This window comes from Pseudovibrio sp. Alg231-02, assembly GCF_900143565.1.
Lineage (GTDB): Bacteria > Pseudomonadota > Alphaproteobacteria > Rhizobiales > Stappiaceae > Pseudovibrio.
In genome coordinates this window covers 1-57,294 of the sequence record NZ_FREX01000013.1, presented here as the reverse complement: position 1 = coordinate 57,294, position 57,294 = coordinate 1, and the positions used below count along the sequence as shown (strand labels likewise).

Annotated in this window: 57 protein-coding genes and 1 tRNA gene (1 of these 58 only partly in view); 39 read left to right on the top strand and 19 right to left on the bottom strand. The window is 49.6% G+C overall.

The features are described from left to right. The 3 genes in view from DHN43_RS24550 to DHN43_RS24540 are tightly spaced (at most 12 nt apart) and all read right to left on the bottom strand, a layout consistent with a single transcriptional unit that may run on beyond the window. Positions 1–2,362, bottom strand: partial view of a sarcosine oxidase subunit alpha gene (locus DHN43_RS24550; RefSeq protein WP_108820404.1) — the 5' portion only. The gene continues 641 nt to the left of window position 1, outside the view; 2,362 of the gene's 3,003 nt are visible here — the first part of the coding sequence; the start codon lies at positions 2,360–2,362; its stop codon lies beyond the left edge, outside the window. Then, positions 2,343–2,660 (bottom strand): sarcosine oxidase subunit delta, encoded by a 318-nt coding sequence (locus DHN43_RS24545; protein ID WP_093523009.1) that lies wholly within the window; start codon positions 2,658–2,660, stop codon positions 2,343–2,345. The genes DHN43_RS24550 and DHN43_RS24545 overlap by 20 nt, the downstream gene beginning before the upstream one ends. A 12-nt stretch (positions 2,661–2,672) precedes the next feature. Beyond that, positions 2,673–3,926 carry a sarcosine oxidase subunit beta family protein gene (locus DHN43_RS24540; protein WP_108820403.1) on the bottom strand — a complete coding sequence of 418 codons (1,254 nt, stop codon included), beginning with the start codon at positions 3,924–3,926 and terminating at the stop codon, positions 2,673–2,675. 98 nt (positions 3,927–4,024) lie between these two features. Between DHN43_RS24540 and DHN43_RS24535 the strand changes: the two genes are divergently transcribed. Beyond that, positions 4,025–5,020 carry a GlxA family transcriptional regulator gene (locus DHN43_RS24535; RefSeq protein WP_108820402.1) on the top strand — a complete coding sequence of 332 codons (996 nt, stop codon included), beginning with the start codon at positions 4,025–4,027 and terminating at the stop codon, positions 5,018–5,020. Here the strand turns inward: DHN43_RS24535 and DHN43_RS24530 are convergent. The 6 genes from DHN43_RS24530 to DHN43_RS24505 all read right to left on the bottom strand — a co-directional run bounded on the left by DHN43_RS24530 (position 5,017) and on the right by DHN43_RS24505 (position 12,817). Next, positions 5,017–5,274: a hypothetical protein gene (locus tag DHN43_RS24530; protein WP_108820401.1), complete on the bottom strand. Its 258-nt coding sequence runs from the start codon at positions 5,272–5,274 to the stop codon at positions 5,017–5,019. The genes DHN43_RS24535 and DHN43_RS24530 overlap by 4 nt on opposite strands. 126 nt (positions 5,275–5,400) lie before the next feature. Then, complete coding sequence (locus DHN43_RS24525; RefSeq protein WP_108820400.1) at positions 5,401–7,845, bottom strand: GcvT family protein; 2,445 nt, start codon at positions 7,843–7,845, stop codon at positions 5,401–5,403. Between the two features lie 7 nt (positions 7,846–7,852). Continuing rightward, the gene (locus DHN43_RS24520) at positions 7,853–8,746 is read right to left on the bottom strand and encodes a phosphotransferase (RefSeq protein ID WP_108820399.1); all 894 of its coding nucleotides are present in this window, start codon (positions 8,744–8,746) and stop codon (positions 7,853–7,855) included. Continuing rightward, positions 8,743–10,749 carry an ABC transporter permease gene (locus DHN43_RS24515; protein ID WP_108820398.1) on the bottom strand — a complete coding sequence of 669 codons (2,007 nt, stop codon included), beginning with the start codon at positions 10,747–10,749 and terminating at the stop codon, positions 8,743–8,745. Before DHN43_RS24515 ends, DHN43_RS24520 begins: the two co-directional genes overlap by 4 nt. Then, positions 10,746–11,777: a quaternary amine ABC transporter ATP-binding protein gene (locus DHN43_RS24510; protein WP_108820397.1), complete on the bottom strand. Its 1,032-nt coding sequence runs from the start codon at positions 11,775–11,777 to the stop codon at positions 10,746–10,748. The genes DHN43_RS24515 and DHN43_RS24510 overlap by 4 nt, the downstream gene beginning before the upstream one ends. 98 nt (positions 11,778–11,875) lie before the next feature. Next, positions 11,876–12,817 (bottom strand): ABC transporter substrate-binding protein, encoded by a 942-nt coding sequence (locus tag DHN43_RS24505; protein ID WP_108820396.1) that lies wholly within the window; start codon positions 12,815–12,817, stop codon positions 11,876–11,878. Positions 12,818–13,062: 245 nt separating this feature from the next. On the opposite strand from DHN43_RS24505, the gene DHN43_RS24500 reads away from it, so the two are divergent. Together DHN43_RS24500 and DHN43_RS24495 are read left to right on the top strand one after the other, a co-directional pair. Then, the gene (locus DHN43_RS24500; protein WP_108820395.1) at positions 13,063–13,836 is read left to right on the top strand and encodes a DeoR/GlpR family DNA-binding transcription regulator; all 774 of its coding nucleotides are present in this window, start codon (positions 13,063–13,065) and stop codon (positions 13,834–13,836) included. Positions 13,837–14,641: 805 nt separating this feature from the next. Next, positions 14,642–15,460 (top strand): IS5 family transposase, encoded by an 819-nt coding sequence (locus tag DHN43_RS24495; protein WP_108820394.1) that lies wholly within the window; start codon positions 14,642–14,644, stop codon positions 15,458–15,460. 134 nt (positions 15,461–15,594) lie between these two features. On the opposite strand, the gene DHN43_RS24490 is transcribed toward DHN43_RS24495, so the two are convergent. Beyond that, a tRNA-Lys gene (locus DHN43_RS24490) sits at positions 15,595–15,670 on the bottom strand. A gap of 575 nt (positions 15,671–16,245) precedes the next feature. On the opposite strand from DHN43_RS24490, the gene DHN43_RS24485 reads away from it, so the two are divergent. The 6 genes from DHN43_RS24485 to DHN43_RS24460 are packed head-to-tail and all read left to right on the top strand — an operon-like array spanning position 16,246 to position 23,960. Then, complete coding sequence (locus DHN43_RS24485; protein WP_108820393.1) at positions 16,246–18,453, top strand: NosR/NirI family protein; 2,208 nt, start codon at positions 16,246–16,248, stop codon at positions 18,451–18,453. Positions 18,454–18,488: 35 nt separating this feature from the next. Then, positions 18,489–20,396: a TAT-dependent nitrous-oxide reductase gene (gene nosZ, locus DHN43_RS24480; protein WP_108820392.1), complete on the top strand. Its 1,908-nt coding sequence runs from the start codon at positions 18,489–18,491 to the stop codon at positions 20,394–20,396. A gap of 13 nt (positions 20,397–20,409) precedes the next feature. After that, complete coding sequence (locus tag DHN43_RS24475) at positions 20,410–21,684, top strand: nitrous oxide reductase family maturation protein NosD (protein ID WP_108820391.1); 1,275 nt, start codon at positions 20,410–20,412, stop codon at positions 21,682–21,684. Then, positions 21,681–22,601 (top strand): ABC transporter ATP-binding protein, encoded by a 921-nt coding sequence (locus DHN43_RS24470; protein ID WP_063288739.1) that lies wholly within the window; start codon positions 21,681–21,683, stop codon positions 22,599–22,601. Before DHN43_RS24475 ends, DHN43_RS24470 begins: the two co-directional genes overlap by 4 nt. 4 nt (positions 22,602–22,605) lie before the next feature. After that, a complete protein-coding gene (locus DHN43_RS24465) occupies positions 22,606–23,436 on the top strand; it encodes an ABC transporter permease (protein ID WP_108820390.1) in 831 nt (276 codons plus the stop codon). Further along, the gene (locus DHN43_RS24460; protein ID WP_108820389.1) at positions 23,433–23,960 is read left to right on the top strand and encodes a nitrous oxide reductase accessory protein NosL; all 528 of its coding nucleotides are present in this window, start codon (positions 23,433–23,435) and stop codon (positions 23,958–23,960) included. The genes DHN43_RS24465 and DHN43_RS24460 overlap by 4 nt, the downstream gene beginning before the upstream one ends. An 89-nt stretch (positions 23,961–24,049) precedes the next feature. Here DHN43_RS24460 and DHN43_RS24455 read toward each other — a convergent pair whose 3' ends face one another. Next, positions 24,050–24,346, bottom strand: a complete 297-nt coding sequence (locus DHN43_RS24455; RefSeq protein ID WP_159096977.1) for a hypothetical protein — start codon at positions 24,344–24,346, stop codon at positions 24,050–24,052. A 675-nt stretch (positions 24,347–25,021) separates the two neighbouring features. Further along, entirely contained in the window at positions 25,022–25,441 is a 420-nt protein-coding gene (locus DHN43_RS24450) for a helix-turn-helix domain-containing protein (RefSeq protein ID WP_063288743.1), read from the bottom strand. Between the two features lie 339 nt (positions 25,442–25,780). Between DHN43_RS24450 and speA the strand changes: the two genes are divergently transcribed. The 7 genes from speA (at position 25,781) to DHN43_RS24420 (ending at position 33,182) form a co-directional block, all read left to right on the top strand. Continuing rightward, positions 25,781–27,670, top strand: coding sequence for a biosynthetic arginine decarboxylase (gene speA / locus DHN43_RS24445; protein WP_108820387.1), 1,890 nt, complete (start codon positions 25,781–25,783; stop codon positions 27,668–27,670). Between the two features lie 21 nt (positions 27,671–27,691). Further along, a complete protein-coding gene (locus tag DHN43_RS24440; protein WP_108820386.1) occupies positions 27,692–28,903 on the top strand; it encodes a saccharopine dehydrogenase family protein in 1,212 nt (403 codons plus the stop codon). After that, positions 28,875–30,083: a carboxynorspermidine decarboxylase gene (nspC, locus tag DHN43_RS24435; RefSeq protein WP_208995615.1), complete on the top strand. Its 1,209-nt coding sequence runs from the start codon at positions 28,875–28,877 to the stop codon at positions 30,081–30,083. The genes DHN43_RS24440 and nspC overlap by 29 nt, the downstream gene beginning before the upstream one ends. A 9-nt stretch (positions 30,084–30,092) precedes the next feature. Next, positions 30,093–30,953, top strand: a complete 861-nt coding sequence (gene speB, locus DHN43_RS24430) for an agmatinase (RefSeq protein WP_108820384.1) — start codon at positions 30,093–30,095, stop codon at positions 30,951–30,953. Further along, positions 30,887–31,168 carry a hypothetical protein gene (locus DHN43_RS27235; protein ID WP_199914858.1) on the top strand — a complete coding sequence of 94 codons (282 nt, stop codon included), beginning with the start codon at positions 30,887–30,889 and terminating at the stop codon, positions 31,166–31,168. Before speB ends, DHN43_RS27235 begins: the two co-directional genes overlap by 67 nt. Beyond that, entirely contained in the window at positions 31,158–31,505 is a 348-nt protein-coding gene (locus tag DHN43_RS24425; protein ID WP_108820383.1) for a hypothetical protein, read from the top strand. The genes DHN43_RS27235 and DHN43_RS24425 overlap by 11 nt, the downstream gene beginning before the upstream one ends. Before the next feature lie 339 nt (positions 31,506–31,844). Continuing rightward, positions 31,845–33,182 carry a tyrosine-type recombinase/integrase gene (locus DHN43_RS24420; protein WP_108820382.1) on the top strand — a complete coding sequence of 446 codons (1,338 nt, stop codon included), beginning with the start codon at positions 31,845–31,847 and terminating at the stop codon, positions 33,180–33,182. Here DHN43_RS24420 and DHN43_RS24415 read toward each other — a convergent pair. The 4 genes from DHN43_RS24415 to DHN43_RS24400 form a co-directional block, all read right to left on the bottom strand. Beyond that, positions 33,146–33,352, bottom strand: a complete 207-nt coding sequence (locus tag DHN43_RS24415) for a hypothetical protein (protein ID WP_063301790.1) — start codon at positions 33,350–33,352, stop codon at positions 33,146–33,148. The genes DHN43_RS24420 and DHN43_RS24415 overlap by 37 nt on opposite strands. A 4-nt stretch (positions 33,353–33,356) precedes the next feature. After that, the gene (locus DHN43_RS27600) at positions 33,357–33,923 is read right to left on the bottom strand and encodes a DUF2312 domain-containing protein (RefSeq protein WP_108820381.1); all 567 of its coding nucleotides are present in this window, start codon (positions 33,921–33,923) and stop codon (positions 33,357–33,359) included. Positions 33,924–33,931: 8 nt separating this feature from the next. Next, positions 33,932–34,147, bottom strand: a complete 216-nt coding sequence (locus DHN43_RS24405; protein WP_108820380.1) for a hypothetical protein — start codon at positions 34,145–34,147, stop codon at positions 33,932–33,934. 261 nt (positions 34,148–34,408) lie between these two features. Next, the gene (locus DHN43_RS24400) at positions 34,409–34,723 is read right to left on the bottom strand and encodes a helix-turn-helix transcriptional regulator (protein WP_108820379.1); all 315 of its coding nucleotides are present in this window, start codon (positions 34,721–34,723) and stop codon (positions 34,409–34,411) included. Between the two features lie 71 nt (positions 34,724–34,794). Here DHN43_RS24400 and DHN43_RS24395 point away from each other — a divergent pair, with 71 nt between their 5' ends. From DHN43_RS24395 to DHN43_RS24355, 8 genes are all read left to right on the top strand, one after another. Beyond that, positions 34,795–35,034, top strand: coding sequence for a hypothetical protein (locus DHN43_RS24395; protein ID WP_159096976.1), 240 nt, complete (start codon positions 34,795–34,797; stop codon positions 35,032–35,034). A gap of 147 nt (positions 35,035–35,181) precedes the next feature. Next, entirely contained in the window at positions 35,182–36,075 is an 894-nt protein-coding gene (locus tag DHN43_RS24390) for a helix-turn-helix domain-containing protein (RefSeq protein WP_108820377.1), read from the top strand. Next, positions 36,072–36,737 (top strand): hypothetical protein, encoded by a 666-nt coding sequence (locus DHN43_RS24385; RefSeq protein WP_108820376.1) that lies wholly within the window; start codon positions 36,072–36,074, stop codon positions 36,735–36,737. The genes DHN43_RS24390 and DHN43_RS24385 overlap by 4 nt, the downstream gene beginning before the upstream one ends. After that, positions 36,724–37,221, top strand: coding sequence for a hypothetical protein (locus DHN43_RS24380; RefSeq protein ID WP_108820375.1), 498 nt, complete (start codon positions 36,724–36,726; stop codon positions 37,219–37,221). The genes DHN43_RS24385 and DHN43_RS24380 overlap by 14 nt, the downstream gene beginning before the upstream one ends. A 125-nt stretch (positions 37,222–37,346) precedes the next feature. After that, entirely contained in the window at positions 37,347–39,980 is a 2,634-nt protein-coding gene (locus tag DHN43_RS24375) for an SMEK domain-containing protein (protein WP_159096975.1), read from the top strand. Positions 39,981–40,321: 341 nt separating this feature from the next. Beyond that, on the top strand, positions 40,322–40,717 hold the full coding sequence (locus tag DHN43_RS24365; RefSeq protein WP_108820372.1) for a hypothetical protein: 396 nt from the start codon (positions 40,322–40,324) through the stop codon (positions 40,715–40,717). 3 nt (positions 40,718–40,720) lie between these two features. Next, the gene (locus DHN43_RS24360) at positions 40,721–41,752 is read left to right on the top strand and encodes a radical SAM/SPASM domain-containing protein (RefSeq protein ID WP_199914857.1); all 1,032 of its coding nucleotides are present in this window, start codon (positions 40,721–40,723) and stop codon (positions 41,750–41,752) included. Positions 41,753–42,008: 256 nt separating this feature from the next. Continuing rightward, a complete protein-coding gene (locus DHN43_RS24355) occupies positions 42,009–42,959 on the top strand; it encodes an HNH endonuclease (protein WP_159096974.1) in 951 nt (316 codons plus the stop codon). Positions 42,960–43,085: 126 nt separating this feature from the next. Here the strand turns inward: DHN43_RS24355 and DHN43_RS24350 are convergent, their stop codons facing one another. After that, complete coding sequence (locus DHN43_RS24350) at positions 43,086–43,322, bottom strand: hypothetical protein (protein WP_108820369.1); 237 nt, start codon at positions 43,320–43,322, stop codon at positions 43,086–43,088. Positions 43,323–43,380: 58 nt separating this feature from the next. On the opposite strand from DHN43_RS24350, the gene DHN43_RS24345 reads away from it, so the two are divergent. From DHN43_RS24345 to DHN43_RS24330, 4 genes are all read left to right on the top strand, one after another. Beyond that, positions 43,381–44,007, top strand: coding sequence for a hypothetical protein (locus DHN43_RS24345; protein WP_108820368.1), 627 nt, complete (start codon positions 43,381–43,383; stop codon positions 44,005–44,007). Positions 44,008–44,168: 161 nt separating this feature from the next. Further along, entirely contained in the window at positions 44,169–44,792 is a 624-nt protein-coding gene (locus DHN43_RS24340) for a DUF1441 family protein (RefSeq protein ID WP_108820367.1), read from the top strand. A gap of 73 nt (positions 44,793–44,865) precedes the next feature. Then, positions 44,866–45,153 (top strand): hypothetical protein, encoded by a 288-nt coding sequence (locus DHN43_RS24335; RefSeq protein ID WP_108820366.1) that lies wholly within the window; start codon positions 44,866–44,868, stop codon positions 45,151–45,153. Positions 45,154–45,169: 16 nt separating this feature from the next. Then, positions 45,170–45,379: a hypothetical protein gene (locus tag DHN43_RS24330; RefSeq protein WP_159096973.1), complete on the top strand. Its 210-nt coding sequence runs from the start codon at positions 45,170–45,172 to the stop codon at positions 45,377–45,379. Here DHN43_RS24330 and DHN43_RS27120 read toward each other — a convergent pair. Continuing rightward, positions 45,376–45,723, bottom strand: coding sequence for a hypothetical protein (locus tag DHN43_RS27120; protein ID WP_159096972.1), 348 nt, complete (start codon positions 45,721–45,723; stop codon positions 45,376–45,378). The genes DHN43_RS24330 and DHN43_RS27120 overlap by 4 nt on opposite strands. Before the next feature lie 663 nt (positions 45,724–46,386). Beyond that, positions 46,387–46,569, bottom strand: coding sequence for a hypothetical protein (locus DHN43_RS24315; RefSeq protein ID WP_108820362.1), 183 nt, complete (start codon positions 46,567–46,569; stop codon positions 46,387–46,389). A 66-nt stretch (positions 46,570–46,635) separates the two neighbouring features. Between DHN43_RS24315 and DHN43_RS24310 the strand changes: the two genes are divergently transcribed. The 11 genes from DHN43_RS24310 to DHN43_RS24265 all read left to right on the top strand — a co-directional run bounded on the left by DHN43_RS24310 (position 46,636) and on the right by DHN43_RS24265 (position 56,943). Beyond that, positions 46,636–48,882, top strand: coding sequence for a phage terminase large subunit family protein (locus DHN43_RS24310; RefSeq protein ID WP_108820361.1), 2,247 nt, complete (start codon positions 46,636–46,638; stop codon positions 48,880–48,882). 3 nt (positions 48,883–48,885) lie between these two features. Next, a complete protein-coding gene (locus DHN43_RS24305; protein WP_108820360.1) occupies positions 48,886–49,464 on the top strand; it encodes a hypothetical protein in 579 nt (192 codons plus the stop codon). Beyond that, positions 49,464–51,023 carry a phage portal protein gene (locus tag DHN43_RS24300; protein WP_108820359.1) on the top strand — a complete coding sequence of 520 codons (1,560 nt, stop codon included), beginning with the start codon at positions 49,464–49,466 and terminating at the stop codon, positions 51,021–51,023. The genes DHN43_RS24305 and DHN43_RS24300 overlap by 1 nt, the downstream gene beginning before the upstream one ends. A 7-nt stretch (positions 51,024–51,030) precedes the next feature. Further along, a complete protein-coding gene (locus tag DHN43_RS24295; RefSeq protein WP_108820358.1) occupies positions 51,031–52,878 on the top strand; it encodes a phage major capsid protein in 1,848 nt (615 codons plus the stop codon). Positions 52,879–52,963: 85 nt separating this feature from the next. Further along, positions 52,964–53,167 (top strand): hypothetical protein, encoded by a 204-nt coding sequence (locus tag DHN43_RS24290; protein WP_063301531.1) that lies wholly within the window; start codon positions 52,964–52,966, stop codon positions 53,165–53,167. A 130-nt stretch (positions 53,168–53,297) separates the two neighbouring features. Then, the gene (locus tag DHN43_RS27115; RefSeq protein WP_159096971.1) at positions 53,298–53,441 is read left to right on the top strand and encodes a hypothetical protein; all 144 of its coding nucleotides are present in this window, start codon (positions 53,298–53,300) and stop codon (positions 53,439–53,441) included. Further along, positions 53,438–53,749, top strand: a complete 312-nt coding sequence (locus DHN43_RS24285; protein ID WP_108820357.1) for a head-tail joining protein — start codon at positions 53,438–53,440, stop codon at positions 53,747–53,749. The genes DHN43_RS27115 and DHN43_RS24285 overlap by 4 nt, the downstream gene beginning before the upstream one ends. Before the next feature lie 8 nt (positions 53,750–53,757). Then, a complete protein-coding gene (locus tag DHN43_RS24280; protein WP_108820356.1) occupies positions 53,758–54,207 on the top strand; it encodes a hypothetical protein in 450 nt (149 codons plus the stop codon). A gap of 57 nt (positions 54,208–54,264) precedes the next feature. Beyond that, the gene (locus DHN43_RS24275; RefSeq protein ID WP_108820355.1) at positions 54,265–54,657 is read left to right on the top strand and encodes a hypothetical protein; all 393 of its coding nucleotides are present in this window, start codon (positions 54,265–54,267) and stop codon (positions 54,655–54,657) included. Between the two features lie 86 nt (positions 54,658–54,743). Beyond that, a complete protein-coding gene (locus DHN43_RS24270; RefSeq protein WP_108820354.1) occupies positions 54,744–55,079 on the top strand; it encodes a hypothetical protein in 336 nt (111 codons plus the stop codon). Between the two features lie 136 nt (positions 55,080–55,215). Next, positions 55,216–56,943: a hypothetical protein gene (locus tag DHN43_RS24265; protein WP_108820353.1), complete on the top strand. Its 1,728-nt coding sequence runs from the start codon at positions 55,216–55,218 to the stop codon at positions 56,941–56,943. The last annotated feature ends 351 nt before the right edge of the window (positions 56,944–57,294 follow it).

Here is a 57,294-nt window from a genome sequence, read left to right as displayed (position 1 = left end):
CAGAAAGATCTGTACCTTTTACAAATGGTTCCAGCACCTTACGAGCATTCGGCCCATTCAGCGCAATGGTTGACCATTGCTCGGTCGTAGATGTGAGCCACACATCCAGATCAGGCCATTCGGTCTGTAAAAAGTGCTCCATCATGGTCAAAACACGCGCTGCACCACCAGTTGTGGTCGTCACATGGAAGCGGTCTTCACTGATCCGCCCGATAACACCATCATCCCGAATGAAACCATCTTCACCCAGAAGCAGACCATAGCGACACCGACCAGATGCCAGCTTTGTCCATGGATTGGTATACATCCGGTTCATGAACTCGGCAGCATCCGGCCCGACAACTTCTATCTTGCCGAGAGTAGAGGCATCAAACATGCCGACAGAAGCGCGCGTTTCTCTGCATTCCCGCGCCACCGCCGTGTGCATATCTTCACCAGCCTTGGGGTAATACCACGCACGGCGCCACAAGGAGACAGGCTCAAACACAGCACCGTTCTCTTCCGCCCAATTGTCAATGTTGGTCTTGCGCGTCACCTCAAACAGCTCGTCCTTATGATAGCCGGCAAACGTTCCAAATGTCGTGGGTGTATAAGGCGGACGGAATGTAGTCAGGCCAACCTTGGGAGTAGGGCGCCCAAGCTCATTAGCAGCGATCTTCAAACCATTCATGTTTGACATCTTGCCCTGATCGGTCGCCATGCCATTGGTCGTAAAGCGCTTTACGTGCTCAATGGAGAGCATACCTTCGCGCACAGCGAGGCGAATATCCTTGGCTGTCACATCGTTCTGAAAATCAACAAAAGCCCGGCGTGCCAGCTTGTCATCGTTGCTCGGCAGCTCTTCCATAACAATACCAGAGCCTGCCCGATCCCCATCAACATCAACGGAAAGACCCGGCGCATTCTGTCCCAATGAAGTCAAAGCTTGCTGAGCTGCATGCACACCATCATCAAAAGCAGCCTGCTGGCTCCATAACCCACGCCCGCCACCAGCGATATGGCACCGTTCGGTCCGCTCACCAGGCAAGAAGACTTCATTCTCTTCATCCCAATGCAAACTGCCTTTGGTATGAGAGAACAAGTGAAGGGATGGGGTCCACCCACCACTCATCAAAACTGTATCGCAAGGGATGGAAATGATGTCAGTAACGTATTGTTCGCCAGAAATTCTGCCGATTTTCACTCCGGAGACGCGCTTTGTCCCGCTTACTGAAGTTACACTGTGGCCCACCTTCGCCGAGATGCCGCGTTTTTGGGCTTCCGAATTCAAGTAGTCATTCACAGTGGTGCGCACATCAACAATCGCAGAGATTTTCACACCTGCATCAGCAAGGTCAAAGGCGGCGTACCAGGCTGAATCGTGGGAAGTAACCACAACAGCAGCATTACCAACCTTCACGCCGTAGCGGTTGAGATAGGTCTGCGCCGCACCTGCCATCATCACACCGGGGCGATCATTGCCATCAAACACCAACGGGCGTTCAAGTGCACCTTGAGCAAGAATGACCTCTTGCGCCCGAATACGCCACATCCGTTCTCGTGGAGCATTTACAGGCGGGTTTTCCATGTGATCCGTGAGCTTTTCAGCAACGCCCACCATGTTCTCATGGTAATAGCCAATAGCAGTCGCACGGGTCATGATACGAACGTTGTCGCAGGCTTCAAGCTCAGCAATAGTCTCGGCAAGCCAGCTCTCGGTGCTCTTTCCATCAATGGCAGATGGAGCCTCCGAAAGCAGAGAGCCTCCAAGCTCCCGGTTCTCATCGACGAAAACCACATCAGTTCCATTGCGAGCCGCCGTTAAAGCAGCTGCAAGCCCTGAAGGCCCAGCACCAACAATCAGCAGTTCTGTATGTAGATAACGCGAGGCATAGGTGTCAGCATCCGGTTCGGTTGGGGAGACGCCCAATCCTGCAGACGCGCGGATAACAGGTTCATATACCTTGTCCCAGAAGCTCTTTGGCCACATGAAGGTCTTGTAGTAGAACCCGGCTGCAAACAGCTTGTGGAGCTTGTCGTTCACCGCTCCCACATCAAAGTTCAGGCTCGGCCACTTGTTCTGGCTAACAGTGGTCAGCCCTTCGTAAAGCTCCTGAACGGTAGCGCGGGTGTTCGGTTCAAAGCGACCTGCACCAGAGCGGGACGTTCCAATCAACGCGTTTGGCTCTTCTGATCCGGCAGTCACAGGACCACGCGGACGGTGATATTTAAACGAGCGCCCCATCAGATGAACGCCGTTGGCAAGCAGGGCAGAGGCAACCGTATCGCCTTCATATCCTTGGTAGGAAACGCCATCAAAAGTGAAGCGAACACGCTTGTCGCGATTGATGCGGCCTTTGCCGTCAACTCTCCAGTTGTTCATTGTTCTCTTCACCTTCTGCGTGGCTAGTCGGGCAGGCCTGTCCAATCTCATAGGTGGCGATGAATTTGTCGCTCACAGTGTTCCGCAGAGCGTTGAAATAACGCCCGCACCCGTGTGAGTGTCGCCATTGCTCAGCATGATCACCGCGTACATTGGAGCGAATGAACAGATAGTCGCGCCATTCAGCATCTGTTTGCTCAGCTGGGTTATCCGGACGTGCAATATGTGCTTGACCGGCATATTCAAATTCCAGCTCAGGCAACTTTTCCTTGCAATAAGGACAGTGGATTAAAAGCATCAGGCCGCCTCCTTAGTGCGCCACGGCAGCAGCAGCTGCTTCGTCAATCAAGCGACCTGTTTCAAAACGCGAGAGCGTGAACGGCGCGTTGATAGGATGAGGTTCATCTTGTGCAATAGTGTGCGCAAAAACATGCGCAGAGCCCGGCGTTGCCTTGAAGCCGCCCGTACCCCAACCACAATTGAGGTAGAGGCCTTGCACAGGGGTCTTTCCAAGGATTGGAGAACGGTCAGGCGTCACATCAACCACACCGCCCCATTTGCGCAGCATGCGCATACGGCGGAAAATCGGAAACACTTCGCAAATGGCAGCAAGCGTATGCTCTATCAACGGCAAGCCACCGCGTTGAGAGTATGAAACGTACTGATCTGTTCCAGAACCAATCACCAGCTCGCCCTTGTCAGACTGGCTGATATAGGCGTGTACACTGTTGGACATCACCACTTGAGGAAAGATCGGCTTAACAGGTTCAGACACAAGCGCCTGAAGAGGATAGCTTTCAAGAGGAAGTTGCACACCGGCAGTATCCATCACCACAGAGGTTCCGCCAGCTGCAGAGACCGCGATCTTTTTAGCCTTCACAAAACCACGTGCAGTTTGAAGGCCTGTGACAGATCCGTCTGGTCCTCGTTCGATAGAAAGAACCGGACAGTTCTGAATAATATCAACACCTCTTGCCGCCGCAGCGCGTGCATACCCCCAAGCCACCGCGTCATGCCGTGCCGTCCCGCCACGTTGCTGAAACGCGGCTCCCATCACCGGATAACGAGCATTGGCCGCGATGTTGAGGGGCGGGCACTTTTCTTTGGCCTGCTCAGGAGTGAGCCAGACATTATCAACGCCGTTCAAACGATTGGAGTGAATGTGACGCTTGAAGCTCTGCACATCATGAACATTGTGCGCCAACATCATCACACCGCGCTGCGAGAACATGACGTTGTAGTTCAGGTCCTGACTAAGACCATCCCAAAGGTCGACGGCATGGTCATAAAGGCGTGCACTTTCATCATAAAGGTAGTTTGAGCGAATGATGGTCGTGTTCCGGCCGGTGTTGCCGCCGCCAAGCCATCCCTTGTCAATCACCGCCACATTGGTGATGCCATGTTCTTTTGCCAGATAGTAGGCGGCCCCAAGGCCATGCCCACCAGCACCTACGATAATGACGTCATATTCGCTTTTCAGCTCAGCGTTAGGCCATTGCGGCTCAACGTTTTTATAGCCTGTGAGCGCTCCTTTCAGGAGCGACATTGCGGAAAATTTTGACAAGGCTACCTCCTTGGAATTCAAGAGAGATTGCCCGCTATGTAAAAATGTGTATGGTACGCATGCGAATATTATGAGGTATTTTTGCGCAGGAGGTGCAGGTGGAGAACACAACACGGACCAAGCGGCAGCCCCGACCAGCGCTCAATGTTGGCTTCATTCTGGCCAACCGGTTCACATTGTCGGCCTTCGCCAGCTTTATTGATGTCCTGCGCCTTTCTGCCGATGAAGGAGACAGCAGCAGGCCAATTCTATGCAGCTGGAGCGTCATTGCGCCTGATATGGAGCCCATCCGTGCCAGCTGCGGCGTGCGCATCCATCCTGATACCAACTTGATCGATCCAGCTCATTTTGATTACCTGGTGGTTGTAGGAGGGCTGATCGATCACATCGAACGCCTTGATCTTCGCTATGTGCACTATTTGAAATCAGCTGTGTTGAAGGGCGTGCCCTTGATCGGCTTGTGTACTGGTAGCTTTATTCTGCACCGTGCCGGTTTGATGAACGGTTATAAATGCTGTGTGAGCTGGTTCCACCGGACGGACTTCCTTGAGCAATTTGATGGATTGGAGCCAGTCTCTGATCGCATTTTTGTGGTGGACCGGGACCGTATTTCCTGTTCAGGCGGAACAAGTGCGGTGCATGTTGCAGCTCATCTGGTTGAGCGTCATGTCGGCCTGCGGCAAGCCCGCAAGAGCCTTCATATTCTGATGGTGGATGAAGCTCAAGATGACAGCAAAGCCCAACCGTTCCTGCCAACGTCGCTCAAAGCCAAAGATAATCTGGTCCAAAGGGCAGTGCTGATGATGCAGCAGGAAACGGAAAATCTGCGCAGCATAGAGCAGCTTTGTAAGATGTTGGGCGTTGGACGGCGCAGTCTTGAAATGAAGTTTAAGTCTGACCTTGATAAATCCCCAGCCGAAGCGCTCAGTCATATACGAGTAGAAGAAGCCAAACGCTTACTGGGAGAAACAGAGGCAACCATCACAGATGTTGCCATCCGATCCGGTTTTTTTGATGCATCCCACTTTAACAAGGTCTTCCAAAAACACACTGGCATGACAGCTAGCGCATATCGTAATTCCTTAACCGCTTAAGAAGGCTTCTTCTTGAGCAGTGAACCAACAAAGCCAAACAATCCTGCCCAGACAACTGAAGACAGAACTGTGAGGCAGATACGCAGCAGGCCAGACATTTCTCCAAGAGGCACATCCAGCAGCCAACTGGCCGTAATGAAGGGGAACAGAAGAATATTCGCAAGTATTGGCGAAACCTGAAGGCCGATGAAAAACCCTAGAGGAACAGCGATCAATCCGAATGCGGCCCCAAAAATGATGAAGATGTAAATCATGGCCTCAATGAAGTATGCAGTTTGAACCTATCTCCAAGTTTTGTCAGCTCCACGTTTCTCTGTAAACCAGTATTATTGTGAAGCCCGCTATTGAATCCTGTCATAAACTTTAGAACCGCAGCCGGATCACGCTTTCACGCGTATCATCTTAGGATCATACAGAGGTGCTAAGTGCACGTCACAGGGTACACGTTCTGTTGCAACTTCCAGCTCATATTTACCACCAAGAACGAACTCACGATCGACACCATCAGTATTGCGGACATATCCCAAGCCGATGGATTTTTGCAAGGTATGACCAAAGCCGCCGGATGATAGCCAGCCGACCCTTACACCGTCGCGATAAATCGTTTCTCGGCCTGACAATATGATGTCGCCATCAGTTACAAAGGTCGCCAGCATCTTTTTGACACCGTGTGTTCGTTGTTCTTCAATGGCACCACGGCCTTTGAAGGCTATGTTCTTCTTCAGTTTCACTGCCCAGCCAAGGCCAGCTTCTTCTGGTGTATGATCGGGGCCTATGTCGCTTCCCCAGGCCCTGTATCCTTTCTCCAAACGCAACGTTTCAATAGCTCTGTATCCAGCATTACGCAGGCCAAACTCCTGTCCTGCTTCATGAAGCGCAGTGTAGACGGTTGTTGCGTACTCAACGGGTAAATGCAGTTCCCAGCCCAGCTCGCCAACATAGGTCACTCGAAGCGCATGAACAGGACAGCCTGCAATACCGATCTTGTGAGCTTGGCCAAACCGAAAATGATCATTACTCACGACATCACGGGTTACGCGTTTCAAGATCTCGCGAGAGTTGGGGCCCATAAGAGAAAGGACCGCATAAGCTGATGTGACATCTACCAGCTGAACATTCATGCCCTCTGGAATATTGCGGGAAATCCAATCGAAATCATGGGTGGCAAAACCAGTTCCCGTGACAATGTAGTACTCATCTTCTGCCATTCGCACGCAGGTAAGATCGCATTCAATACCGCCATGATCGTTGAGCATTTGCGTGTAGATCAGTGAGTCGATCGGCTTATCTACGTCATTTGCCGCAATCCAGCTGAGTGCATCGACTGCATCAGGTCCCTTGAGTATAAATTTCGCAAAGGATGTCTGGTCGAAGAGCACCGCAGAGGAGCGGGCTGCATTATGTTCGCGGCCAACAGGTTCGTGCCAATTGGGCCTCGCAAACGTATAGATGTCTTTTTGTGCTTCTCCATTTTGAGTATCTGCATACCAGTTGGCGCGTTCCCATCCCAGTTTTTCGCCAAACACCGCGCCATCTGCTTTCAAAAACTCATAGAGCGGTGATTTGCGACAGGGACGGCCGCTTTCATGCTCCTCACTCGGCCAAGCCATTGTGTAGTGTTTGGCATAGGCTTCTTTTGTCCGTGTGCGTATCCAGTCACTATCAAAGTGCGGACGTCCAAAACGACGAATGTCGACAGGCCACAGATCGAAGGGTGGTTCGCCTTTTGCGATCCATTCTGCCAGTGCCATTCCAGCGCCACCGCCAGCGGCGATGCCAAACGCATTAAAGCCTGCATTGACGTAAAAGTTTTTGAGTTCAGGTGCTTCACCCATGATGAAATTGCCATCCGGTGTAAAGCTCTCTGGTCCGTTGATGAGTTCTTTGATACCTGCAGTCTCCAAGGCTGGAACTCGGCCAAGAGAAAGCTCCATCAATGGTTCAAAATGCCCAAAGTCGCTGTCGAGCAAAGTGTAGTGGAAGTCTTTTGGAATGCCATCCTCGGCCCAGGAAAGGGGATTGGCTTCATAGCCGCCCATAACAAGGCCGCCGACCTCCTCCTTGTAATAGGTCAGTCGGTCCGGATCTCGAAGCGTTGGCAAATCTCTGGGCACCCCAGGTATCGGCTCGGTGACCATGTACTGATGCTGCATTGGTACCAAAGGCACATTCACACCAACATGCTTTGCAAAGTCTCGCGTCCATTGCCCGCAGCAGGCAACGACAACAGCGCAGTCAATCCGGCCTCGGCTGGTTTCAACGCCTCTGATTACCCCTTTGTCGACATCAACACGCAGCACTTTCGTGTCTTCAAAAATCTGTGCCCCTGCCAAGCGAGCCCCCTTGGCAAGAGACAATGTTATATCCGAAGGATTTGCCTGGCCGTCACTTGGCAGATAAGCCGCGCCAATAACATCATCGACTTGCATCAAAGGCCAGAGATCCTGAGCTTCTTTAGGTGTCAGAAGCTGCATATCTAAACCAAAGGAATGCGCAGTCGTTGCCTGACGTTGCACCTCAGTCCATCTTTCATGATTACAGGCAAGGCGAAGACCGCCATTCATCTTCCAACCAGTTGCCTGTCCGGTCTCCTCTTCAAGGCGCTTATAAAGATCAACGGAATACCCAAGGAGTTGAGTGATATTGGCATTTGAACGCAACTGCCCAACCAGTCCGGCAGCATGAAAAGTTGTGCCGGACGTTAGTTTTTTACGTTCGAGCAAAACAACATCCCAGCCCAGTTTTGCAAGGTGACAAGCGGTCGAGCACCCGACAATGCCGCCACCTACGATCACAGCCTTCGCCGTTTTTGGCAATTCTTTCATATCAACCTCACTTCAACTGCAAATCAGCATATGCATGCTCAAACCGGAGCAAGTTTTCTCTGGTATAGCTGGCGTAATCGAACTGTATTTTGGATGTCTGCTCAGACACCATGCTCCACATACTCTCGCGCAGTAAGGATGCGCATTTCATGGCACTGTATTGGGCCCAAAGTGCATCGGAGATGGGTGCGTCAAAGTATGTTTCGAGCAGTATCTGTTGCAGGCCTTCAGATAGACTGGCATTTGTTGCCAAGCCTCCAAGATCGAACAGGGGAGAATTCAGGCCAGCGTATTCCCAGTCCACCAGCCAAAGCCGCTCGTTCTCATTTAAGATGTTCGCTGGAAGAAGATCGTTGTGGCAAAGAACCAACTGCACCTTCCCAACCGCACGCTCAAGCTTTTCAGCCTTGGCCATCAACGCATTGAGGCTCGGCAGATGATCCGAGTCCATAAGGCGAAGTGTTTCGGCATAATCGCGCAGGATGTGAAAGACCCAAAAAGCGAGGACAGGGCCACGTATCAGTTGCGTTGCTTCCCGGTGAACTTTGGTCAGGACACCGGCGATAGAGCGTAGCCTTTGCGGATCTTGGATATCGGCTTCGCTCAACGGTTCAGCGTCAACGTAATCCTGAACCAGCGCACCTTTTTGGAAGTAACGGACAGCAGGAGCGATGCCTGCGACATGGGCAGCCCGGCAAGCTGAGAGTTCATTGAACCGCATAACCCCATGTTCTACGATGTCTTCTCCAAGGCGCACTACATAAGTGCGTCCTTCATCAGTGATCTTCACATTGAAATTCGTAATGCCACCGCCCAGAATTTCGGCATTCGTTGGTTTCTTCCAAAATGGCAGTTCAAGGGCTCTTGTTACGGCTAATTCCTTTGTCAGTGTTTCGCTCATATTGCCAACCCCAATCTTGCTCGAGAGGATTTCGCAAGCGCGGACAAAATCCGATCCGCGATGATTGCAATAAAGGCTACGGCCAAGCCTGCGACAATGCCTTGGCCTGTATTTGCTTTCGTGAGTGCAATGTAAACTTCCTGCCCCAAATCCCGCGTGCCAACGAGAGCGGTGATCACCAGCATGGACAAAGCCAGCATAATCGTTTGGTTCAACCCCAACAGCAGTGAGGGAACAGCCAAAGGAAGCTTTATACGCCAGAGCAACTGCCAACGTGTACAACCAGATACCTTGCCAGCCTCAATCACTTGCGGACTAATCTCTCGGATCCCATGGGCAGCGTAGCGCAGAGCAGGAGCCATTGCATAAAGCACGATAGCAACCATGGCGGAAAACTCACCAACGCGGAAAAGCATGACAACAGGGATCAGATAGACAAAACTTGGGAGCGTCTGCAGAGTGTCAACCAGAGTGCTGAGGACTCTGTCTGCCCGCTCAGATTGTCCTGCCCACACGCCGAGCGGCATCCCAATTGCTGCTGCTATTAGAACTGAAACACCGCAGAGGTAGACGGTGATCATTGCATCCCGCCACAATCCATTGGCAGCAACAAAACCTGCCAGTGTGGCGCATAAAAAACCTAGTCGCCAACCACCAACGCGCCACCCGATAAGCCCGAGCGCTATGATGCCCCAAGCCCAGGGAATGCCTACGAAGAAACGTTTTATTGGAAGAAGAAGGTAGGTCAGCAACGCCGTCTTGATTGCTTCAAAAACCTCAAAGAAATTGATGTTGATCCACTTGATGGCCTGATCCCAGAAAGAGCCAGTGGTGAGAACCATGGCCTCAGGATAACTTTGAATTGCAGGGAATACCTTCCCAATAAGCGCTAGGAAAATCGTGAGTGCCAATGCAATGACAGCGTACATCAGAGGCGTCATCTGAGTTACAGATGAACCTCGGGCCTGCGAGTGAACATTCAGCGAAAAAGCCTGGCTTAGCCGGTCCAGCGCAATTGCAATCACGACAATTGCCAAGCCAGCTTCAATGCCTCCCCCAATGTCTAAACGACGCAGTGCAGCCAAAACATCGTACCCCAGCCCACCAGCGCCAATGATGGAGGCGATGATCACCATGTTCAGCGAGAGCATGATGACCTGATTAACACCCACCATTAAGGTTGGCAGAGCAGAAGGCAGCAACACCTTCCACATCATCTGGCGCGACGTACAACCAGCCATACGCCCGGCTTCATGCAGCGGCTCAGGTACGGATTGTAATGCAACAAGCACCACGCGGACCATGGGAGGCATGGCATAGATAATCGTGGCCACTAATGCAGAGACCGGCCCAAACCCGAACAGAAACAATATCGGCACAAGGTAAGCAAAGATCGGGACTGTCTGCATTAAATCGAGCAAAGGGCGCAGGAGCCGTTCAAAGCGCTCCGAACGATAAGCCAGAATGCCAAGCATTAATCCGCTAAGCACACCGAAAGGGACTGCAATAGCAATGGACGCCAAAGTCACCATCGCACTTTGCCATTGACCGAAAACAACCAGATAGAGGAAACAGCCACCCACCAAAGCTGCAAGTCTCCAGCCACCTGCTTTCACTGCCAATAAGACCAGAAGAAAGGTCACAGCGATCCAGCTCATGGAAGGGAAAATCTCAACGGCTTGTTGACCGAGGCCAGAATGAAACCCATCCGCAAGAAAAGCACGCATTGTGTTGTATGGCGCTTCAATTAATGCCGAAAGAAACCGCGTCAACTGGCGAAAAGTGAAAAGACCAAATCCCGCATCTTCCACAAGCCAAGCCATGAAAGTGCTGATCCTTTCATCCAGTTGCCATTGCCAGGCACTTGGAAACTTAATGATCCAGCGGGCATCGAGTGCCTTGTAAAGTGGAAAGGAATAGCTTGAGAGAAGCCAGGTTGAAGCAAAAAGCAAAAGCCAAAAGGAACGAGGGTTGCGCAAGCTGTCACGGAGATGGAAGTTCATTCCACCAACTCCTGCCCAAGCATGACGCTGACAACCTTTTCACGATTGATAGTACCAACAGGTACACCATCATCGTCCAACACCCGAAATGCGCGACTGGTTTTCCCAACCTCAGAAACAACATCTGCAACCTTCATGCTATAGCTTAAATCGCCTGCATATGCCCCGGCAGGACAGCCCGCCTTCATAATCGTTTCAAGCTGAATGACTTTGGTTCTGGGAATATGGCGTGTAAATTCCTCGACATAGTCAGTCGCGGGATTGCTCACCAGTTGCTCTGGTGTCGCGATCTGAACGATTTCTCCATCTTTCATCACGGCAATCCGATCAGCCAGCCGAATGGCCTCTTCAAAATCGTGTGTGATGAAGAGGATCGTCTTATGGAGTTTGTTTTGAAGCCGCAGGAACTCATTTTGCATTTCTCTGCGAATGAGAGGGTCAAGCGCGGAGAAGGGTTCATCCAGGAACCACAGATGCGGATCGCCAACCAATGACCGCGCAATGCCAACACGCTGCTGTTGCCCACCTGAAAGCTCTCGCGGATAAGCTGTTTCACGCCCATTAAGACCAACAAGCTCGATCATCTCATGGGCACGCGCTTCACGCTCTGATCGGTGAACGCCTTGAACATCCAAGGGAAATGCAACATTTTGCAAAACAGTTAGATGCGGGAGCAACGCAAATTGTTGGAACACCATACCCATCTTTTTACGTCGGACGTCGATCAACTCACGTTCAGACATTGCCAGAAGGTCTTGGCCTTCAAAGTGGATTGAACCGGCAGTTGCTTCTATGAGGCGGGACAGACAGCGCACAAGTGTGGACTTTCCAGAGCCAGACAGGCCCATAATAACAAAAATCTCACCTTTCAGAATTTGAAGGTTTGCGTCACGAACCGCACCCGTCAGATTTGCCCGCTCCAAAGCTGAGGTGTCTGGAGAACTGTCTCGACTTTGCAAAAATGTGCCTGCGTTTGCCCCATAGATCTTCCAGAGGCCTTTACAATCCAAAAGCACTGGCTGGTCCATGAAACATCTCCGTAAAACGCTGATATTGGACATAAAACTGAGCTTGCACAGACAAGAAGGAACAGCCCCTCGATCTGAACCTACTCATCTTGAACGCTCTACTTTATCCAGCTAACCCAACGGTCTTTGTTGGCAGACAGCCACTCTTCAACAACACCTTCAACTGACTGCCCCTCCAGATCGACTCTGGAGATCATAGCGCTCATCTCGGTATTGCTGACATGAAAGTTGGAAATCGCTTGAGCAGCGCCAGGCCATTTTTGACTCAAACCTGCCCAGGCAACTTTCCAGATGGGGCCAGTGGGTTTGCCACAATCATAAGCCGCAGATGGATTTACACCGATTGTCGCATCTTGATAGCAAGCAGCAGAGTAGGGCGGAAATTCGATAAATTTGCCCTCATACTTAGCTGGTGCCCAATGAGGCTCATAAAGCCACAAGATGATTGGCGCTTTTCGTTGATATGCCGATTCCAGTTCTGCAAACAAAGCCGCATCAGTGCCGGCATGGACAACTTCAAAATCAAGTTCAAGTGCCTCAACACGCTCTTCATCAAAGCCGCCCCATGTCACCGGACCGCCAAGATACCGTCCCAAGGGAGCCGTTTCTGCAGTGGCAAATACATCTGCACAGTCCTTGAGCGCTTCCCAGTTGGGCAAACCGGGACAAACCTCTTCCATGTAAGAGGGGTACCACCATTCCTCGATGGCGATCATGCCGCTTTCACCAAGACTGACAACATTTCCAGTCTCAATGGCTTCATCCATTGCTTCCCGGCCAGTTGTCTCCCAGATCTCCATTGCAACGTGCAGATCACCAGTCTTTAGGCCCGCAAATTGAGCGATGTAATCCGCTTGAACATACTCGATGTTGTAACCAGCTTGCTTGAGAACCTCACCCATAATGGTGGTTGTGATGATTTGACCGGACCAGTCATGAGTGGTGATTTTGATTGGATCTAGTGACTCAACTTCAGCAATTGCTGAGCTAACTCCCCAAGTCATAACCAAAGCAATTGATGGAATTACGGAGTATTTCATTTGGTCCCCTCCCGCAGATGATCCAATTCATCCATCCGCTGCAAGAATTTGAACCCGACCCCAATCAACTCCAGCAACGACACCTTATCTTACGTTGGGGTATTTATGGAAATCAACATAATGACACAATAAAATTTACTAATGCTGATTCAAAGTGTGCGAATATGTGGCTTTATGAGGTATTTTATGTTTTAGATTGGAGAGCTTAAGCCATGTCTATGCAGGATTAATACGGATTAGATTGAATGGAAAACATCAACAATCAGACACAACGTGAAATCCTGAACGCAATAAAAACAGCAGGTGGCACAAGCCGAATCGTCACACTTGCCAAGAAGCTGAAACTATCTGAAGAGACCATTCGAAGGAACATCAAACCCCTCGCGAAAGAAGGTCTGCTTGAGAAAGTCCATGGTGGTGTTCGCCTATTCGCTGAAGAGGACCAAGAGAGCAGTTTTCATGCGCGGATGCAGGAATGTCCGGAGGCAAAACGGAAAATTGCAGTAACTGTCGCCAGTATGATTGAAGACGGTAGTTCTCTGTTTCTTGATGTGGGAAGTACAACAGCTTTTATTGCCGAAGCGTTGCAAGACCATAAGCGCCTGATGGTTGTAACGAACTCGGTCGCAGTTGCCTACAAGCTTGCTACGCGAAACGACAATCGGGTTTTTATGGCGGGAGGCGAACTCCGGGCTCATGATGGTGGAGCATTCGGGGCAACCGTTACGAGCTTCTTTGATAACTTCGAAACTGATTACGCCATTCTGTCAGCAGCGGCGATCAACGCCAGCAAAGGGTTAATGCTGTTCGACCTGGAAGAAGCCCAGATTTCCCGCACAGTTATGAAGCATGCCAAATGTAAGATTGTGGCAGCTGATACCAGAAAATTCACCAGATCAGCACCCATCACTGTATGTGATCCAACGCTCATTGATGTGCTCGTAAGCGAGAAAGAACCCGCAACAGAATTCCACCAAGCCGCAAAAATCTGGCAAGCAAAAATCGTTGTCGCAGATTGAGAATGGCCAATACTTTTACAAGGAGCTTAAAGCGACACCAATTTGCTTGTTTCGGGAGTTTTTCTGGACCGTGCTTGAAAAGTCAAATTTTCGCTGAGACGAAGGATTATTTTGTAGGATAAGAAAGTGCCTATGAATTGGGTGCTACGCTTTCAACTCTTGATGGCAGTTATCCTCGTTTTGTTGTGAATTCAGTTGCTGTTTTAGCTAGGCGATGACTACCTGTTCGTGTTGTTCAATAGACGTCAGATGTTGCTCTCTCTTTGAATCTCAGGATACTCATAGAAACTACCTGCGTGACTTTGACAGCGATTCTGGTTTACTGGCTGCAAACCAAGGCAGCGGATTGTGTATCCTCACTAGTTTGGTGTGGTGAGGGCATGTTTGCTGCAATCAGCTCGAACACACAGTCAGTTAAAATGATATTCCAAGTTTTTCCGTGGGTTGGATAACGTACTCTGGAAACTCTATTGGACTAAATCCATTCTTTTGCACTTGTTGTGCATTTTCCTAATACGCTATCAGACGACCAAACAGGTAACACATTGCTAGAGGTCTAACAAAGAGGGTACTCTTAGAAACTTACTGCATTTAGGATGGACTTAAATGGGGGCTCTTGCAAAACTCAACTCAACTCCACTACTGATGCAATAAATGCGGCAATTGAGACAGTTTTTTCAATATGTGTAAGAGCGCCTAGCAGCCATGCATAAACTACATACTTAGAGTCTGTTTAAAAATAAGGTCTTGAATGAACGGGGTAATTTGAGTTCTTCGTGTTTTGCGACAAACTTGGAGACATCGAATGGTCTGGACCCCGTTCACCCGGGAGCTTCACTGCCGTAAAGGGTTGCGATATGCAAGCGATTTAACCGATAAAGAATGGCTTTTGATTGAACCCCATATGCCAAGCCAACCCAAAAGAGGGCGGCGGCGGAAGACTGACCTACGGACGGTCATCAACGCTGTATTCTATCAGTTGCAAACYGGCTGCCAGTGGGCGTTTTTGCCGAAGGACTTTCCTCCGAGTAGCACCGTGCACTACTACTTCAAGCGTTTCTCCTGTGATGGCACTCTGAAACGGGCTCATGAAGCTCTTTATCAGCAAACTCGCCAGCTGGAAGGGCGTGAGGACAGTCCAACCTTCGCAATTATTGACAGTCAGTCAGCGAAAACCGGCCCGGATGCCCGCGGCGATGTCGGCTATGACGCCGGAAAGAAAGTTAAAGGGCGCAAGCGCCATATCCTCGTTGATATTCTTGGACTTGTTTTGAATAGCAAGGTCCATTCAGCGGGTATTCAGGACCGCGATGGCCTCGCCAGTGTCTGCCAAAAGGTGACATCCCGCTTTCCCTTTCTTGAAGTAATCTGTGCTGATGGAGGATATCAGGGGAAAATTGCAGCAAAGGCGAGCCCGCGGCCGCTCCAAATCGTCAAGCCAAACCAGAAAGGGTTTCAAGTACTTCCAAAACGCTGGACCGTAGAGCGCACGTTCGCCTGGCTTGGCATAAACCGCAGGTTGTCAAAGGATTTGGAACGATATGCAAAAACCACAGAAGCTCTAATGAACGTTGCAATGATCAAGCTGATGGTTCGAAGAATTGCTCGATATGGCTATTCTTGAACAGACTCTAAGAGGGGTGAAATCGTGCTTTCAAACGCTCTCATTTGCTTACATAGTGCTGACACAAGATACAAAAGCAAAAAAGCTCCCGGAAGGGAGCTTTGCTAAACCTCTTTATATACCATGAGATTAAATGGTGAGCCCGCACGGGTTCGAACCGTGGACCTACTGATTAAAAGTCAGTTGCTCTACCAGCTGAGCTACGGGCTCTCGGCGGGACGGTTAGGTCACTGCCTGTGAGGGGTCTTCTAAGGATTGCAGGGGCTTAGCGCAAGCGGTTTTTTCGATTTTCCACACAGTGCATTGAATTTGAATCAAGTATGCATCTTACGCCTCTCACAATCATGAAGAGAAGGCGGCTACACTTAAGTGCCTTCAGCAAAGAATACGCCTCACGCGTACGAGCGCTCAAAGTTAAGAGTGGGAGTTATCATCAGACTTTCCCTCATAGGGCAAATTGTCTCGTTTTCTCCGTAAAACTACAACCTAAAGCTCATTAGACTACGTATTTCCACGGCAATTCATGAGTTTTAAGTGTCCACCACCGATGCTGACCATTAAATTAAATGCTAACGAATTCAATAAGTTACAACAATATAGAATTCCGCAACCCAGAGCGCCATCGTGCAAAATCAATCAAAAGTTGTGAAATATCTAAATACTGTGGAGATGCGTGTTTTGATCGATTAGCGGGGTTTGCTTTTTGATCTGCCGCAAAGAACTCACCTCCGAATAAGCGCACCTACTTAATGTATATTTTTCATGCGAGATAAGGTTTCTCGGAAATGCGAGCTCTCAGGTTGCGCACTGTCTTCCTTCTAATATTTACGTTCTTTCTCAGTGCGTCGAACTACGCGATAGCTGCGTCGGACTCTTCAAACCGTGTTCTCGACTTTGCCAAAAAAGTTGAGGTCACGAAGTTCTTTCCTAAGGCCGACAAGTATGGTGCGCTGCGCGAGGACATCGCAGTGTTGCCAGCAATGGCCGGAGATGACGTTGTAGGTTGGGTCTTCCTAACCACCGATCTAGTTTCCACAACAGGATATTCCGGCAAGCCTATCGATACGTTGGTGGGTATCAATCCTGAAGGCATGCTCACAAGCGTTCAGCTGGTAAAGCACGCAGAACCAATCGTTCTGATCGGTATCCCTGATAGCGAGATCAAAAAGATCACTGAGAATTACGCTGGTCTCGATATCAAGAAAGAAGCAGAGCAGGGCGGGTCTGCTCACGAGCTAGATATCATCTCCGGCGCGACCGTCACCATTATGGTGATTGATGATTCCGTCGTGAGAGCAAGTCTGAAAGTGGCGCGCACCCTCGGACTTGGTGGCCTGAAAGGCGCTGCTGCTGACACTGGTCCAAAATTTGTCATAGATCCAGACAAAGCAGAAGTCTCTGACTGGATGACAATGACTGGTGATGGTTCTATCCGTCGTCTGACGCTTGATGTTGGCCAGGTCAACGCCGCGTTTGTAGAGCAGGGCAACCCCAAAGCCATCAAGCGTCCAGAGAAGGGACCAGAAACCGACTCTTACGTCGATATGTTTATGGCGCTTGCTGACGTCCCAACTGTAGGTCGTACGATCCTGGGAGACGCAGAGTATGCCAATCTGAAAAATCGTCTGATAGAAGGTGAGCACGCAATCGTGGTCCTCGGTCGTGGTCGTTATTCCTTCAAAGGCACAGGCTACGTACGTGGTGGCATCTTTGATCGTATTCAGCTGATCCAGGATGACATTTCAGTCCGCTTCAGAGACCGTCAACACAAACGTCTCGGCGTTGTGGCTGCAGATGATGCGCCAACGTTTAAAGAATTGGACATGTTCACCATTCCTGCAGACTCCGGTTTCGATCCAAGTAAACCATTCCGGCTGCAACTTCTCGTACACCGTACAATTGGTGCGATTGAGAAAACCTTCCTAACATTTGATCTGGGCTATCAGTTGCCGCAGCAATACTTGAAGAAGGTAGAGGATGCACCGGTTGCCGCAGCAGATGCAGGAAATGGAGAAGGCGCAGATGCCGCTCCTGCAGAAGAAGGCCGCGTAGAGCTTTGGCAGCGCATTTGGAATGATCGTCAGGTTGATATCGCAATACTAGGCATTGCTCTTACAATCCTGACAGGCGTTTTCTTCTTCCAGATGCAGGTTGCTAAATCAGAGAAGTTTACTTTCTGGTTCCGTATTGGCTTCCTAACCTTCGTTTTGGTCTGGTTGGGCTGGATGGAAAACGCTCAGCTCTCTGTTGTGAACGTTCTGGCACTCTTCTCAGCGCTGACGACAGAATTCAGCTGGACCGCATTCCTGATGGATCCGCTCGTGTTCCTACTGTGGTTTGCTGTTGCAGCAGCACTCATCTTCTGGGGGCGTGGCGCATATTGCGGCTGGCTCTGCCCGTTTGGTGCACTTCAGGAGCTAACCAATCGGATTGCGAAGTTCTTCAAAGTTCCTCAGATCTCACTGCCTTGGGGATTGCATGAACGCCTCTGGGCCGTGAAGTATATGATCTTCCTCGCTCTGTTTGGCTTGTCACTCTACTCCTTGGCAGTTGCTGAGCATTATGCAGAGGTTGAACCATTTAAGACCGCAATCATTTTGAAGTTCCAGCGCGGATGGCCGTTTGTCCTGTTCGCTGTGGCACTCTTGACCGCGGGTCTGTTTATCGAGCGGTTCTACTGCCGTTACCTCTGTCCACTTGGTGCAGCGCTCGCCATTCCAGCACGCCTACGCATGTTCGACTGGCTGAAGCGCTACAAAGAGTGCGGCAATCCATGCGCACGTTGCGAGAAGGACTGCATGGTTGGAGCGATCCACCCAGAGGGCAACATCAATCCAAACGAATGCCTGAACTGCCTGCACTGTCAGGTTCTGTATCAGAGCGACGACAAATGTCCGGTCTGCATTAAGAAGCTTGCCAAGCGCAAGAAGTTCGAAGCGCAGACGGGTATTTCAAAGACGGAAAAGGGCACTTCCGTCAAACAACCGGCTTAGGCCAAATCTACTAGAAAGTATCAAGGGAGACTTTCATGACTGATAGAAAAGAGACAGGTCTGTCACGCCGCGCATTGCTCGGTGGCACTGCTAAAACAGCCGCTGTTGCGGGTCTGGGCGCAGTGGCAGTTGCTGGCGCTACTGGTGGCATCACTGCTGCACAGGCAGCTGAAGGTAACGACTTCCACGTTGCTCCGGGCGACCTGGACGAATACTACGGCTTTTGGTCTTCTGGTCAGGCAGGCGAGCTGCGCATTCTGGGCATCCCATCCATGCGTGAACTGATGCGCGTTCCTGTGTTCAACCGTTGTTCCGCAACCGGTTGGGGCCAGACCAACGAATCCAAAAAAATTCTGACAGAAAACCTGCTGCCAGAAACCAAAGAGTTCCTTGCAGCTCATAACATGGATACATATGACAACGGTGACCTTCATCACCCACATATGTCTTTCACCGATGGTAAATATGACGGCCGCTACCTGTTCATGAACGACAAAGCGAACACTCGCGTTGCTCGTGTGAACATCCAGACCATGAAAGCTGACAAGATCATCGAAGTGCCAAACGCGCACGACATCCATGGTCTGCGTCCTCAAAAATGGCCTCGTACAGGTTATGTCTTCGCAAACGGTGAGCATGAAGCTCCACTCGTAAACGATGGCAAAATCCTTGATAAACCAGAAGAATATAGCTGCATCTTCTCCGCGATCGACGGCGACACCATGGAAGTTGCATGGCAGGTGATTGTATCCGGTAACCTGGATAACTGTGATGCTGACTACCAGGGCAAATATGCATTCTCAACCAGCTACAACTCAGAAATGGGTACCAATCTGGCAGAGATGACTGCGTCCGAAATGGACCACTGCGTAGTCTTCAACATCAAACGCATCGAAGAAGGCGTCAAAAACGGCGACTACGAAATGCTGAATGGTGTGCCGGTTCTTGATGGCCGTAAAGGCTCTAAGTACACCGCATACGTTCCAGTGCCAAACAGCCCACACGGCTGTAACACTTGCCCAGATAAAAAACACGTGATGATCGCTGGTAAGCTGTCTCCAACAGTTTCCGTTATCGACGTGGACAAGCTGGATGCAGTGTTTGACGGTGCAGATCCACGTTCCGCAGTTGTTGCAGAACCTGAGCTGGGTCTTGGCCCTCTCCACACAGCATTCGATAACCGCGGCTTCGCATACACCACACTGTTCCTCGACAGCCAGATGGTTAAATGGGACATCGACAAAGCGATCCGTCAGTACGCTGGTGAAGATATCGACCCAATCCATTCCAAGATTGATGTCGCTTATCAGCCAGGCCACAACCACACTTCCATGGGTGAAACCCTGGAGGCGGACGGTAAATGGCTTGTTTCCCTGAACAAGTTCTCTAAAGACCGTTTCTTGAACGTCGGTCCGTTGAAGCCTGAAAACGAGCAGCTGATCGATATTTCTGGCGACGAAATGAAGATTGTTCATGACGGCCCAACATTCGCTGAGCCGCATGACGTCATCATCGTCCACCGTTCTCTCGTGAACCCAGCTTCTGTTTGGGATCGCAACGATCCAACATTTGCTGATGCGGTTAAACAGGCAAAAGCAGACGGTGTTGATCTGGAAGAAGCAGAACACGTAATTCGCGATGGCAACAAAGTTCGCGTTTACATGCACTCTGCAGCTCCAACCTTCTCTCTTGAGAAGTTCACCGTGAAGCAGGGCGATGAAGTCACCGTTTACGTCACCAACATTGATGACATTGACGATCTGACACACGGCTTCTGTATCTCCAACTACGGTGTGGCAATGGAAGTTGCTCCTCAGGCAACAGCTTCTGTGACATTCATTGCTGAGCGTCCAGGTGTTCACTGGTTCTACTGCCAGTGGTTCTGTCATGCACTGCACATGGAAATGCGCGGTCGTATGTTCGTTGAGCCTCGCGACGCATAAGGGAGCAGCGGGCATGAAAAGGTTATTCTGGCAAGCATTGCTGGGAGCGACGGCTTTGGTTGGTGTGAGCGTTTCCGCTCACGCCGCTGAAATCACTGTTCCTGCACAGCCTGATGCCTTAGCCCGCGCCTTAGATAAGGCGCAGGACGGAGACGTTTTGCGCCTTTCTGCTGGAATTCATCAGGGACCGATCATCATTGATCGGTCTTTGGTGCTTAAAGGAGAGCCAGGCGCAGAGCTTAAAGGCAATGGCAAAGGCTCAGTAATAACTGTCGAAGCACCAGATGTGGTCGTCGATGGACTGGTCATTACCGGTTCAGGTCTTTCCAACCAAACAATCGATTCAGGCGTGAAGCTGACAAAAAAAGCAGATCGTGCCCGAATTACAGGCAATAAGTTTCTCAACAATCTGGTGGGTGTCGATGTGCACGGACCAGACGATGCTTATGTTGCCGATAATCTGATTGAAGGACGTCGTGATCTACGCCCCAACGAGCGTGGGAACGGCATCTATGTGTGGAACTCACCAAGACTTTTGGTGGAGTTCAACACTATCAAATATGGCCGGGACGGCGTGTTTGTAAACACGAGCCCAAAAGATATCTTTAGAAACAACTATTTCGAAAACACGCGCTTTGCCGTGCATTACATGTATGGCAACAAAGGGACTATCTCCAATAACGTCTCAGTAGACAATCACATTGGCTACGCTCTGATGTTTTCCGACAAGCTTACCATCACAAACAACATTTCTGATGGGGATCGCGATCACGGCTTGATGCTGAACTATGCAAACAATGCCGTAATCACCGGAAACCACGTGAAAGCATCGCCTGAGAAATGTTTGTTTATGTACAACGCCAACAAAAACAAAGTCGACGGAAACACGTTTGAGCGTTGCGAGATTGGAGTTCATTTCACGGCTGGTTCCGCTAAAAATAAGTTTTCCAACAATGCTTTCATCGGAAATAAAACTCAGGTCAAATACGTGGGCACACGTCATCTTGAGTGGACCTACGAAGGTCGTGGAAACTTCTGGAGCGATCATTCAGCCTTTGACATGAACGGAGACGGAGTAGCCGACACCGCCTACCGGCCAAACGACATGGTCGATCAAATTCTCTGGACGCAACCCGCTGCAAAACTGCTTACCGGAAGTCCTGCTGTTCAACTCCTCAGTTGGACACAGTCTCAGTTTCCGGCGCTTTTGCCAGGCGGAATCGTGGACAAAAAACCGCTGATGCATGCACCAGAGTTAGCAAAGCCGAAGGTAGGAGCAAGAAGATGAATAATACAGTTCTTCGAGCTGAAAACGTCCGCATGACCTTCGATGGACGGGATGCTGTAAAAGATCTTTCCTTTGAACTGGGAAGCGCAGAGAGGGTTGCGCTCCTCGGACACAATGGGGCAGGAAAAACGACATTCTTTAAGATGTCACTTGGTTTTCTAACCCCAACGGATGGACGGATTGAAGTTTTGGGTGCAGAGCCCGGCAGTGACAAAGCACGCGCATCCACTGCGTTCCTGCCTGAATCTGTTGCCTTTCAAAGAACATTGACAGGTGTCGAAGTTCTCAAATACTACGCACGACTAAAGGGCGAAGATGCAAAAAAAGCCATTGGTTTGCTCGAACGCGTTGGACTTGCAGAAGCAGGACGCCGCCGCGTTGGGACATACTCAAAAGGCATGCGTCAACGTCTGGGTCTGGCACAAGCATTAATCGGAACACCGAAGCTTGTCCTGCTTGATGAGCCAACAAGTGGCCTTGACCCCATTTCTCGGCAGAACTTCTACGATCTGGTGACTGAGATTTCAGGAAATGGAGCAACAGTATTGCTGTCGTCTCATGCCTTGACGGAAATGGAAGCACGTACTGATCGCATCTTGATCATGTCCAAAGGCAAATTGGTGGCAAACGATACGCTCGACCATTTGCGGACCGCAGCAAGATTGCCGATCCGCCTCAAGGTGAAGTCGAAAGAAGAACCAGCAGAGCAACTGGCAAACCGCTTGGGTGGTACTCCGGTTAATTGCCGCTCGGTAGAGATCATGTGCGCACACGAAGACAAGATCGCAAGAATTGCTGCGGTCACCAGCCTTGGCGCGATGATCGAAGACATCGATGTCCATCTGCCAACTCTGGATGATGTGTATAAGCATTTCTCTGAAAAAGCAGATCTCGAAGATAGTGCAGGGGAGGCATAAAGATATGTTCCAACGTATCCTCACTGTAGCTCATCAAGAATTCCGGATCGGTTTACGAAATCGCTGGATCTTGCTTTCTGTTGTGATCCTGAGCGCGTTCTCCATGGCGCTGGCCTTGCTCGGTTCAGCTCCTGCGGGCACGCTTGATGTAAGCCGCATGACTATCACTGTAGCTTCTCTGTCCAGCCTGTCAGTCTATCTTGTTCCGCTGATCGCACTGCTGCTCGCTTTTGATGCTGTTGCAGGTGAAATCGAACGCGGGACCTTGCTGCTGATCTTCTCTTCACCAATGACGCGAAGCGAGTTCCTAATTGGCAAGGCTGTCGGACATATCTGCGTTCTAATGCTGGCTCTCACACTCGGCTACGGGTCAACCGCATTGATGCTGGCAGCCACCGGTGGCGGTGACACCAGTGGTTTCATTGACTTTGCGCGACTGATCGCAACCTCAGCCATCCTCGGCTTTGCATTCCTGTCTCTCGGGTACATCGTTAGTGCACTCGTGCGCCAGGTGACGACAGCAGCAGCAATGGCGATCGGAATTTGGTTGGTACTGATTGTGCTTTACGATTTAGCACTGTTGGGAGCATTAGTCGCTGATAGCGAAGGTTTCTTTGCCTCCAGCGTGTTCCCATTCGCTCTGCTGGCAAATCCAGCGGATGCCTTTCGCTTGTTCAACCTTTCAGCACTTGATGCCAACGCCATGGTCGGCGGTATGGCAGGTGTCGCTGAAAGCCTTCCATTCCCGCCAGTCGTTGCCCTTGCATCCATCTTTGTGTTTGCAGGTGTTGCAATGTCTGGTGCAATCCTGCTGCTTAAGAGGGTTTCCCCATGATGAAGAAACTATTTGCAGCCGTTGCTGTCACATTGCTTCTGGCAGCGTGTCAGGAAAAAGAAGAAGTCATAAAACCAGTCGCCATGGAGCTGAATGTCGAAGCTGCGGGTTTCTATTGCCAGATGACCGTCTTGGATCATGAAGGGCCAAAAGCTCAAATTCACTTGGCAGGTAGCCCGTTTCCGTTGTGGTTCTCGCAGGTACGCGATGCAGTCGCCTTCACACGTTTGCCTGAAGAGTCCAAAGATTACGTTGCGATCTATGTGAACGATATGGACAATGCAGTCAGCTGGGAGCAACCAGGCAACAACAACTGGGTTGATGCCGATACAGCATACTTCGTTATAGAAAGCACACAGAACGGCGGCATGGGGGCACCAGAGGCAATTCCATTTGGCACACAAGCAGGTGCTGAGAAGTTTTCCTCTGAAAACGGCGGTAAGGTTGTGAAACTGACAGAAATTCCTGATGAGTACGTACTCAAACCAGTTGAATTCGAACTCAGCGATGCGTCAAGCAACTAACCCAGAACTATAAAATCTGAAAATATAAAACGCTCCAGAAATGGAGCGTTTTTTGCGTCTAAACCAGTTTCACAGAATGGCAAGTTGCTTCAGTACTTGCAACGCTGCGGATAGCCAACCCTCAGATCCGGATCTCCAACCACAATCAGCTCATCAGGATCACACGTCACACTTTCCGTTGGAGAGCTATCAAAAGGTCTGAACTTGAGTGCACGATGCCCGCAAATGAGTGTGGTTTCACCGCAAATAAACCCAACCTCTTCAGTGTTCCTATGCTTAACAATAGAACCAAGTTTAGGCTCCCCAAAAGACATATCCGCAGTCAGCAAGTTCAAAAAATCAACTTCAGGAGTCCCATCCGCAGCATGCTTACTCGCCGTTTTCAAGAGATCCTCAAAAATATCATGCCGCGCAGTCGAATGTTGACTATCTACTTCGTTTGAATGTTCAGCGCGATTTAAGTCGATGGGCATAAGAGTTCTTTCAACTAGAGAACTAAAAGCAAATGTAAAAATACGAATTCAGACGAACAATCTGATTATGTCCAATCCTTATGCGCCTTTCACATAATCAGGAAAGGAGCACAAATTAGAGTTGAATTGGATAATAAATCCATATCGTAGATTTCAACAGCTGAAAAGGTAAATAAACTCAAGTTTTAAATAACCTGAGCAATGCACATTAAAAGTCGAAAAACAGAGGCACGACAAAAAAGCAATTTAACCTTTAAGATACAACACCTTAATTAAATAATACATGAGATCGAAAAGACACATTCATGACGTATGCACAATTATTAAGTCAAATTCATAAGGCAAAAAATCAGAGAAAATAGCTTCATATAGACAGATAGAAATTAGGTAGATTCCCCCAACAATAACTGTGAAGCGATCACATTCACTGAGAAGATTAAACTGAAGGAAGTGAACTCGAAACGACATTGTGAAAAGAGATAGACACGATATTCAATTTAGAACGTGATGTAACAAGTTGTTTGGAAAAAGACTTTAAATTTCTAACAACAGTGCCAAAGTGTCGGCAAGGCCGCAAGTAAATGCGCCTTATTGCTCATTTCGTTTCAGCATCTCGTGATAGATACGAGCAAACATCATGGAAACGAAATTCATAGGTCCTTTGCTACCCGAGCCATACACCTGCGCTTCGATTTCTAATGCCTGGGTCCACGCCTGATCAATTAAATCCAGATCAGTCTGCTTCACATGCTCTTCCATCTCACTTAGAATCTCAGTGTCTTCTATAAAGTCGACATCATTAACACCGTGAATTCCGAAACGAAGAAACTGTTCGTTGACGCCAAGAGCTAGTGCCAACTTTCCCAGAGTATCACCACGTGGATTATCTATTAAACCTTTTTCGATCTTATAAAGATTGTCATAACCAACGTTTGCACGTCGAGCTAAATCTTTGACCGTCAGATCATTCTGTTTTCTTAGTTTTTGAAGCCGCTGTTGCCAAGTCATGGTTGCTCTGCAGTCGCTAAAAACATAGTCCCGTGGAGAAGTATTCCAGTTAGTGCAATTAATCTATGACTAGATTGGTCACAAATAAATAAGCAAATGAGATATCCGCAAGAAATAGGGGAGCTGCCTACTGCATTGTCTTTAGCCAATCTTCCTCCTCTTTAAAATTGCTGAAACAGCACTCCCACCAAAATCTTAGGTTGTAGATTTAGTTTCAGCAAAAAGTGACTTGTGCACCTGTTCTCCCACCTCTGATGTTTAGAACACCAATATTGGGCTTGTCAGATGGGTAGACCATGAGTAAATGGGGCGAAATTAATTCTGGAAGGGGATAAATGGTTGCCAAATAATCAAGGTACTGCCCATGCCGTCTATGGTATGGGGCGCTGGGGTAAAGATCTTCTCTCTGTGCTGCCAAACGGCGATATAGCACTTAGTAATCCTTTGATGCCGGACGCTCCCAAGGTGAGTCTGCCGGAGATCGTTCACGACCTTGAACAACGTGGTATCCATTCTCCACTTTTGCTGCGCGTAAGTTCGTTCCTGCAAAACGAAATCGCTCACATCAACAATTCCATGGCAGATGCAATCAATCGCGTCGGCTACAAAGGCAAATATCGCGGTGTTTTCCCGATCAAGGTAAACCAGCAGGCGCAGGTTATCGACCGTATCGTTGAATTTGGCCGTCCTTACTCTTACGGGCTGGAAGCTGGCTCCAAGCCTGAGCTTGTTATTGCGCTTGCGCACCGCTTGCCTAAAGAAGCTCTCATTGTTTGTAACGGTGTAAAAGACGAAGAGTTCATTCGTCTTGCAATTCTTTCGCGCAAACTGGGTTTTAACACCATCATCGTGCTGGAAAGCCCGAAAGAACTCGACACCGTTATTAATGTGGTTGAGGAGCTGGGTGAGGAGCCTTTGCTCGGTGTGCGCGTTAAACTGACGAACCAGATTGGCGGTAAGTGGGAAGAAAGCTCTGGCGATCGCTCCACATTTGGCATGAACACGGACCAGCTGGTCTCAGTGATTGACAAACTGCGCGATGCGAAACTCTTGCACTGCCTGAAGTTGCAACACTCTCATCTCGGCTCGCAGGTTCCTGATGTTAATGACGTCCGCCGTGCAGTTGGCGAAGCCTGTCGCTATTTTGTCGAGCTGACAAGAGAAGGGGCGGAGCTCACCCATCTTGATCTCGGTGGTGGCCTTGGGGTCGATTACACCGGTGAGAAGAAGGCGATTGAAAACTCGACCAACTATTCGGTTGAAGAATACTGCGCCAATGTGGTGGAGACCGTTGCTTATGCAATGGATGAGGCAGAACTCACGCACCCCACATTGATCACTGAAAGTGGCCGTGCCGTTGTCGCGACCTCTTCAATGCTGCTCTTCAATGTCCTTGAAGCAACGCTGTTTGATGCGCCAACCGCCCCTGAGCCTGAAAAAGACGATCACCACATGGTTGCAGATCTTGCCGCCGTTGAGGGGTACCTTAGCGCAGAGCGGCTTCAGGAATGTTTGAACGACGCCTCATTCTACCGCAATGAGCTGCGTGCGCTCTTCCGCCGTGGGTATATCGACCTGCGCCAGATGGGTCGTTCTGAGCGCATTTACCTGCATTTGATGTCCAAGATTAAAGAGCTGGCGCCACCGACAGGTGTTGCTCCCGAGATCGACGAGCAGCTGGAGAAGGTGGCGGATATCTACCACTGTAACTTCTCTTTGTTCCAGTCCCTGCCAGATGTCTGGGCCATCGATCAGCTTCATCCGATTGTGCCGTTACAACGCCTGAATGAAGCACCAGATCGCCGCGCTGTTCTTTCTGACATCACCTGTGACAGTGATGGTAAAGTAGACAAGTTCATTTTGGCGGACGGCATCTCACCATCTTTGCCGGTCCATACCCTCGAAGAAGGCAAGCCATACTATCTTGGCGTTTTCTTTGTTGGCGCCTATCAGGAAACGCTGGGTGATCTGCATAACCTGTTTGGCGATACCAATGTGGCGACCATTGACCTGCGCGCTGATGGAGGATTTGATCTGCTTCAGGAAGTTGAAGGTGATACAATCTCGCAGGTTCTTTCCTATGTGGAATATGATCCACGCGACTGCGTAGACGCTTTCCGCAAGCTTATCGATGAGGCAGTCTCCGCTGGCACACTGAAGAACGCTGATCGACGCACGTTGGTTGCCGCTTACCGCGACAGCATCAACGGCTACACTTACTACGAATAATCCAAGGACCGGGGAATAGGCATGAGTAAGACTCTGGTAATCGGCGCAGGTGGTGTTTCCTCCGCAGCCGTACACAAAATGGCAATGAATTCGGATATCTTTTCTGAGGTTACGCTCGCATCTCGTCGCAAGTTTAAGTGCGATGACATTGCAACAAGCGTGAAGGCAAAGACCGGCGTTACCATCAAGACAGCTGAAGTTGACGCGATGGACGTTGCAGCAGTTGTTTCCCTCATCAAAGAGAGCGGCGCAGAGCTGCTGGTGAACCTGGCACTGCCGTATCAGGACCTGAAGCTGATGGATGCCTGTCTGGAAGCTGGCATCAACTATCTGGACACCGCAAACTACGAGCCGGAAGACGAAGCAAAGTTCGAATACCACTGGCAGTGGGCCTATCAGGAGCGCTTTAAAGAGGCTGGCCTGACCGCAATCCTCGGCTCTGGTTTCGATCCGGGGGTTACTTCCGTCTTCGCAACATGGCTGAAAAAGCACAAGCTCGACACCATCCGCCAGATCGACGTTCTTGATTGCAACGGCGGCGACAACGGCAAGGCATTTGCAACCAACTTCAACCCGGAAATCAACATCCGTGAAGTAACAGCAGATGCACGCCATTGGGAAAAAGGCGACTGGGTCAGCTCACCAGCGATGACCCACAAAGTTGCTTTCGACTTCCCGGGCGTTGGCGAGAAAAACATGTACCTCATGTATCATGAGGAACTGGAAAGCATGAAAACGCACTTTTCCGAGATTGAACGGGCGCGTTTCTGGATGACGTTCGGCGATGCTTACATCAACCACGTCCGCGTGCTTGAAGGCATTGGCATGACCTCAATTGAACCAGTCATGCACGAAGGTAAGGAAATCATCCCGCTGCAATTCCTGAAATCCGTTCTGCCGGACCCAAGTGACCTGGGCGAGCTGACAAAAGGCAAGACCTGCATTGGCGACATTGCAACCGGTCAGGCGAAAGACGGCTCCGGCGAGAAGACCTATTACATCTACAATATCTGTGACCACGAAGAGTGTTATGCAGAGGTTGGCTCGCAGGCTGTTTCCTACACCACTGGTGTTCCGGCAATGATTGGTGCGGCACAGATCCTGAAAGGGAACTGGAACGAGCCGGGTGTTTGGAACATGGAGCAGCTGGACCCGGATAACTTCATGGACATGCTGAACAAGCACGGCCTGCCCTGGCAGGTGCATGAGCTCGACGGCCCGGTACAGTTCTAAGCTGATGGCTGACATGATGCAGACACAGGCTGGCGATGCGGGAGCGTTCAGGACATTTGATCTTTCCCGGGTCCCAAGCCCCTGTTTCGTCGTTGATGAGGTTGCGGTCCGCCACAACCTTTCTGTGCTTAAGGACGTGGCTGATCGCTCTGGCGCGCACGTTCTTTCCGCGTTGAAAGCCTTTTCCATGTTTGCACTGGCCCCTGTTGTGCGCGAATATCTGGAAGGCACCTGCGCCTCAGGCCTTTATGAGGCACGCCTTGCCCGCGAAAAATACGGTGGAGAAGTTGCAACGTTCTGCGCTGGTTATAAAGCAAGCGAGATTGATGAGATCATTGGCTACACCGACCATATGATCTTCAACTCTCCTGCTCAAAAAGATCGTTTCCTGCCCAATGTCCGCACTGCCAGACACAAAGTCGATGTGGGCCTGCGCATCAATCCTGAGCACTCTGAAGGCGAGGTTGCGAAATACGACCCATGCGCCCCATGCTCTCGCCTGGGCTTTCCAATCTCGCAATTAAATGCAGAGGTATTGGAGGGCGTCGATGGCATCCATATGCACACGTTGTGTGAACAGGAGTTTGAACCACTCCAGCGCACATGGGAGGCGGTGAAAGATAAGCTTGCGCCGTATTTCAGTCAGCTGAAATGGATCAACTTCGGCGGTGGTCACCACATCACGCGTGAAGACTACGACCGTGAAGCGCTGATTGCCTTCGTCAAGGATGTGCGCGCAACAACAGGGCTGGAAGTTTATCTGGAACCGGGCGAAGCAGTTGCTCTGGATGCGGGCATTCTGGTAGGTGAAGTGCTGGACCTACCCCAAAACGCCATGAAACTGGCAATTGTCGACATTTCCGCAACCTGCCATATGCCGGATGTGATTGAAGCTCCTTATCGCCCGGCCATGCTGGATGAAGTGGAGGAGGGGCACACATACCGCCTTGGCGGCCCATCCTGCCTCGCAGGTGACGTGATCGGCGATTACACACGGGCAGAGCCGCTGAATATTGGTGATCGCTTTGCATTCCTCGATCAGGCTCACTATTCCATGGTGAAAACCAACACCTTCAACGGAGTTCCCCTGCCAGCAATCGCGCTCTGGAACTCTGAAAGTGATGATCTTAAAATCATTCGCGAGTTCTCCTACAACGACTTCCTGAACCGTCTTTCCTAAAGGTACGAAATGTCTGTTTTTCTTGACAGTGAGCTGACTGAAGCAGAACGCAAAGCAGAAGACGCTCTCTTCACAATTATCCCAGTCCCACTGGAGCGCACCGTCTCTTACGGCTCAGGTACTATCAAAGGCCCCGAAGCTATCATTGAGGCAAGTAATGAATTGGAACGTGGCTGCAATAGCGTTGAGCCATGCGCCTCCGGCATTGCAACGCAAGCACCAGTCGACTGCGATGGACCTCTGCCAGACGTCATGGAGCGCCTCGCTCAGCGTACGGAAGACGCCGTCAAAGCCGGTAAAATTCCAGTCACACTGGGCGGCGAACACTCGCTGTCTTACGGCGCGGTCTCAGGCGTTGCCCGTGCGCTCGGCAAACCGGTTGGCATTGTGCAAGTTGATGCGCACGCAGACCTGCGCATCGCCTATCAAGGCGAAAAACACTCCCACGCTTCTGTCATGAACCTCCTGGTAGAAGAGGGCAACTCCCTGGCACAATTCGGCGTACGCGCACTCTGCCAGCAGGAAATAGACAGCCGGAAAGACAACAAAGTTTTCTTTATCGATGCAGAAGAGTTGGTCACCAAAGGATTGCATGCTGTCGATCTGCCTGAGGATTTCCCTGAGCACATCTACATCTCCTTCGATGTGGACGGTCTCGATCCCTCTCAAATGCCAGCAACCGGCACGCCTGTGCCTGGAGGTCTTGGATATTACCAATCCCTGCATCTGGTAGAGCATGCACTAAAGTGCCGAAAATGCGTTGGCCTCGACGTGGTTGAACTGGCACCAGATGGAAATGCTGCATGGGACTTCACAGCAGCTCAGATCACCTATCGCCTGATGGCTGCGGCGCTGAACTCAAGGCGATAGCTTTTGAGGTGCACGCTGATTTTGAAAGAGCTGCTATTGAAGGCTTAAAAATATTACGGATCATATCGCCAAGAAAATCATTCATGGAGCCGTTTAATAAATTCAAAACTTACGCCGAATCTCATAATGTATCACGTATGTTACTTGATATTGAGGTCAGTGATATCATCATTATTTATAATTCAAATTTGGGGATGCAAATTCATGAAAGTTAATAATTCAACCATGCTGCCTATACTATTATGTGCAGCATTGACTGGCTGCCAGACACTAGACACACAACCTGGAGGACGTATCGTCTCTAACTCGCAAGAATTAAGCAAATTGGAAAGGGCGATAGAAAAGTACAAGCACTACGAACATCGGAAAGCCTTCGCGACAGTTATTGGTAAAAATGGCGCTTGGTCATACGGATATAATAAAAACAACACAACACGAGAGCGCGCTGTGAGAGATGCTCTCAGACGTTGTGAAATTGGGCGAAAAAAGCAAAATATCAAGAAAAAGTGTACCATTTATATGGAAGGCAACAGGGTACTGCGGGATTTATAGCGATCAGCACTTACTTTAAAGAGTGCGTCAGGCGAGTGTTGTGAAGATGTTGTTCGTTGTGTATGGACGATCGCGCTCAATTTTGACGCAGTTTCCGTTTCGAGAATGCGCGCTACAATTCCCCCGAAAAGCGGACAGTTTTTTCATGCGTAGACAACAAAAAACCCACCATAAAGGTGGGTTTTTTTTTGCTTATCTATCATAAAGATAGATGGCGGAGAGGGTGGGCTTCGAACTGCCATGTCAATCATTGATATTATTGAGTTTTTTCGTGTTTACAAGTCAATATGTTACCCATAATGTTACCCCAAACGGGTAACAAATGGATTCGGTTGTACAATGGCTAGAACTATCGGCAGCGGGAACCCTGACTATTTGTCCGTCAAGGATGGACGGTGGATATATGTTAGACGTGTTCCAGAGGTTTTCAGAGCATTCGATAAACGCACGTTTGCAAGGGCGTCCACAGGGATTCTTGTTTCAGAAGATCCGAAGGGATTACGTGCTGCGAGAAGCGCCGCAAAGATAAATGCTCATACTGAGGAGTACTGGCGTGGCCTTGCAGATGGTCAAGCGAAAGAAGCAAAGAAGCGATATGAAGCCGCGAGGCGGCGGGCAAGGGTGCTAGGCTTTGATTATGTGACCTCTGATGAGGTGGCCGGGCGACCTCTCAGCGAAATCATGGCGCGGTTATCGGCTCTTCAGACAACACAACATAGACCTCCAATCGTGGATGTGGCGGGCGTTCTCGGTGGTGAAAAAGCGCCCCAAATTCAGATTGAAGATTTATTCTCTGAGTTCGAGAAGACACAAAAAACTTATCTCTCAAACATGTCCAAGGACCAGGTAAGACGGTGGAGAAACCCGAAGATACTTGCCTTAAAAAGCCTAACTGAAATCACCGGGAATAAACCTCTCTTAGAACTTACTCGTAATGACGCCATTGATTTTCGTGAGTGCCTGCAAGATCGCGTGGAGGCTGGGCAAATCCAAATTGGAACTGCCAACAAGCAAATCGGGCACATAAATAAAATGATGCGCACGGTCATTAATCATTTCAGACTGGATATACAGTCACCGTTCGGAGAGTTGCGACTTGAGGGGGAGAGGACAGAACAACGCCATCCATTTGACCCTGAGTTTGTTCAAAAGAATATCCTGGCAGATGGTGCGCTTGATGGATTGAATGCAAGCGCTAGGTCTATCCTGTACCTAATCGTTGAGACTGGATTACGGTTGTCAGAAGCGGCAAATCTGACTGAAAACACGATACATCTTGAAGGCAAGGTGCCCTATATTGAGGTTGCTCCAGAAGAGCGACTTTTGAAGCAAGATCACACCACCAGAACAATTCCGCTCGTGGGTGTGTCTCTTATGGCAATGCAGGAGTTTAAGCGAGGCTTCAGCCGCTATCACGACAATGCTGGAAGCCTCTCTGCAACGGTGAATAAATTTTTGCTTGAAAATGACCTAAGGCCAAACCCGCGAAAGCATACGGCCTATTCGTTGCGTCACACATTCGAGGATCGGTTGACTGCGGTTGAAGCGCCGGAGAAGATTATTGCAATGCTTATGGGGCATAAATTCCAACGGCCTAAATACGGTCACGGCCCAACCTTGGAGCATAAACGGGAGTGGCTTCAGCGAATTGCCTTCACGCCACCTTCGAGGGTTTGAGGAGGGTTTGAATTCAAGAACTGTACTGCACGCTCACGTGGTGAAAGCTTATTTAGTTCTGCTTCCAGCCTATCAAAAATGGGGGCGTACTGCTCGCCGTACTCAACAACAATCCATGCTGCAAAGCGCGTTGCCTGTTCCAGTTCTTGATAGGTTGGGCCTTTCTTCATAGCGTCACGCTGCGCCTTCTCTGTCTTGCGCTGCCAGGAAGGCTGTTTGCATTTGCCAGCCTTGTTCCCATTTTTTGAAGCGTGGATCCTCGGTCATGTAGAGGTTGTCTGTGACTGCCTTGCCTGCGCTTGCTGCGTCTATGCCAAGCTGTTGAGCTTCGTCCAGATCGCCTTCCAGCATGCCCAGAGCGTGCATGTAGAGGTCCAGCATTGATTCCTGCTCTTCACGCTCTGATGGCTTCTGTTTTTTGATTTTCAGGATCGCCCGCATGGTGGGCACATCAAACCCGTTGCCTTTGGCTTCTGCGAATACGTCTTTGATGTCGTCAGCGATGCCTTTTTTCTCAACTTCCAGCCGCTCAATGCGGTCAAAGAAACTTTGCAGATGATCGGCTGCAATGCCGGAGCTGTTCGACCCGGTTTGTGTTTTTGCTGGTATAGCTTTTTTCGGGGCAGTCTTCGCCGGGGTGGTCTTGGTCTTAGGCTTGGTTACCGCAGCTTTGGTGCTTTGTGCTTGCCTGGCTTGTTCGGCTACTGCTTCCGCTTCTGGGGTGGTTTTGCGAGGTGCCATGTTGAACCTCACTGAGTTGGAGCTATGGAAAGAGTGCGATTTGCGCCGCTGGAAAAGCGGATTGCGATAATTTGCGCAAGTTCGCCGCGTTCACTCAAAGGGAGAGGCGCAGCCTCAACCAACCGTTCAAGGCTGAAAATTTCTGGCTGCAGTAAGCTGTAGTAGCTGGAAAGACTATGTGCGGACGGGCTGGCTGGCAGGCCATTGCTATTGAAGATTTGCAATTCCAATTCCTCCATATTGAAAGGTAATCAACTGGTGGAATTGAAATTCATAAAAAGTGAATTGTCAATTCACTAATTCACAAATAATGAATTATGTTGTATTTCAAAAATTGAGATCAGAGGGATGCTGGTTTGTGTTTTAATCAAATTCTTTAATCTTGGTTATTAGGTAATTGTTGACGATAAACCTGCCTATTTGTTTAGCTTTATGGGGTTTGAAATGTGTGACGAGGAACGATTACAGTTGCTGGCTGAAGCCTCTCAAATTTCAGGTTTATCGCTTGATTTTATTGAATTTTTGTCAAGGGGTCTTGATACCCAAGCTTTGCGCATGTTTTGCGGCAACGTATCGGCTCTTCCTAGAAATAGAAAATCCAGAGACGTTCCATAAATAGAGTTTATTTTTAGCGCCCCTTGAAGAGATAGGCGCTGTTTGGCTGCTTCCCAGTTATTTTGCTGAGTAGGCAAAACGCCGATGCTTTTGGCGAACTCTTTTTGGTTCAGTCCTAGGAAGTTTCTTAACCAAGTCAACCTGTTGGCGACATTATCATGGCTGAATTCATCTGTGTTCTTCATGGTGCTACTGTCGCATAATTCACAAATAATGGATATTTCTATTTTGTTGATGTTGACTGAGTTCACTAAAAATGAATAATCACACCATGAAAAGCGCAAGTAATGTTGTTAAGGAACTCAAGGTTGACGTGCTTTCAAAACGACTGGGAGTTGGCTCGTCAGCAATTTGCAATGCTGCTAAAGCGGGGCGTTTTCCTGCTGCATGGTTCCATGAGATGGAGCAGCTGGCGCTTGTCGCCAATATAGAACTACCACGCCATCTCTTCAATTGGAGACGTGGCAACGGGAGACGGAAAGCTATGGGACCGTGACCACCACAAGCCGCTAGGGCTGTTCTGAGGGTATAGTTACAAGTCACCTTGTTAGCTTCAATCCCTTTGTAATCAGAGCGCGTATTCCGCCACTGATTTTCTAGTTCTCACTTATCCAATTATCCGCACTGCTCAGGAGGTTATAAAATGCCTAGACCTGTTAACCGTCCCCGTTTGTCTTTTATTCCCGCAGGTGTGTTTGAGGACCGGCGGTTGAAACCGCGTGATATTCAGGTGCTGGGCGTTCTGTGCTGTTCCACGGATGGCAACGGCGTGACCTATCGCAGTCAAGTGAAGATTGCCCGGCAGTTGGAGATTGCGCGTTCTACGGTTCAAAAATCCATTGGTAACCTGGGTAAGGCTGGATGGCTGAAAGTAATGGCTGGTATCCGCCCGGATGGAGGCAGTTGCTCCCACACCTACCGTGTGATGCGGGCGCTTAAAGAGGAGGAGGAAGAGCAGCGCGACCTTATAGAGGATGTTCCGCATACAGCTCATGTAAATGAGCTTAAAGCTTCGCGTGAAAGTCGGCAGGCCCTGCCACCCCAGATCGGCACCTATAAGAACGAGTCCTTAAAACCTAAAGAAGAAGAAGACAAAGCGGCTGCGAGTAGGTCTTTATGCGAAAACGCTTCACCACTCTCAAAAGCTCCCACAATTGCGGATAGAGCCGGGCAGAGGTTTGTTGAGGGCTGCAGCCGGTTTCTACAGTCACTTGGGTTGGATCCAACAACAGCACAGGTGCGGGGCGGCCTAAACCCGGTTTGGGGCTGGTTGATCCATGGGTGCGATCTTGAAAAGGACGTAAAGCCCACGATTGCCCATGTTTTGGGGCGTGCGCCAGAGCAACCGCGCAGCCTCAACTACTTCACCCGCGCCATTCTTGCGGCCAAACGCAGCCGGGAAGAGCTGGGCAAGATTGAAGGCCGCTTCATACCAGATGGCAGCAAGGCCAAAGCAGCGCGGGCGCGGGATCTCGACAGATCTGCAGAGCGTTGCCGGGCGGCGATCACCAAAGTGTTTGGTGAGGGCTACGTATGAACGCTGCACCACAGGAAAAACCTCCCCACGACCTCATAGCACTGCACTTTTTGAGTACGATGGGGGGCACTTTCAAGAAGGTACCGGGCAGTAACGAGGAAGCCTATTTCACCTCTTTGCGGGAGAAGCTAAGCGGGTTTTCAGAGGACGTGCTGAAAGCCGGAGCGGATGCGTTGGTATTGGCCGCAAAAAGCACTGTTTGGCCGTTTGTCGGGGAGTGTGTGAAAGCCTGCACAGAAGCCCAACGGCAGCTGGAAGGCGCTCCAGAACCCAACCTGCAGGTGGGCGGCTATCCATGGCCGGAGTATGTGGCGATCAAGGTGATGGTGGGAGCGAATGCAGACACTGCGCTTTCGGCATGCCTTGCTGGCTGGCAAGCGGATCTGGTGGACTTTGTGCGCCGGGAAAAGCGCCTGCCGGATATGGCGGAAACTGAAACTCTCGTGGTCGCCACAATGGAGCGCAACCGGCGCGTGGCCGGGCAGGTGCAAACTGCTCTGGACGTGTTGCGCGGGGAAACCACACGGGAGCTCGCAGCGCTCCCGCCAAACCATCCAATTCAGTTGATGGCAGATACTTTTGAGCGGCGGCGTGAACGGCTGGCGGGCCTGATCGCCAAAGAAGTTTTACGACACGGGGAGATGCAGGATGTTGAACTCTAAGAATACAGACCCACTCCGCTTGCGCGGCACCAAGAAAGAGCAAAAGCAAGAAGCGCTGCGCCGAGCAAAGTATCAACGCGGGCAGGCGCTGGAATGGCTCTACAACAATAAACACATCAACAAGCAGCAATACCTGGCAGGTTGTAAGATCCGGGCGCTGTATGCTGAGTGTGAAGGGCAAGCCAGCTCCATCGACTTCACCCAGCCCCGCGTAGATTGCAGCCGCAAAGTGCGCGACTGGCTTCTTGTCTCCACCACAGACGCAAACCGAACACTGGAGCAGATCGCAGCCCTCTTGGGGCCTGATCAATCGCAGGCAGTATTCGCCATCGCCGGGCAGGGGCTATCCATCACAGAAGCGGCCATTGGCTTCGAGGAGAACGAAGCCAAGCGGGAGGCGGGGACGCCAAGCAGAGCGACGCGCGACTACGTTTCGAGGTTGATGCGCAATGGGTTAGGACATGTGGCAGGGGAGTTCCAATAGGTATTAAACATGCTTTTTGTGAGGAGATGCTGGGGAAAGGGCAAATTACTTAGTCATATTGATTGTGTCAACGATATGTCGCAACTATCAATGGGAATGATTAAGATGTGAGCTGGATGATTAAGATGGCCGTTCGAGATAGTCTAATTGATAGTATCTCCTCTTGCTTTAGCAAGATCCAGCATGAGGTTGATGTTAACAACTCAGTTGGCAACTTTGATATTAATACTCACGCAGAAGATATTTTTATTCCAATTCTCGGTTATCTGTATGATTGTCCGAACTTGAAAAATATGAACTCATACGAAGATAACTATCCCGCTGTTGACCTTGGTGATGAAGGTGCTCGAGTTTCCTTTCAAGTAACATCATCTGCAAAATCAGCAAAGATAGAGCATACATTAAAGCAATTTAAAAAACATAAGTTAAATAATAAATTCGATAAGGTTTATGTATATGTATTAACTTCAAAGCAGTCTTCATATACTTCAAAAAAATTATTATCTCTCGCGTCAGAGCTAGCTTTTAAGCCTGACGAGGATATCCTAGATTACCGCGATTTATTAAAAGTCGTGAAAGGTTTTGATACAGCAAAGGTAAGCGAATTTGAGGCTATTGTTCGTCGAGAGTTCGAAGTCCATCAACGCTTTGAGAGCTTTCTGCAAGATCAAGAGCATTTCTTCAAACTGAGTAATAAGAGAATTGAATATGAGAAGAGCTCTGGGAAGTACATCCCAGAAATATTTGCAGAAACTAAGCCATATAAAGATTTGGCTCGATTTTTTCTTAATCCAACTCACTTTAAAGGTAAGGCCTTTGATAAGTTAGAAGTAATAGATTTTGAGCGGTTAAATGAAACTCTGTCTCTTCAAGGGGTAGATCAACTAGACCCCGATATAGTGTCGATCGATTGTATCTCCGACCAATCTAAATCTCTGTTAGAGATGACAAAGGAACTTTCCAAAAACTATGACACGCTCCATCTCGCAAACGAGCAAGTAGGACAGCTCAATTTCTATCGAGGTGGTGAGGCTCTCACTGTTAAACCTGAGTTTGAGCAAATGCATCAGGTGATGAAATATCAGATGATGGGCGCCGCAATGGAAATCTCAAATATTCTAAGCGATACACTAAAATATTTTGAATACTCATTGGCTCAACTTCTAATGGTTACTGGAGCAGCCGGGCAGGGAAAGACAAATTTTATTTGCAACTTGGCAGATGATTTTTGCGGCAAATTTAACATTCCAGCAATTTACATTCCTGCTCGTGAGTTGAACGGGCAACAAACAGTCAGTTTGGTTGATTACATAACCAACAACAAATACTTGAATGATATCCGAGATAAATTTGAGTTATTAGATTTACTCTCTCGGTTGAGCAAGAAGTTGGATAAAAACATTGTAGTTTTTATCGATGGACTAAATGAAGTTCGAAAACTGGATGAGATCAATTTTGATCTGAAGGATTTTCTGAGTGCAGTTTCTCAATATGAAGGTATCAAGGTACTCGTAACATGCAGAAGCGAGTTCTTCGAACATAAATTTCAAGACTTAAAGCAAGATGCGGTAGATTGTAAAAGCGTTTACATAAAGAAAATTGAAGGAGGTATTTCTGATCGAGTTAGAGGAAGAATGCTGAAAGCATACTTCAAGCACTTCTCTATCAAGGCTAATCTTTCACAACGCGCTAGGAGTTTTTTACGGCGAGATCTTTTGCTTATGAGGATCTTCTGTGAACTCTATCGCAATGAAGATCTCGGCGATGTGTACGAACTTTATAAGATTGATATATTTAAAAAATATCTAGAAAAGATAGTCAAAAAATCTAAGTTAAGAAATGTCATTTCAGTTCTTTTTAAGTTGGTTGAGCAGGCCTTTATTGCAAAAGATACCTCCTCGATTGAAGTAAACGATTTCTCAGATGATGAGCGGAAAGTAATCGATTGGCTGTTAGACGAAGAGGTTATTCTCCGAAGAGAAATCCCAAAGGAATCTTTGACATCATTAGAAAAAGAAGCTGTCAGTTTTACGTATGATGAGCTGAGGGATTACATCATAGCGGCATATTGGGTTGATACTGCAACGAAAGAAGGAATTGAATGGTTTCGAGATCGATGGGCTGCAGTACAACAATTACAGTCATCTGAAGGAGTCGGCAAATATAGCTACTTGCTAGCTCGAAAGAGCAGTAATGAGCTTGTTCAAGATGAAGTTGAAAATTTCGATGAGTTTTTATCGCTGTTTCCATTTATTTTGTCCTCACTCCCATTTGAACTTCAGAAGGAACAGGATGTTGAATTTTCGCAAGAGGTACTCATCAGCGCGCAATCTAACCACTACCTTCTAACGCCACTTCGTGAGCTAGTTTATTATTTGATTTTTTACTCCGGAGAAACGGATGTAGTTAATGTTAGTGTCCTTACTAGCTATTTGAATAACTTAGATGATGATACTGCCACGTCATTTATGCAAAAAAACTTTGCCCGAAATCTTGATGATATAGTTGACCAGACTAACTCAATCATTGTCGATGAAATCGACGATATTGAGGATGAAAGATACGTTTGTTTTCTTCAGTTAGCCGCTTTTGCAAGTTTCTCTAGCAGAAATGAAACGCACTCCAATGCAGTCAGAATACTGGAAGGAGGCAAGAAGCGGGATTGTCTTTTGGCTCTAGAAAGAGCGAACTCAACAATTATCTCAGAGTTTGGTAGACAAATTAGATCACGAGTCGAAAATGTTCGAAGTAATAAATGACAAAATTGCACTCTTAGGTACCAATAAGATACCTACTTTTTCTGAGTTCTTGCATTCTTCAATGGTGCAGCCAGAAGGATATGGAGGAAAGATCCTTAAAAGAATTTATCGAGACATATTTATTAGATCGACCGACTTCAAGCGAGATTATGAGAAGTACTATTCTGTTGAGTATGCAAGTTTCGAATTATTCATGAAACATTATTTAGATTTCAAGTTTGATGCCAGAATTCTTGATTATGGGCATGTTCTCCTCATAAAGCCAGACTTGGAGTTCATTAAAGCTGATTTAGTTGAAAACTGCTTAGAGATGTTTTTGAAGCAATTCGGGGATCAAATACATGAAAATTAAGACAGATTTTGTCTCAAATAGCTCGTCAACTTCTTTTATATTTGTTGAGTTTGAACGGTTTGACCGAAACGCCTTTTTTGAAGCAGCTGGGGTCGATCAGAAGTCGCCAATCAGTTCTTTTTTTGATCAGATCTACCAACGGCTACGAGAGCAAATTGACAGTGGGCGTGTAATCTTGGATGTGCAGCAAGTTATTGGTGATGAAAGATTATTCCAAACGCCAGAGATACTTCATGAGATTACTAAAGCTCTCGAAGAAGAGAAAAGAGTCGTTGTGGGAGGGTTTAGCAGTGATGTCGATGCAATAGAGGCGTTCTTGTGTACTGAAGTGTTTGAAGTGAAATCAGAAAAGTTCTTAATAAATGCATTCGAAAATTACTGGTAAGTGATGAAGATTCAACGTTTTAAGGATCTAGGTTACACTACGATTTTTAATCCCAAAACGGGATTTTTTGCACGAGTTGAAGATAGTGGCCAACCTGAACCATTTTGGGCTCCGCATGGCCCAGAACTGATGGATATCGCCATCACAAACTGGTGTGACAAAGGATGTGCGTTTTGTTATCGGAGTTCTGATAAAAGCGGATATCATATGGCTGTCAGTGATTATGAAAAACTCATTGAGCAAGCAGCTGATATGGGTGTTTATCAAGTGGCGCTCGGCGGTGGAAATCCAAATCAGCATCCGCAATTTATTGATATTCTGCGGATTACACATGAGGCAGGGATAGTCCCCAATTATACCACAAACGGTAGAGGACTAACCTTTCCAATATTGCAGGCATCATCAAAGTACTGTGGGGCGGTCGCTGTTAGCGCTTATAAGCCTTATGATGAAACAACTCACGCGATTGAGAGTTTGTTGAAAGCTGATGTTAAAGTAAACGTTCACTTTGTAGTTGATGCGGTTTCTGTTGAAACAGCTATTCGATGGCTGGAGCAACCTCCATCATTCCTTAGTGGTATAAATGCTTTAGTTTTTCTTAATTATAAACCTATGGGGCGAAAAATATTTGAACGAAAACTACTGCGAAACAGTGAGTTGCAACAGAGGTTTTTTGAAGTTGCAACATCAAGCAGTACACCGTTTAAGATTGGATTTGATGCTTGTTGTGTGAGTGGCCTTTTTGGCCGTGTCAACGTTAACTCCAGTTCTGTTGATGCATGTGATGCAGCACGCTTCTCGCTTTTCGTCGCTGAAGATATGCGAGTCTATCCCTGCTCATTTCAACGAGGATTGCATGCTGGTGAGCAAATCACTGATGCGACTAGTCTCAAGGATATATGGTTAAACTCTGATAACTTTGATCAGTTCAGAAAGTACTTTTCGTCAGATACTTGCGGAGGATGTCTCCACAAGGCTAACTGCAAAAATGGGTGTCCGATTTTTGAGGATTTAGTTGTCTGTGGGCAACGATAGAAGAATGCAGTTAGTTAAGTTTGAGTGTAATTTATACGATGCGTTTGCATCATATAGATCTGCCAGGCTGTTTAGCTAAATTGAAGTCAGATGCTGCCGGGCAGGTGGCAATCGAATGGCCTGTTTGTTCAACCTGGTTGAGCAGAAATCTGGGCAATAACTAAAAGAATAAAGTCATAGGTATCTGTGCGCTGTTCTAACTTGCCCGGTTTATTGCTTTATTATTTTATCTTCAAAAGTTTAAGGGATGTTTTGCATGGCCTTTTGGTGGGTAAACCATAATCAAACATCGAAACAAGAGATTGCAGGCGGTTATGTCTGGTCTCCAAAATGCCAATCAAACGGGCGGCGTAGTCAGTTTTATGATTTTATGCGTGAGATGCGTGTAGGTGATTTCATTGTTTCATTCTCTCATGCTCAGATAGGCCATTTTGGTATTGTCTCAGGTTTGCCGTTGAGTGCTCCAAAGCCAGATGAGTTCGGTAAGACTGGTGAACAATGGTCTTTGGATGGCTGGTTGGTCCGCGTTGCCTGGGAAAAGGTAGCCCACCCATTTCGTCCCAAAGACAACATCGAACACCTTCGACCGTTTTTGCCAAAACGGTACTCTCCTATTCAAGAAAACGGGAATGGCAATCAAGCAGCCTACTTAACGAAAATCGATGAGATGTTATTTTCCGAGCTTGAGCAACTAGGCTCATTTCAACGCAATGGAAACATTGTAGTTGAGCATGAGCTCGACGATCAGGCATTTATTGAAGAAGTTGAAGATCAAATTGCAACGGTGCTTATTCAAAACAGTCCGATAGATAGTACTGAAACAGATGCCATTATCAAAGCACGCAGAGGACAGGGGCGGTTTCGGCAAAATATAGAACAGTTTGAGGACAAGTGCCGGGTTTCAGGCGTTAGGGATAAAAGGCTGCTCATTGGAAGCCATATCAAACCATGGCGTGTGTGTGAGACTGCGGAGGAACGACTAGATGGGGCAAATGGCTTGCTTCTAGCTCCCCATATTGATCGATTGTTTGATCTTGGTTTGATCACGTTCGGTGATACTGGGACACTGTTTGTTTCAGATTGCCTTGATCAGGAAACGATTGATTGTTTGGGGCTTTCTAAACCTGAGGCTCGGGAAGTCGGTACTTTTACAAGTAATCAAATCGCTTACCTTAGCTACCATCGGGATAACGTTTTTCTTGGTTGAATGTGGCGTGGCTGGTTTGATCATAAATGATGCGACTTGACACGTGCAGCACTAATCGTCATCATTCAGCCATAATGAACAAATGCGCTTTCAGGTTGCCACCTGAGGGTGTTTTTTCATTGGGGCTTACGTAATAGTCATATAAGCGCTTCTGGCTGCGTTGAGAACATCTGGATAGGCTTGCTGTAGTGGTGCCGTTAGTTGTTTTTCAAGCAGGCAAATGAGATCGTTGGCGACTTGATCATCAGCTTCATGCATCTGCTTAGCTGCTTCAACTGTATTGGTTAGAAGTTCGAAGAGTAAGATAGCTTCCTGTTCTGAGATCTCCACTGAGTAGCCATTGGTGCGTTGCTCTATTTGCATCAGTACTTCCTTCTGAAATTCAAAAGCGTAAGTTATCTGAGCTGGAGGATTCTGCAATATGTTCCAGTATACTGCAAACTTTACTGAGGTTGCCAAAGGGCTGACCAAAGCGGAACAACGACAGGTGCCCTATGCGATCAGCTTAGCACTGAATGAGACAGCACAGGATATCAAGACCAATTCAGAGAAGGCGTTAAGCAGGCGATTAGATCGCCCTACACCCTTCACCAAACGCGGCCTTGCACTAAAGCGGGCAAGCAAGCGTAACCTATCGGCCGTTGTCTTCTTCAAGGACAGGCAGGCAGAGTATTTGGAGCTGCAGGAGAAGGGTGGAACCAGAAGGCCAAAGCGGAAAGCGTTGGCGGTTCCGTTCTCACAGCGGCTCAATAAATACGGTAACCTCCCACGGCGCAGTATTGACCGGCTGTTGAAACGCCCGGATGTGTTTCAAGGTGAGATCAACGGGGTTGAGGGAATCTGGCAGCGCCCTAAGCGCGGCAAGCGCCGAGATAGCTCGCGAGGCACCAAGGGCCGCACAGGTTTAAAGCTGCTGGTTGCCTATGAGAAAAGCGCAGACTATCAACCGCGCCTGCGTTTTGAAGAGAGTGCGCGAAAGACCGCTGATGCACGGATGAAACGCAACTTCCGGCATGCAATGCGGAAGGCTCTGAAAACTGCCCGCTAAAAACTTGGGGGCGTGTTTCCATATTCTGAAAAGCTTTGGGTCCTTCCTGGGCACGCGCCGGCCTGCGGGTAGTTCGGAACTGCGGGACATTGGTTTGTTTGGTGTGCGGAAGCACTTGGTGTTTTCGTTTCTGTTGTTGTTCCAGATTGAAGGGGGCGGGCATGGAGAATGTTGAACGCTATCCGCTCCCTGATGGTGTGGAAGATGTGGTGGTGAATAAACGCCACCTTGCGGAAGCTTTTAAGAAGAGCCTGCCCACCATTGATCAATGGATTTCTGAAGGGATGCCTTGTGAGAGTAAAGGCACCAACGGGCAGGCATACGAGTTCCGGCTTTCGGTTTGTTATGCCTGGCAGAAAGACAGAGAGGCCGTAGAGGCTGCGGAAGAAGAGAAGATCCAAAGCAATATTCGGCAAATGCAGATGGCTTTGTTGGGTGGCGGATCTGGTAGTTCTGAAATGGCGCTGACACCACGGCAGCGCAAGGAACTTTACGAAACTGAGGCAGCCTATAACAAGCTGGCCCAATCGCGTGGCGAGCTGATCGCCCGTGCTGATGTTGTGGCGTTGCTGGAACGGACGTTCTCAGCGGTTCGCAATGCGGTGAACGGCATGCCTGACCGGCTGTCCAGAGATGTTGGTTTAGATGGCCGCCAGTCAGAGGCAGCGGTTGTGGTTGCTGATGATCTGCTGGCAGAGCTTCACCGGGAGCTTACTGAATTTATGCAGGCCATGAGCACGGAAGAAAACACCGGGCAGACTGCTATGATGGAAGCTGCTGAGTAGCTGCAATAGGAGTTTACTGGGCCGAAAGCTAAGTTTTGTAGTTTGACTGAAACAGAAGTTTGCGAGCGTGAAAATGTGCAGATGGTTGAGTGTTTTGGTTCTTGTCTCATTCTCCGGATTAATTGCTGGTTGTCAGAATAAGGTAGAGGCAGACACAAGTGACCTACCAAAAGCAAAGCAGATTGAACGGAATTGCGATCAGCTCGCCAAGGATTTTGAGGCTACGGAACGCTCTTATCGCCTTGAGAGCCAAAGAGTTGAAATGGGTGAAGTACCCGTCGTGCCCGTAGAAGACATAGAGGATCAGTTGAATAAACTTATGGCTCAAGCTGAACGCAAAAAGTGTGACTGGGTCAACTGATAGGTAAGTTTGATTGTTGCGTCAGGAGCAAGTTGAGGCATTTGGCAATGCGATTAACGGCATACCTGACCGATTGTCACGCGATGTTGGCTTTGATGACTGCCAGTCAGAGGCTGCGGTTGTGGTGGCTGATGAACTACTGGCAGATCTTCACCGGGAGCTTTCTGAATTCACGCAGGGAATGAGGGACAGGATCAGTTCAATGCGCTCAGCTTTCTTCGGTTAGTGGTAAAATGCCTTTCCAAATTCCATTAGGTAATAGCCGCCTGCTGCTATGGCAGCGTTGCAAGCTGAATACACAACAACCAATACCCACAAAATCGGATTATTTGTTCTGTCAAAGGTGAAGAGCAAAAAGACTATTGTTACAATCAAAGACAATAGGAGGACTAAATTCATATTTAAACTGACTTCCTCATACCCCATCAGATTTGCAATTACCATGAACAGAAAGGCAGGATTAAAAAATGCAGCTATGGGTATGGGAAGGTATGTAAGAGGATTTAACAGAATGGTGGAAGCAAATAAACCAATCACGAAATATGGCGAGCGGGTCAGAGAAGATAACATTAAGTGAATTCCATAATATGAATTTAGTAAACGTGAAGGCAGCTTTTTTACAGTAACTTACAGGTGATGAGATCCAGATGAGCTGACTTTGCCAGAACAGCGTTTTCGGTGGTTTCTAACTTAGTTTGCTGTGTTTAACATGTTTCAGTCTAGGCACCACATACTTGCCATTCCTACGATGTAGACGGCGAGTATTGCTGCTGCTGCGCTGCATATCAGATACACTATACTCAGGATACGCATTAACAGTATTTTCGTATGTCTAAAGACGAACACCACGAACATTGCTGTCACAACTATCGAAAAACACATATACAGGTCAAAACGCATGTCTATGTAGTGTTGTCTACATCCGCCACCTTCAGAAAGCATAGGTATTATATAATACAATGGGTTGAATACAGCATTCTGAGAGGCGTCAATGTATAATATCGGGTTGTATAATATGGTGACTACAAACAGGAACCATAGAAGTTTAAGCGAATTTATATCAATATATTTTGTTACTTTATTTGGCATGACTAATTCTTTTAAGTAAATGCAATTTATGATTGTAATAAATGAAATATGTGAGATGCATTATAATTGTCAAGACTTGTCCGTGATGACTTTCTGAATGTGTTGATTGAGTGAGAAAAGCAGGCGTGTATCTTCGCAGTTGGTTCAAGAGTTGGTTTTGATCATCCTAGCGCCTTGGCGCATTACTAGGACTTTGTTGTGATGGATGTCTAACGCTGCATTGTACGCGGCGTCTGCGATGGAGAAATGCCCGGCTTCTGCAACGGTTTCAACCGGGCGGTTTCCTTGTGTATCCCAGATTTGAACTTTGAATTTGTGGTCTGTCATCTCGGCAACCTCGCTTTGTGATGTTCATTAAATGTTCTCATCTAAAAAATCAATCTAGGGGTTGTCATGAGGTATGCGGATTTTCAACTTCCGCCCCGTGTGCATGGCTGGCGGCCGCCTGCTTATGCGAGTGCGGCTGGGTGCCTTGCTGATGCGCTGCCAATCCTTGCGCCCGTGCGGCGTATGTCGGTCTCTCACTGGGCGGGTGGTGAGCGCAAGCTGCGGGACAATGGGGCAGTCATTGCGTGGGATAACAAGGTAACGCCTTACATGGTGGAGCCTATGGACATGAGTGCGTCACGGCGTTTCCGGGGGACGGTGTTTGCAGGGCCTGCGCGGACTGGCAAAACGGATGCTTTGATAATCAACCGCATAGGGCAGGCGATCTGCTGTGAGCCTTGCGACATGCGTGTCATTCATATGGACAGAAACGCGGCGCGTGAATTTGCYTTGAAAAAAGTAGGGGCGCTGATCAACTACACGCCTTCAATCAAGCGGCGCTTAGGCCGGGGCCGGTTCGACAACAACATATTAGACAARCGTTTTCARGGYGGCATGACGCTGGATATCGGTTGGCCGGTGGTCTCCAAAGTGTCTGCTTCTGAYCTGCCTTTAATGCTGCTGACTGACTATGACCGTGCGCCGGAAGACATTGAAGGGGAAGGCAACCTGTTTGACCTTGCCTTGAAGCGTACGGAAACGTTTGGTTCTCGTGGGATGGCGATTGCAGAAAGTTCTCCGGGCCGCCTGATTGAAGATAATGACTTCTTGCCGCCTGAGGGTGCGCCGCATATGGCACCACCGGCAACGGGTATTTTAGCGCTTTATAACCGGGGCACCCGTGGGCGCTATTATTGGACTTGCCCGGATTGCTGCGAGGTCTTTGAACCAGATTACGAGCTGCTGCATTTTCCAGATGACGGTAGCCCGAAAGAGCGCGGCCTTGCTGCTGTGATGGCATGCCCGCATTGCGGTGCGATCTTTGAACCACGGCACAAGGTGGAGCTAAACCGGGCGGGCCGCTGGTTGCATGAAAGCAAAACCGGGGAGCTAGTGAGCGTTCATGATGAGGCTTTGCGGGAAACGGATCTTGTCACTTACTGGCTGAAAGGGGCGGCCGCTGCCTTCCAGCCGTGGGCGTCCTTGGTTTCCAGATATGAGACTGCCTGGCAGGAGTTCCAGCAAACCGGAGATGAAACCTCATTAAAGACCACTGTGAACGTTGATCAGGGCAAGCCTTATTCATCGCGCATGGTGGAAGATGAAGATGATTTGAGCGTGAAGCAACTGAAAGACAAGGCAGAGCACTATCTGCTTAAGGTCGCACCACCGGAAACCCGCTTTCTTACCATTGCTGTTGACGTGCAAAAGGGCCGCTTTGTTGTACAGGTGGATGCCTGGGGGCCGGGATTGGAACGGTGGCTGATTGATCGCTTTGATGTTCACGCCCCGCCTGCAGGTGCGCCAAGCGCCGACGCACGCGCGATAGATCCGGCAAAGTACAAGGAAGATTGGGACGCGCTTTTGCCCTTGCTGGAAAAGCACTACCCGGTTGCGGGCAGTGGCTACCAGATCAAACCGGCTGCGCTGATCGTGGACAGTGGCGGCGCGGATGGGGTGACAAAGAACGCTTATGCTTTCTTTCGTAAATCGCGCAAGCTTGGTCTGCGCAGGCGGGTGTTTCTTGCCAAGGGGCTGGACCGCTGGGACCGGGACCGGGCAAAGGAAGTCACGCCAGAAAAGGAAGAAGGCAAGCGCGTTAAAAAGCGCTCTGATTTGAGAATTGTTCGTGTGGGCACATGGCGGCTTAAGTCCGAAATTACCACAAGCCTTGCCCGTGAAGATCCCGGTGCAGATGCCTATCACCTGACCCGTAACCTACCTAGTGAAGTGTTTGAAGAGTTTTGCGCAGAGCGGCGCACCCCGAAAGGTTGGGTGCTTCGCAAAGGGCGCAAGAGAAATGAGGCGCTTGATTTGAGCGTTTATGGGCTGGCGTTGGTGCTGGTTCTGCGAGCAGAAAAAATCAACTGGAAGCGCCCGCCCATTTGGGCGCGGCGAATGGAAACCAATAGTTTTGCAGCACTCAGGCCAAAGCAAGAGGCAATCCGTGATGCGGGTTCAAAGGATCTTACCGGGGAAAGTGTGTGTGAGCTTGAAGCCGTACCAGCGCAAACTGAAGCGCCGGAGACGCAAGCGGAAGACGAAAAACAGGCGGTGCAAACAACGGTGAAGCCGAAACGGGCACCACCTAAAAAGGTGCGCCGAAAACCAAGGCGCAGAGGCAACGGTTTAGTGGCCGGGCTGCGGGGGTGATGCATGGCAGTAAATGGATTTGAAGAGCCTTTAAGCGCAGAACCTAAGGTGATGCGGGCAGGTGACTTTGCATCATGGCGGCGGGATGATCTGGCGCGAGACTTCCCGCCAGATGATCACACGCTTTCCTATGTGGGAACATTGGAAGGGGAAGCCCCGGAAAAAATTGAGTTTACAGCAACCGCCCTTGAAGGCGGTTTTTTTGTGAGCCTTGGGGCTGATGAGAACGGCGATTGGACCTCCGGGGTTTACCAGTGGGCGGCCTTCATCACGCGGGACAGTGACGGGGCGCGGAAGACCGTGGGCAGCGGCCGGTTTGAGGTTTTGCCGGATCTGGCAAGCGGGGACGCCATAGACCTGCGCAGCCATAACCGGCGCATGCTGGAACAGATTGAAGCGCTTCTGGAAGGGCGGGCAAAGTCTGGTGTTGCTTCCTATGAGATCGCGGGCCGTAAGCTGACAAAGCTAACCCCAAAAGAGCTGCAGGACTGGCACACCCACTACCGCAAGCTGGTGAAGATTGAAGACCGAAAGCGCACGGGCCGGGGCAGTCATCGTTTGCGGAAGGTGGAGTTTAAATAATGGGTGCATTTGCAAGATTTTTTGGCAGACGTAACAAGCCTGCAGAGCTGCCTGTTAAACAGCCGGGCGGGGCGGTACGCAAATACAAAGCGGCCCGCCCGGATCGCCTTGTAAAGTTCAAGCTGATGGGGCTCAATTCATCCTTGATGCGGGATGCGCAGGAAGACTTGTTGGGGCTGGTTTCCCATAGCAGGGAGCAAAGCCAGAACAACGATTACCTGAAAGGCTTTTACTCCCATTTGCGGCGCAATGTAGTGGGCCGGACTGGCTTACAGATTAAGCCGGTTGCCCGGCTTGGTGATGGCAACCTTGACCGGGACAGCAACAAGCTTATCCGTGATGGTTTCCTTGAATGGAGCCGCAAGGGGATCTGCACCACTTGCGGCAAGTTCTCTTTTGCTGATAGCCAGCGCATTGCGCTTACAGCCGCTGCCCGTGATGGGAACTTTCTTGCCCGCAAATACATTGGCCCGGAGTTCGGTCCGTTTGGTTTCCAGATCCAGCACCTTGATATCACCATGCTGGATGTGGAGTTAAACAAAGAGCTGGACCACGGGCATTACATCCTTGCCGGGGTGGAATGTAACGCGGTGGATCGCCCGGTTGCCTATCACATGTTTAAGCACAACCGCTCTTATTACGGTGGCCGTGGGACACGCATTCGCATACCTGCAGAAGAGATCGTGCACCTTTATCTGCCCTTTGATCAAACCGCCCCGGTGATTGGTGTTCCATGGGCGCACACGGCTTTGCGGCGTTTGGCGCAAATGAACAGCTTTGAAGACGCAGCCCTTGCGAACGCTGTTTATGGTGCGCAGAAGATGGGCTTTTACACCCGCTCTGCAGATGCTGACCCGGATGAAGAGTTAGGCAGAGATGAGCGGGCCGCGACCAATGGCGAGGCGGAAGACGTAGAAGAAGAAGAGTTCTACGAGGAAGAGGATCGGCCCCGGCTTGAACAAATGGAAGCCGGTGTTTTGGAAGAGTTGCCGGAGGGTTATGACTTCAAAGCCTTTGATCCGGCCTATCCCAACGGGGAAATGGAGCCTTTCATAAAAATCATGCTGCGGGCCGTGTGTACGGGGCTTGATGTGGCTTATTCGTCTTTGTCCAGCGATTTGGAGAAAGCCAATTTTTCATCCCTACGGGCCGGGCTTGGTGAAGAGCGTGAGCAATGGGGCGTGCTGCAGGGCTGGCTTGCAGATCATTACTGCGGATCTATCTTTCCCGATTGGTTGCGCATGGCGATGCTGAGCGGGCAAGTGCGTTTGCCTATGACACAGCTTGCCCGGTTTCAGGCGGTGGAATGGACCGGTCGGGGCTGGCAATCCGTCAATCCAAAAGACGATGCGGCCGCCAATAGAACCAACATGGAATCCCGCATTAAAAGCCCGCAGGAAGTGGCTGCAGAGCGTGGGCGCACTCTTGAAGATATCTATGACGATTTTGAAGAGGCAAGGGCACTTGCCAAGGATCGCGGCATAGATCTTGACGCGGTGCTTTCTGCCTTCATGAAAACGGTTCCGCCTGCTGAAAAAGAGCAGCCTAAAGAGGACTAACCACACCATGCCAACACATGAATTGAAGCTGCCGGAGCGGTTGTTCCGGCAGGGTGTTTTCGTGCGCGCTAGCGAGGGCGCGGAAGAAGACCTTTTAGAGCTTTCGTTTTCCAGTGATGCACCCATTCGCACCTATTGGGGCGTTGAAATTCTGGGTCACGATGAAGGCGAGATTGACCTTGATTTCATTGGAAGCGGGCGTGCGCCCCTGCTGATTGATCACCGCGCAACGGTAGAAAATCAGGTGGGCGTGATTGAGCGCGTGGAGATCAAGAACGGCAAGGGCCGGGCTTGGGTTCGCTTTGGCAAATCAGAGTTGGCTCAAGAGATCAAACAGCGCGTTTTAGATGGAGAGCTAACCAATGTTTCTGTTGGCTATCAGATCCGCAAAGCCCGTTTGGAAGAAGAGCATGACGATGACTTAAACGTCTATCGCATCACCTGTTGGACCCCTCATGAAATCTCGATTGTCTCAGTCCCTGCAGATCCTTCTGTTGGGGTTGGGCGTTCTCGTTCTGGCGAGAAACTTGTTTCCATTGCACTTGAAAGAAAGGCTGCAGCAATGCCCGCACCACTTGAAATTGAAAACCCAGAGACCGGCCCTTCTGAAGAAGAGCTGGCACAGATCCGCTCAAAAACTGCGGAAAATGAGGCCAAACGCATTCGCGAAATTGAGGCGACTGCGGCCGAATGGAATTGCCGGGACATTGCGGCGGAAGCGATCCGCTCCGGCATGTCTTCCGGGGACTTTTCAACCAAAGTCTTGATGCTTCAAGGCGAGCGCGGGCAGGAGAAAATCTCCGGTGCTGCGGATATTGGTTTGAGCCAAAAAGAACGCAAGCAATTCTCATTTGTGCGTGCGCTTAATGCTTTGGGAAATCCGACTAATGCGCAGTACCGTGAAGCTGCTAAGTTCGAGTTTGAATGCTCGGAAGAGGCTGGCAAGAAACGCGGCAAGCAGGGGGAAGGYATTCTTGTTCCTTCTGATGTRATGCGGGCGGATATGAGCGGGCARACCCGTAACCTGTCAACGGGCACAATCGGGGCYGGTGGYGCTCTGGTTTCTGATAACCTGCTTGCAAGCAGCTTTGTTGAGTTGCTGCGCAAGCGTGCAGTTGTGATGGGCATGGGCGCCCGCATGCTGCATGACCTAGAGGGCAACTTTAAGATCCCGCGTATGGTGGGTGGAGCCACCGCCTATTGGGTRGGTGAAAGCGATGATGTGACCAAAAGYGCAGAGGCTTTTGATCAGATCGAACTAAGCCCGCAYACTCTGGGKGCGTTTACCGACTATTCCCGCAGACTTCTCATTCAATCCTCGCTGGATGTGGAAGCAATGGTGCGTGATGATCTGGCGCGGGTGATTGGTTTGGAGATCAGCCGGGCAGCGCTGCATAGTGACGGCTCTGGGGAAACTCCAAAGGGGATCGCTGCCACCACTGGCATTAACTCCACCACCTTTGCGGCRAATGCYCCAACATTTGAAGAAGTGGTTGCAATGGAAACGGCTGTTGCAACGGATGATGCAGACATTGGAGCCTTGGGCTATGTCCTCAATGCTGCGATGCGTGGATCTTTCAAGACCACGGAAAAAGCTGCAGGGACTGCGCAGTTTATCTGGGAACAGGGCAACACGGTGAACGGTTACAACACCGGTATTTCTAATCAGGTGCTGGATCACAACGGCTTCTTTGGCAACTGGGCGGATCTTCTGATTGCGCTTTGGACGGGCGTAGATCTGACGGTTGATCCGTTTACCCAATCCACCAGTGGGACCGTGCGCGTGGTTGCCATGCAGGATGTAGATTTTGCAGTGCGTCACCCGCAGAGCTTCTGTCACTCCTTCAAAGCTTAAGCTTTACGCCAGTTAAGCAGCCGGTTCGCCCGGCTGTTTTTATTTGGACTTCTCATATTCTTATCAACTCTCAAGAGGGCAGATCATGGCTGCAAAGATGAAGATTGAAATTTTGAAACGCACGGTTTGCGGTGGTGAACCGGTTGCGCCGGGTGATGTGGTGAACGCTTCTGAAAAGGATGCAAAATTCCTGATCAATATGAAAAAAGCGGAAACAACCACAAGGCGGGTTGGCAAGGCTAAGGCGGGAGAAAAGCCAAAAGAAGAAGACGAACCAGCCGGGGACTAAACCCCGGCTCATATGAGAAGCAAACGGGGGGCTTTGTTGTAGCGTATCCTTATACGAAAATCGGTTTCCACTTTTCGGGGATACGCTCTGCCTCCCGTTTTTCGTTGGCCTTGGAGGTGAGGATTTACCAGTGAAAAAAGAACTACAGAGCACCACCAGCTTGAAACCACCCAAACCACTCACACCCATCGAGCTTGCGCGGGTGATGGGCAGTGCCCGTGTTAACCGGGCGGTTGGTGTGCAGGGCGGACAAACAATGGTGAAGCGGCAATGATTGATTTTGACGATGATCTAAATGAGATGCTGCGCACTGATGAGTTTGCAACAACGGCAACCTACGCGCTGCAGAACGGGGACACCGGGCAGCTCACCGGGATCTTTACCAATGAGGGGGAGGAAACCTCCTTTGGTGAGGTTGGCATGCTTACTTCCAAACCAGTGTTTGCGGTGAAGGGCTCAGATATTCCGGCAGAGTTTGGCGAGGGTGCAGAGCTGCTGATTGACGGGCAACGCTTCACAGCGGCAAGCAGCCCCATGAGTGACGGGGCAGGCTTAAGCCAGATCCTGCTAGAGCGTGAATAGGGGCAGCCATGGTTCACATAAGAACGCAGGTGCGCGATGCTGTAGAGGCGGCTTTAAAAGGGCTTCCTTCTACAGAGGATCGCTGCTTTGTCACGCGCACCTATCCGCTGGAACATAAGCGGCTGCCTGCGCTGCTTGTCTATGTGCTGGATGAGCAAAGCCAGCCTGCGGAAATGGGTGCAGACCGCGACATTGAACGGCAAATGAGCGTCACTGTTGAAGCCACGGCCGATGGCAAGGGCTTTGATGATGAGCTGGACCAGATTGCGGTGGAAGTTGAAACCGCACTCGCGGGCAGCGGCTTCTTAGGTGGCCTAGTGAAAGAGCTATACCTGCAGTCAACCAATCTGGATATAGCAACGCGCCGGGACCGGGGCGAGAAGCGCCAAGGGATTTTGACATTGCGGTATATGGCGCTTGCCATTGCCCCGGAGAATGACCCGGAAACCGCGCATTAGCCGCGCTTGAACGTGCGGCTGAAGAACTAACTTTCCAACAATTCAGGAGAACAGAGCATGCCTTTAATTCACGGCAATAAGGGCAGTGTGACTGCTGGCGGTGAAGATGTCGCCAAGGTTCAAAGCTTCAACCTTTCGGTAGAAGCGCCAATCTCGGATGCAACGGCGATGGGTGAAGAGTGGGAAACCCACTTGGAAGGCGCACCAAAACGCTGGTCTGGTTCTATCAGTGCCAAGCGGGTGAAAGGCGACACGGGGCAGGCAGAACTCAGCGCCGGGGCTTCTGTGGTGTTGCACCTTTATTACAGCGGCAATGAGAGCGGTGAAACGTACGCCTCCGGCACTGCAACGGTTACCAGCGTACAGCATGCGCAGGGCCGTGCGGAAACCATTGATATGACCTTTGAGTTTACCGGCAACGGCCCATTGATAGAAGAGGCCGTGGCTTAACTCCGGTTTGTTCCAGTGAAGTGAGAGGGGCAGTCTGTTTGTGCAGGCTGCCTTTTTGCTTAGCGCAGAGACAAGGACCCTAAAAGATGCGTGCGATTGAACGTGTGAAGAGCCATTACAAACAGGCGAAAAATCAGGTTATCGAGGTGCCAGAATGGGGAGCACGAGATCATCCTTTTAAGATCTTCTATGACCCGATGACGCCCAAACAACGAAAACGCATTTCTGATGAATATGAAGGCATGGATGCAGAGGCGTTTGTTGAAGTTTTGGTGATGAAGAGCCAGGACGAAAACGGCGAAAAGCTCTTTAATGCTGATGACAAACACAAGCTGCTGACGGAAGCAGATGGGGCGATTATTGGCCGGATTGCGGTGCAGATGCTTGGTCCGTGCGATGCCAGGGAAATTGAAAAAAACTAAGAGGCGATCCGTGGCGCATGTTCTTATTTCGGCTTGCGGATCGCTTACACATGCGGGTTGCGGATCTTGAAGACTGGCCGGAACCTGAACTTTTAGAATGGTCTATTTATCTAAAAATTGCCGGGGAGCCAAACCCATGACCGTGCCGGACCTTGTCTACAACGTGCGGGCCAATGACAAATCCCGTGCAACCTTTGAACGGAACCGGCGCGAGTTACAAAAGACGCGCCGGGAAACCAAATTGCTCAATATGGATATGGGCGGCCTTGGCCGCTCCATAGGCTCCATTAAGGGTGGGGCGATTGCTGGTGTGACGGTTGCAGTCACGGCGCTTGTAGCTGCCAGCAAGCAAGCGATCACAGAGGGATCAAAACTTGCCAAGGTTGCAGACAGGGTAGGGTTGACCACTGATGAACTGCAACGTCTGCGTTATGGCTTTGAGCTGACTGGTGTTGCGGCTGGCACAACCGATACAGCTATGCAGCGTTTTTCCCGGCGTGTTGGTGAGGCTGCCAACGGGTCCGGCGTTCTGCACGATATCCTGAAAGCAAATGGTGTTCAGCTTCGCGATTCCAGCGGCAAGATGAAAACCCAAAGTCAGATATTGGGTGAATATGCAGACTTGATTAAAAACGCCAGCTCGGAACAAGAGCGGCTTTTGCTGAGCTTTAAGGCGTTTGACCGGGAAGGGGCCGGGCTGGTTCTGGCACTCAAAAACGGTTCCAAGGGCCTTGATGAACTGATGGGCAAGGCGGATGAAGCGGGCGGGGTTCTGGATGAAAAGCTCTTGCGCAAGGCGGAAAAGATTGATGATGAGTTTGCCAAGATGTGGCGCACCTTTGAAATTGGTGCAAAGCGGGCAACTCTGGCGGCTGCCAATGCAATGGACGTTGCATTTAATACACCTGTTGCAGAGCCAACCCTCAAGGATTTGCAGGTCGAATTTTCGCGCAAGTTGCCGGGGCTTAACCGTGAGCTATCGCTTGCGCAAACGCTTGGTGATGAAGCCCGTATTGCTGAAATTCAAGAGCAGATAGATGCGGTAAACGCACGCCTTGCAGGTATTCAGAGCGAACGACAATTGCGCCATACTGGTTTTGCAGGTGGGCCAACCCAGCGCGGTGGTCGCCGAGGCCGGAAAAATGAGGCTCCAACAATCATTCCCGACAAGAAAACGGATAGCAGCGGGGGCGGTGGGTCTTCCAAGACAAAGGTGGACCCTTACGCCCGTGTTTTAGAGCAGCTTAAGTTTGAACGTGATCTGCTGAGCATGAACGCACAGGAACAAAAGCGGGCCAATGCGCTGCGCCTTGCCGGTGTGGAGGCTGCCAGCAAGCAGGGGCAGGAACTGATTAAAGTTACAGATGAGATCTATGCACAAACCCAAGCTCAGAAACAGCACAATGAAGTTGTGAGTTTGCTTGGCGGGATGGCACAGGATTCCATGTCGCAATTTATTGACGCTCTGGGGATTGCTGACACGGCAGCCGGGCGGCTGGTGGCAACGCTGGCAGAGGCGGCCGCACAAGCTGCCTTTATGGGGCAAGGGCCGCTTGCCGGGATGTTTGGAACCTCGCAGCAATCGAACCTATCAACGGCGCTCATGAGCACGTTTCAAGGCTTCTTTGCAGGCGGTGGCGTGCTTGGGGCCGGAGAGTGGGGCCTTGCCGGAGAAAACGGGATAGAGCCGGTTGTGGGGCCTGCCAAAATCATTTCCAACAAAGACGCCTTTGGAGGTACTGAGAGGGGTGTGGTGGTCAATCAGTACATCCAAACGCCTGATGTTGAGAGCTTTCGCCAGTCACAAGGGCAAGTATCTGGAATGCTGGTTGATGCTTTGAGCCGTGGGCGGCGCAACCGCTAGAAGAAGAGCAGGAGGTGAGTTTAATCGGTTCCATTAATGAGATATGCATATGAATAGAAATGCAATCTAGAGTAGGTTATAAAAAATGGGAACGAGACTAACATCCTGGGTAGAACGCAGATCCGGAGGARAGTATGAGCAGATTGATAGACCAGACCTGTTTCTATCCTTTGAGCCATTTGCTCCCCCAAATTATGGGGTCTATGCATTTTTAGCAGGTGTTCGAAATTATGCAGGAATTACACCGTTGTCCGCGCCTCGCGGATTGCCTGATGATGTTCGGGAAAGTGTCTCGAAGAGATACTACAGCTATCCTGACGTGCTGCATTCTGCGTCCTGGTTTCTTGTCTC

Excerpts from the sequence above, each read along its gene's own strand:
- DHN43_RS24545 (WP_093523009.1), bottom strand. The coding sequence starts at position 2,660 with ATGCTTTTAATCCACTGTCCTTATTGCAAGGAAAAGTTGCCTGAGCTG.
- DHN43_RS24530 (WP_108820401.1), bottom strand. The coding sequence starts at position 5,274 with ATGATTTACATCTTCATCATTTTTGGGGCCGCATTCGGATTGATCGCT.
- DHN43_RS24525 (WP_108820400.1), bottom strand. The coding sequence starts at position 7,845 with ATGAAAGAATTGCCAAAAACGGCGAAGGCTGTGATCGTAGGTGGCGGC.
- DHN43_RS24520 (WP_108820399.1), bottom strand. The coding sequence starts at position 8,746 with ATGAGCGAAACACTGACAAAGGAATTAGCCGTAACAAGAGCCCTTGAA.
- DHN43_RS24515 (WP_108820398.1), bottom strand. The coding sequence starts at position 10,749 with ATGAACTTCCATCTCCGTGACAGCTTGCGCAACCCTCGTTCCTTTTGG.
- DHN43_RS24510 (WP_108820397.1), bottom strand. The coding sequence starts at position 11,777 with ATGGACCAGCCAGTGCTTTTGGATTGTAAAGGCCTCTGGAAGATCTAT.
- DHN43_RS24505 (WP_108820396.1), bottom strand. The coding sequence starts at position 12,817 with ATGAAATACTCCGTAATTCCATCAATTGCTTTGGTTATGACTTGGGGA.
- DHN43_RS24500 (WP_108820395.1), top strand. The coding sequence starts at position 13,063 with ATGGAAAACATCAACAATCAGACACAACGTGAAATCCTGAACGCAATA.
- DHN43_RS24485 (WP_108820393.1), top strand. The coding sequence starts at position 16,246 with ATGCGAGCTCTCAGGTTGCGCACTGTCTTCCTTCTAATATTTACGTTC.
- nosZ (WP_108820392.1), top strand. The coding sequence starts at position 18,489 with ATGACTGATAGAAAAGAGACAGGTCTGTCACGCCGCGCATTGCTCGGT.
- DHN43_RS24475 (WP_108820391.1), top strand. The coding sequence starts at position 20,410 with ATGAAAAGGTTATTCTGGCAAGCATTGCTGGGAGCGACGGCTTTGGTT.
- DHN43_RS24470 (WP_063288739.1), top strand. The coding sequence starts at position 21,681 with ATGAATAATACAGTTCTTCGAGCTGAAAACGTCCGCATGACCTTCGAT.
- DHN43_RS24465 (WP_108820390.1), top strand. The coding sequence starts at position 22,606 with ATGTTCCAACGTATCCTCACTGTAGCTCATCAAGAATTCCGGATCGGT.
- DHN43_RS24460 (WP_108820389.1), top strand. The coding sequence starts at position 23,433 with ATGATGAAGAAACTATTTGCAGCCGTTGCTGTCACATTGCTTCTGGCA.
- DHN43_RS24450 (WP_063288743.1), bottom strand. The coding sequence starts at position 25,441 with ATGACTTGGCAACAGCGGCTTCAAAAACTAAGAAAACAGAATGATCTG.
- DHN43_RS24440 (WP_108820386.1), top strand. The coding sequence starts at position 27,692 with ATGAGTAAGACTCTGGTAATCGGCGCAGGTGGTGTTTCCTCCGCAGCC.
- nspC (WP_208995615.1), top strand. The coding sequence starts at position 28,875 with ATGAGCTCGACGGCCCGGTACAGTTCTAAGCTGATGGCTGACATGATG.
- speB (WP_108820384.1), top strand. The coding sequence starts at position 30,093 with ATGTCTGTTTTTCTTGACAGTGAGCTGACTGAAGCAGAACGCAAAGCA.
- DHN43_RS27235 (WP_199914858.1), top strand. The coding sequence starts at position 30,887 with ATGGGACTTCACAGCAGCTCAGATCACCTATCGCCTGATGGCTGCGGC.
- DHN43_RS24425 (WP_108820383.1), top strand. The coding sequence starts at position 31,158 with ATGAAAGTTAATAATTCAACCATGCTGCCTATACTATTATGTGCAGCA.
- DHN43_RS24420 (WP_108820382.1), top strand. The coding sequence starts at position 31,845 with ATGGCTAGAACTATCGGCAGCGGGAACCCTGACTATTTGTCCGTCAAG.
- DHN43_RS24415 (WP_063301790.1), bottom strand. The coding sequence starts at position 33,352 with ATGAAGAAAGGCCCAACCTATCAAGAACTGGAACAGGCAACGCGCTTT.
- DHN43_RS27600 (WP_108820381.1), bottom strand. The coding sequence starts at position 33,923 with ATGGCACCTCGCAAAACCACCCCAGAAGCGGAAGCAGTAGCCGAACAA.
- DHN43_RS24400 (WP_108820379.1), bottom strand. The coding sequence starts at position 34,723 with ATGAAGAACACAGATGAATTCAGCCATGATAATGTCGCCAACAGGTTG.
- DHN43_RS24395 (WP_159096976.1), top strand. The coding sequence starts at position 34,795 with ATGAATAATCACACCATGAAAAGCGCAAGTAATGTTGTTAAGGAACTC.
- DHN43_RS24390 (WP_108820377.1), top strand. The coding sequence starts at position 35,182 with ATGCCTAGACCTGTTAACCGTCCCCGTTTGTCTTTTATTCCCGCAGGT.
- DHN43_RS24385 (WP_108820376.1), top strand. The coding sequence starts at position 36,072 with ATGAACGCTGCACCACAGGAAAAACCTCCCCACGACCTCATAGCACTG.
- DHN43_RS24380 (WP_108820375.1), top strand. The coding sequence starts at position 36,724 with ATGTTGAACTCTAAGAATACAGACCCACTCCGCTTGCGCGGCACCAAG.
- DHN43_RS24375 (WP_159096975.1), top strand. The coding sequence starts at position 37,347 with ATGGCCGTTCGAGATAGTCTAATTGATAGTATCTCCTCTTGCTTTAGC.
- DHN43_RS24365 (WP_108820372.1), top strand. The coding sequence starts at position 40,322 with ATGAAAATTAAGACAGATTTTGTCTCAAATAGCTCGTCAACTTCTTTT.
- DHN43_RS24360 (WP_199914857.1), top strand. The coding sequence starts at position 40,721 with ATGAAGATTCAACGTTTTAAGGATCTAGGTTACACTACGATTTTTAAT.
- DHN43_RS24355 (WP_159096974.1), top strand. The coding sequence starts at position 42,009 with ATGGCCTTTTGGTGGGTAAACCATAATCAAACATCGAAACAAGAGATT.
- DHN43_RS24350 (WP_108820369.1), bottom strand. The coding sequence starts at position 43,322 with ATGCAAATAGAGCAACGCACCAATGGCTACTCAGTGGAGATCTCAGAA.
- DHN43_RS24345 (WP_108820368.1), top strand. The coding sequence starts at position 43,381 with ATGTTCCAGTATACTGCAAACTTTACTGAGGTTGCCAAAGGGCTGACC.
- DHN43_RS24340 (WP_108820367.1), top strand. The coding sequence starts at position 44,169 with ATGGAGAATGTTGAACGCTATCCGCTCCCTGATGGTGTGGAAGATGTG.
- DHN43_RS24335 (WP_108820366.1), top strand. The coding sequence starts at position 44,866 with ATGTGCAGATGGTTGAGTGTTTTGGTTCTTGTCTCATTCTCCGGATTA.
- DHN43_RS27120 (WP_159096972.1), bottom strand. The coding sequence starts at position 45,723 with ATGTTATCTTCTCTGACCCGCTCGCCATATTTCGTGATTGGTTTATTT.
- DHN43_RS24315 (WP_108820362.1), bottom strand. The coding sequence starts at position 46,569 with ATGACAGACCACAAATTCAAAGTTCAAATCTGGGATACACAAGGAAAC.
- DHN43_RS24305 (WP_108820360.1), top strand. The coding sequence starts at position 48,886 with ATGGCAGTAAATGGATTTGAAGAGCCTTTAAGCGCAGAACCTAAGGTG.
- DHN43_RS24300 (WP_108820359.1), top strand. The coding sequence starts at position 49,464 with ATGGGTGCATTTGCAAGATTTTTTGGCAGACGTAACAAGCCTGCAGAG.
- DHN43_RS24290 (WP_063301531.1), top strand. The coding sequence starts at position 52,964 with ATGGCTGCAAAGATGAAGATTGAAATTTTGAAACGCACGGTTTGCGGT.
- DHN43_RS24285 (WP_108820357.1), top strand. The coding sequence starts at position 53,438 with ATGATTGATTTTGACGATGATCTAAATGAGATGCTGCGCACTGATGAG.
- DHN43_RS24280 (WP_108820356.1), top strand. The coding sequence starts at position 53,758 with ATGGTTCACATAAGAACGCAGGTGCGCGATGCTGTAGAGGCGGCTTTA.
- DHN43_RS24275 (WP_108820355.1), top strand. The coding sequence starts at position 54,265 with ATGCCTTTAATTCACGGCAATAAGGGCAGTGTGACTGCTGGCGGTGAA.
- DHN43_RS24270 (WP_108820354.1), top strand. The coding sequence starts at position 54,744 with ATGCGTGCGATTGAACGTGTGAAGAGCCATTACAAACAGGCGAAAAAT.
- DHN43_RS24265 (WP_108820353.1), top strand. The coding sequence starts at position 55,216 with ATGACCGTGCCGGACCTTGTCTACAACGTGCGGGCCAATGACAAATCC.